We start from the raw sequence: 57,671 nt of genomic DNA, 5'->3' as shown, positions 1-57,671 counted from the left end.
CTGCTCGCCGAAAAGGTCGCCAACGGCCTCACCATTATCGGCGTGCCGACCTCGGAGCGCACAGCCATCCTCTGCGGCGAGCTTGGCGTGCAGCTGTCGACGCTGGAAGAAACGCCCGAGCTCGACCTTACCATTGACGGCGCCGACGAGATCGATCCGGCGCTGACATTGATCAAGGGCGGCGGCGGCGCGCTGCTGCGCGAAAAGATCGTGGCGGCGGCTTCCGCCCGCATGATCGTCATTGCCGACCGTTCGAAGATGGTCGAGACGCTCGGCCGTTTTCCACTGCCCATCGAGGTCAACCCGTTCGGCCTGCGTGCCACGGAAATCGCCGTCGCCGCGGCAGCCGGAAGCCTGGGCCTTTCCGGCCCCGTCACATTGAGGATGACGGGAAGCCAGCCTTTTATTACAGACGGCGGCCATTTTATCCTCGATGCATCTTTTGGCCGCATTCCGGATACAAGAGCGCTTTCGAATGCTCTCCATGCCATTCCGGGCGTGGTCGAGCATGGTCTTTTCATCGGGCTGGCATCAGCGGCCATCATAGCCGGCGACGGCGTTCAAACCGTCCATGCCGCCCGAAAACCAGGGAGTTCTACCGACTATGACGTTGCATAACCGGGTACGCCGTTTTTCTGCCATTCTGGCAGCTTCAGCCGTCTTTGCGTTTTCATCGCCGGCGTTCTCGCAGGACATCACCGACGGGCATCTGAAGGCGGCCCGCGCCGCAGTCGCGGCGATCGACGCGACGGACCCGTTCGACAGCATCCTGCCGCAGGCCGCCGCCGCGCTTCAGCAGCAACTCATCCAAAAGAACCCGGACATGCAGGAGTTGATCGGCAGAACGGTTAGCGAAAAGGCTCTGGCGCTGGCCTCTCGCCGCGCCGATCTCGAGAAGGAGGCGGCCATGGCCTATGCCAAGGTATTTTCCGAAAAAGAGCTTACCGAAATCGCCGCTTTCTACAATTCCGATTCCGGCAAGAAGCTGCTCGACAGCGGCCCAGCCGTAACGCGTGACCTGCTCAAGGCCGCCGACATCTGGCAGAACGGCGTCGCTCGCGATCTCGCCCAGCAGGTCGGCGAAACGCTGGCCGCGGCAGCAAAGGCCACAGCACCGGCAAATGCCGCGGCTCCTGCTGATGGCACGCAGCCGGAAGCACCGAAGAACTGAGCCTATTTTCCGGCGGCGTTATCGCTGCTGGACCGGAAAGCCCGCCTCCGTTGCGCGTCCGACAGGATGCGCTGCGTCCGGGCTTTTCTTTTGGTGGTTTGCAGCCTACCTGTCTCAGACATTTTGAAGGGCAAGGAGCCGCACCATGGCGGTCTATGACTACGATCTTTTTGTGATCGGCGGCGGCTCCGGTGGGGTGAGGGCGGCGCGCGTGGCGGCGGCACTCGGCAAGCGCGTCGGCATTGCCGAGGAATACCGCTATGGCGGCACCTGCGTCATCCGCGGCTGCGTGCCGAAGAAGCTCTATGTCTATGCCTCGCAATTTCCCGAGCACTTTGCCGACGCCGCCGGTTACGGCTGGACCGTGCCGCAGGCGAGCTTCGACTGGCAGACATTGGTTGCCAACAAGGATCGCGAGATCAGCCGGTTGGAAGCCATCTACAGGAAAAATGTCCAGGGCGCCGGCGGCGAGACGTTTCAGTCGCGCGCCATGCTGGTCGATCCGCATGGGGTGCAACTTCTCGGCGAGGATCGCACCGTCACCGCCGACCAGATTCTCATCGCCACCGGCGGCCGCCCGGCACCGCACCCGGCTCTGCCCGGCCATAATCATTGTATCTCTTCCAACGAGGCCTTCGATCTCAAGGAACTGCCGAAGGCGATCATGATCGAGGGCGGCGGCTATATTGCCGTCGAATTCGCCAACATCTTTCACGGCCTCGGCGTCGAAACGACGCTGGTCTACCGCGGCAAGGAGATCCTCTCCCGCTTCGACATGGATCTCAGGCGCATGCTGCACGAGACGATGGAAAAGAAGGGGATAAAAATCCTCTGCCATGCCGTATCCGAATGGGTCAGGAAGCGTCCGGACGGGCGCCTCGACGCTGTCGTCACCGGTGGCAGGGTGCTGACGGTCGATCAGGTCATGCTCGCCATCGGACGTCTCCCCAACACCGAAAACATGGGCCTTGAGGGCCTCGGCATCGAGATGACCAGGACCGGCGCTATCCATGTGGACCAATATTCGCGCACCAGCATCGACAACATCTGGGCGATCGGTGACGTCACCAACCGTGTGCAATTGACGCCGGTGGCGATCCATGAGGCGATGTGTTTCGTCGAGACCGCCTTCAAGGGCAACCCAACCGCGCCCGACCATGAGACGATTGCCACCGCGGTCTTCTCGCAGCCCGAGATCGGCACGGTCGGCCTGTCGGAAGACGAGGCCATAAAGCGTTTTTCCGACGTTGAGGTCTACCGCGCCACCTTCCGGCCGATGCGGAACACGCTGTCGGGCCGCGACGAAAAGATGCTGATGAAGCTGGTGGTCGACGGCGCCTCGAAAAAGGTGCTCGGCGCCCATATCCTCGGGCCTGATGCCGGCGAGATGGCGCAGCTTCTCGGCATTCCGCTGAAGGCCGGGCTGACCAAGGACGACTTCGATCGCACGATGGCCGTGCACCCGACCGCGGCGGAAGAACTCGTCACCATGTACAAGCCGACCTACCGGGTAAGGGACGGCGAGCGCGCCTGACGTTTTGCCCACACCGTCGCCAACGGAGCACTCGATGCTCGCAAGCAATGGCGCCGCACCACCCGACCACAATTTTGAACTGTCAAACAGCCCCTGCAAATGGCCATACTTGACAGTCCCGAAAGTTATTCAGGTTCGACTGCGCTCAGAATTTCACGGCACCACCCGTCTGGGCCTTTCCAGGCACGTTTGCCTCGTCGCCCTGAAGAGCCAGCCTACTCGCGCTGAATGCCTGCATATAGGGGCCGACATCGCTGATAATTTGTTCGATCCAATCCCGGTCAGTAGTCGGATAGCCCGCCTTTACGCTGCGGGAAGCATCGAAGGAGAACTCGGCGGTGAAGACCGGTCCGCATCTGGCGAGTTGCTGATTCGAAGGATCGAGCGGGCTCACCATCGCCATCGGCAGCATGGCGTCGGGTACCGGGCGACCATCCGGCAACGCGAGATTTGCGGGGACGCCATTCTCGCGCCAGGAGGCACTAAGAGCGGGACGCGCGCCGCCATGGCTGAAGGATGGCCGGCAGTCATTGCCAGCAGGTGTGGACCAGAAATTGCGCGTGCCGGCCTCAATCGTTCTCGTGATAGGCGTGCCATATTTGCTCCGCAACCCTTCGATCACTTCAGTCTCCGGCATTTGTTCCGGATCCAAATAGATTCGACGCCAAGCGGCGAGTACTCGTCCTTCGACGGCTGGCGCATCGTCGAAGATAGCGACGAATTCGCGCTCGTCGGCCGAAATGAAAAGCTTGCCCGACGTCGCGGGCGTGATTGATCCGGTCGGCTGGGCACCCGGACTGGCGCGCATTCCCGTGAGTACCCGCCCAACCCGCATGTGCCGCTGAATGATCGCTTCAGCCTCGTCAAAGGACATGCCAAGTTGGATGCCAATCATATCGGGTCCATAGGCCTCCCCCGCCTCAGGCTTGCGCAGCATTTCGGCGGATTTCATCTCAAACTTTCGAAGAAGGCCGGAAAGCGTCGCCGCCGGATCGGCTGACAGCCGGGCGATTTCCCGGCCGCTCGCATCGCGATAGGCGACCTCGACAAGATCGGCGTCCATGCGGATGAACGTCTGTGCTGGTGTCTTCTTCGATGCTCCTCCCGAAAACAGGTGCGCGGCCACATCGGGGGGCAGGAGGTCGAGATAGTGTGGCTTGGAGTCGACAGGCGCGATGGCGTTGATCTGGAGCGTGACCTCAGCGCTCAGTTTCTCCGCTTTCCCCAATGGCGGGGGTACCGGCAGGGAAGCTTCCGTGACGGTGAATATCTTCATTGGATCGGCATCAGGCCCGGAACCAACTTCACAGCCGACCTGATGAACGAAGGATGATGCCATCGGCTCAAGGCCAAGAGCCGCCACGCGCAACTCGTCTTCCACGCCCCAGGACCCTGCTCCGTTCATCGCGAGCCCCTTCTGAGCGATCGCGGCCCCTAATCCCCGCACGTTGCTCGCAATGCGGAATCTGTCTTCCTGTGTTAATGCATCGGATATGCAGGCCAAACTCTGCCAGCCGGCGAAGTCGACGCCGGGGCTACGCTCCACGTCAGCCTTGATTGTAAGCCGGATCGGGAACGCGGGAATGCGGGCGCGGGCCCAAGCAGCGAAATCCGGAAACAAGGCGCGTGCTTCCTCTGTGCCAGGAAGGCGCTTGCCTTCGACGAAGAACCGACCGCCAAACGGCTCACCTTTCTGTTCCAGGTGCCAGCGCTGAATGACCAGCCTCTCGAAGGCGTCATCCGTCTGGGTCGGATCAAGCGCAGCCGCAACAAGGGTATTGGTCAAGCCGCCAGAAAGGGCGACGGGAGCATCGAACAGCGCCGCGCCGGCGGGCGAGGCGGGCGCATCAACCGAAAAGCCGCCATCCAGCCGGGGAACGGCCTCAAAGGTCTGGCGCGCGATCTCGACGCCTTGCTCCTCCAGAATCAGGGATATCGGCTCGAGATGAAGAAGAAGCGCCTTGCTTGCTTCGGCGCTGACCGATTGCCGCGGACCGGTCTTGAAAACGGCTTTCCACAGCAGCCTGCGGCCAGCGAACGGAAGCATGGTCTCGCCGTCCACGTCGAGGACATAGAAATCAGGTCGATTGGGCAGTGTGAGAAGCAGATTGTCGAAGCCGCTGACACTCACAACCTGGTCGGATTGCAGCCCGATCGCCGCGATAGCACCGGAGTAGATTCCGGGACCCCCGTTGGCTTTCAGCGCTTGAAAAGTATAATGCCCGTCGCGATCGATGCTTACGTTCGTATAGTCGCCAACAAGCTCGATTTCGTCGGGTAAACCAGCCGCGTAGGCTATCGCCCAGCGCTTGAAGGCGGTGGAAACCGCGCCATCCTCACCATTGTCAAAAAAAGGACGCCGCGCGTTGTCGTGGGAAAGAACCTCTTTCGATTTCCCGGGCCGACTCCAGAACTCCCTGTCGCGATGCGCGACAAGTTCCACCAAACGTGCCCATACCTTTTCGGGCGCGTTCTCGCCGGCCTCGCCAACAATCCTGAGGTTAAGATAGAACTCGTCCAGCGGTACAGGCGACGCGACCACGAGCCGTTCGGGGATATCTCCCGATGAGAAAGAGTTGATCGGCTTGGTCACCGGGAAATCATAAAGCTTTCGCGTCAGATCGAGATTGTGGAGGCTGAGGGCGTTGAGACTGAACTCCAAGCGCGCGGTTTTCGGGTCGAAGGAAGCAAATTCAAGCACCGTAACTCGGCGCACCGTACGTTGGCCGGTCGCCGCGGGCATAGGAGAGTTGTGTTCCGCATATGGCCAGGAGTTCACTTCAGCAATGAAATCGCGCGCCGCGTCCGCGCTTTTCATAGGCAGAAATGGCTCCGGCCACTCGAAATTGGGAAAGAAAGAAACGTTCAACCAGGTGGGGACGTCCCTGCTCAGATCGACGGCGATGCTCGAGGGTTCCCCCATCGACCCGAACTGGTTGCTGTACCCACCGACAGGGAATCCCGTCTTCGCCTCGTCGTAGAGGCCAAGCGCAATGTCATCGACGAAGGCAATGGTCAGCGGCAGCTTCGGCGCAAGCGCTAGCACCATCTTTCCATACTTGTCGTGGAAGCTTCGCCTGGCCTCGGCGGTGGCGAATTCGTCCGCGCCGAGCCAGATGAGCCTGTCGCCGGCGCACTCATAGGGACGGGCGAACTGCGCAATGAACTCAGGGGTGAAAAGCGCACGAACGACCGTGCACTCATTCTGCTCAAGAAACTGAGGCATTGTTCCGAGCTTGACCAGGGTCAAGAAAACGGGGAAGGAAGCCCGATCGGCAGGGCCAAACAACGGGATACCATTGAAGTCATCGAAGCTTATGCTCTTGATGCCCGCCGGAAGGCCGCGCAGAGCGGCAAGACCGGCAGTTTGGGAAGACGGCGAGCCGCTCGCGTTAGCTTCCTGCCCGAGGACCGGGCTTGCCGCGGCCGCCAGCGCAGAGAGCCGCTCACTGTATGCTTGCGTCAGACACGCGCTGTCGGAACCACAGCGATCACGTTGCGCCATAAAATCTCTTTGCGCACTACGGGCCGCTTCAGTTTCCGACTGGTTGACGGTTGCGAAAAGCGCGGCTTCAAAAGCCGCCGACATTTTCACATCGAGCTGGCTCAATTCAGCCGATTCGCAAATCGCCTGTTCAGGGGGTGTTCTCGCGCGAGCGCAGTCAAAACTCGGTCCCCGCCCGGCCTCGACGGACGTGGGCCCCGCCACCATTTCGATCCATCGCCCGTGAGCCCACCCGGCGCGACAAGATCCAGTGTAAGGGTGCTCCGGTCCCGAGCCTTCGGTGCCGCAATCCTCGCGGCCGTAGGCGATCCCCACCCAGTCGCCGCGCTGGTCGCAGAGCCACACCGGTTCTCCGTTGTGAAGGCGGTCCAGCATGTGGTGGCTTGTTCCCGGCCCGGCCCTTACGGCCAGGAACCCGTCCCCTCCGGGTTTCAAGCCCCTTACGATGCCGCTGCTGCAGCTTGCCATCTGACCGTCGCCGGCCGCGACGGTCGCTGGCCCATCTGGTTGCATAAGCTGCTGCTGCGCCGAGGCCCGAAGGCCGAGCTTGCAGCGACGGAATTGTGCTCCAAATATGGACCTGATCTCGTCGGACTCCTCCGGCACTCCCTCCTCGAGCACCATAGGGCCCTCAGCTCCAAAGGGGGGCGGGGCAGCTACGAAGGCGAATTTCCGTCCGGGCCGCTTGCTGGTCGGGAGCCAGACGCGGTTGCCGTCGGCCTTTACGCCGCCATACAAAGTGCGGCTCGCGTTAATCCCGGTATATCGGTAGGTCTTGCCGCCGACGGTGATTGCGATGCTGTTCGCGGCCATCTCGATCTTCGGCGCATTTGTGTCGCTGCATCGTGTGCTCCACCTGCCCAGGAACTCTCCCGGCACCTCGTCCGCCAGAGCTAGACCAGGTGTGCCTACGAATAGGGCGACGACGACCATCCCGAAAGTCCGGAGCAGGGCTGTCGCTAAGCGCCCTTCCCATCGCCCCTTTTGGGCGTCATTAGCTAAGGCGGTCGAGTGCGATTTTGCCAGCGCCAGACCAGAGTTCCATCTGCGCATCACCATCCCCCGTGCTGAAGCCGGAACATGGAAATAACCAAGGCTTGGGGCAAATGCCCGCTTGCGGGGTGCCGTCTACTCCAAATTCGGTAGCAACCGTTACTGGTGGCCATCGCGGCACGCCTCGGTCATTCCCAAGCTATTCAGCTATTCTCTCATGCCTCCGGTTCGGGGCACAGCTGCTCAATGGGTCTAGCATGCCGATGGCAACGCTACCATTCGGAGTAAATCGATCGACCCAGACCTCCTCCAGGAAATGGGCATCGCTACCCTTACGCTGCCGCGAAAGTGTCGCTGATTTCCGTGATCTCAGCATCAGGCGGCATCGAGAACCGCCCTGTATGCCTATTTGGCGTAGAACCACAGGGCTGCTGCGGCCACCGAAATGGCTGCGACCGCTTTCCACGCCCGCACAATGACAACTGCCGGAACTATCGCCGCGCCAATCAGCCACCAGCCTGTGAGGCTGACATAATTGTGAAGCTCCCATGCGCTGACACCAAATGCCGGAACGAGAGCAAGAATTTCGTTTCTTGTCATGGCTTCACCGGTCGCGCGGGCTTCGCACGCGAGACATGCTCTGCACGAGCCCCTTTGCAATGGTGCAGCGCCACTCGACCGCAATTTCAGATCACCAATCCGGGAGTGAGCCAACGATATCTCGTCGCCGCTATTTCTGCCTTATGCGGCGAGGGAAGCGCAGCCATCTTTCCTCGACCGGCCTTGTTTCCTCGACTGGTCTGGGGTGCGCGAGGATGGTGGTGAGCTCGACCGGCAGGCTCGGCGCCAGCGGCTTCTTGGTCGCTACGCCATCCGCGATGGCAACGATGCTGTGGTAGAATTCGGCGCCTGAAAGCGACCTTGGCGGCACGGCCTCGTGCATGATCGAGATCACCGTGACATCTGGACAATTGTCCTTGATTGCCTGGTGGAAAGCAATCTTGCCTTCCGGATCGAGCGCCCCGGTCGCCTCGTCGAGGAACAGCAGCCCCGGCTGCTGCAGCACGATACGAGCGACAACCAGCTTCTGTTTCTGGCCGCCCGAAAGCACCTGGTCCCAGCTCATTCCGTCGCGGCTTTCATCGGCCATGTGTTCGATGAAATCGCCAAGGCCGGCCTTGTGCAGCGCCGATGCAACCTGCGTGTCAGTGTGATCGCGCTCTGAACCGGGCAGGCAGACCAGTTGCTTCAGCGAGACCTGCTGCAGCTTGACCTCTTGGGCGGCATAGAAACTCTCGACCCCTTCCGGGAAGACGATGGTACCGCGGCCATAGGGCCACAGACCGTTGATCGCCTTGATCAGCGATGTCTTGCCGCAGCCGGATTCGCCCTTCAGGAACGTCCACTCGCCACGCCGGAAGCGCAAATTCGCAGCGCTCAGGAAGGGCGTGGCGTCCTCGCCCTGATGGGTCAGCTCCAGTTTCTGGATGGTCAAGCCGAAAACCGGGTTCTGACGGTCGTAGCGGAAATCGGAACAACCGGTGAGACTGTAGAAGTCCTGCGGGTGTTGGACGTTTTCGATCGCGTTGGCGAGTTCGGTCACGCGTTGGCTGTTGGCGCGCAGCGCCGCAATGGAAGGCATGACATGGATGAACCACGAACATTGACCGATGAGCGAGTTGACCATCTCGGAGCCGGTTATGTAGCCCTTGAGGTCGAAACGGTTGTGGATGTAGGGCACCAGGCCCGGCGCATAGGCGACAATGCGGGCGCCGATGAAAGTGTAGACCAGCTCGAAAGAACGGTAGCTGGTGTTGACGATGTTCAGCCTTGCCCAGGTACGGTCGATGTCGACATAAAGCCGGTCGTGCATCGTCTTTTGCACATTCTCGCCCTGTGAGGCGGCGACGTGGAAACTGCGGCGCAGGAACGTGGTCAGTTCGCCGCGATAACTGCCTTCGGACTGCTGCATCCGGATGTTGAGCCGTTCCAGCAACCTGCCGAGCTTCACCGCGATCCAGGTGTTCAGCGGCACGTATATGGCGACCGCCAGAAATGCCAGGACCGCGCTGCCATAGCTGCCGAGGAACTCCAGCCCTTTCACCTCTGCCGAGGTTTCAAGCAGTTTCCGGCCGACGAAATAAAGCGATGTGCCGACAGCCATGACCCCCATGGCGAGGCCGATGGCTCCGCCGGTCATGTCCTTGATCGACTCCTGGACGCGCTGGTCGATGTTGTCGGGAGCAGCAGCACCGGAGGAACCGTGCTGAGCATGGAAATGCGTGTGATTGGTGTCGAGAAGCGCTGCGTTGAAACGGCTGTCCAGCCAACCGCGCCATTTGCGATGCAGCGTCGCCGAAACAAAAGTGCGGATGCCGGTAAAGCCCGCGTCCTTGAGCACGACCAGAAGGATGAGCACGCCGGCGTTGGTGAGCAGCGATGCGAGCGGCGTGGTGTTCGCGGCATCATGGTAAAAGGCAATAGAGTTGACCAGTTCCCCGGATGCTTCGGCGAACCAGACGCCAGCCTTGCTGGAGAGCGCGGTAAACAGCGCGATGACCAGCGTCAGCGTCCAGGCCTCCACCCAGCGGTCCGAGAACCAGTAGGCCCGCATCAGTCCCCAGAAGCTGCGCATCGAGGAAACCGGTGTCAGGAGCGGCGGCCTTGCGGCACCGCGGAGCCATTTTTCCGATATTGAATGTCGATCTGGTCTACCGACCCGAATCACAATCCCGCCCAAACCTCTTTTAGTTTTGTTACAGACAGTAACACCAATTGATCATTTTCAATTATTTTTTCTCGGCCTGCGAGGGATTGAACCGCTAGCCGTTGCTATTAAGCAACAGCGGCAACGCCATGCGCTGTCGCTGTCGAAGCATATTATCTGTATAATATCAATTAGTTGCTGGTTCATGTACGCGGGCGCCAGTATCTTCCCCAAGGGAAGGGTTTTTGCACAGTTTTGTTATGGCAAGAGCGTGGTCGATCAGCCGATTTTTGTCCTGCGGAAGACGAACGGACGCAAAGACGCGTCGTCATCTTTGTTGCCATATCGACCTGGCGGCACCCGGAAAGTGACCGGAGGGCTGCTGTGGCGATGTCAACAAACGCGCCTATGGAATGGCGTCTATCAGTTCGCTTTCTCCAGTTCGCCCCGCGCCTTGGCCGCCGCAACCTGGCGAATGGCGTCGGTGAGCGTGTCAACGTCTTGCGCGCCCATCACCGCATATTTGCGCTCAAGCAGGAAGCACGGCACGCCCGTGATGCCCATGCGCGAAGCGGTGGCGATTTCGGTGCGCACCGCCTCGACATCGGCGTCCGTCGGCAAAAGCGTCTCGACGACGGACGCATCCATGCCGGCCTCGCGGGCGGCGTTGATCAGTACGACATGGTCGCCGAGATTGGCGCCTTCCTCGAAATTCAACTGGAACAGACGTCGCACCAGCCGGTTCTGCATGACCTCGCCGGCGGCACCAGCCCAGCGGATGACGCGGTGCGCGTCCAGTGTGTTGGGCGCAACCTTGATGGCAGCGAACGCGAAGTTGATTCCCTCGGCTTCGCCCAATGGCTCGATGCGAGCGTGGATCTCGCGGATGCGTTCGTCGCTGCCGAATTTGGCCGTCAAGTAGTCGCGGCGATCCTTGCCTTCGGGCGGGATGGTTGGGTCGAGCTGGAACGGTCGCCAGCGAATATGCACGTCGACATCGTTTGCCGCGGCGATCGCCTTGTCGAGCCGCTTCTGGCCGATGAAGCACCAAGGGCAGACGACGTCGGAGACCACATCGACGGTAATCGACTTCTCGTCGCTCATCTTGATCTCCTGTTCCGAAGAGGTCACTTCGGCTTGCGCCACCATGTCGGCAGTCGATAACCTGAAATGGGCGTCTTTCGCGGATGTTCCAGATAGCTCCAGTAGGCGAGCCATTGCTGCGTGTTGTGCTGCATCGGAACCATGTAGTGGCCGGAGATCAACAACCTGTCGAGGACCCGGACGGCGGCAACATAATCTTCGCGGCTGCGGGCGTCGACCATCGCCTCGAGTGCTGCATCTATCGCCGGATCGGCGACGCCGGCAAGGTTGAACGACCCTTCGGCATTGGCGGCAGCTGATCCCCAGCGCCCGAACTGCTCGATGCCCGGCGACAGCGAGTTCTCGAAGCCGCTGGCGCCGATCAGCACCTCGAAATTGAAACGTTGCTTACGCGACTGGATCTGGTCGCCGTCAAGGCTGCGGATGGTGACATCGATGCCGATCTTCGCAAGCGTGCGCTGGTAGATGGCTGCAAGGCGCTCCTCGTTCTGGGAGGCGGTCAGGATCTCGAAGCCGAAGGGTTTCCCCTCGGGATCGAGCATCACTCCATCCTGCAAGGCATAGCCCGCGCCCTTGAATATGTCGAAGGCAGCTTTCAGCACCTTGCGGTCCTGGCCCGAGCCGTCGGTGACAGGTGGCCGCCAGGTGCCGTCCATGACATCGGCTGGCACACGACCCGGGTAGGGTGCCAGGAGCGCCTTTTCCCTGTCGTCGGCCGGATGGCCGAGTGCCGACAACTCGGAATTCTGCCAATAGCTCATGGTGCGCATGTACTTGCCGCCAAACAAGTTCTTGTTGGCCCATTCGAAGTCGTAGAGCATGCCGAGCGCGCGTCGAACCACCGGATTGGAGAACTTCTGCAGCCGTGTGTTGAACAGGAACCCGGTCACCACTGGCGGGATGCCGGTGTCGAACGTTTCGGCGATCACGTCGCCCTTGTGGAAGGCCGGGAAGTCGAGATCGCGCTCGCGCTTGACCGGATCGCTGTCGTCAGCGATAGCGCAGATGCCTTTCTTGAAAGCTTCCAGCTTGGCGTTGGCGTTGAGGAAATATTCGATGGTGATCTGGTCGTAATTGTCGAAACCGCGCTTGGCGGGGATGTCCTTGCCCCAATAATCTGCGTTGCGCTTGAACACGATGCGCTGGCCAGGCGCCACGTGCGCCACGGTGTAGGGGCCGCTGCCGATCACAGGTTTCAGCGTGGTCCTGTCGAAGGTCTCCTTGTCGAAAGCGTGCTTCGGCACGATCGGCGTCATCGCGATGACCAACGGAGTCTCGCGATTAGCCTTGTCGTTGAATGTAAAGCGCACGCTGCGGTCGCTGGTCTTTTCCAGTTTGGCGACCATGCTCATACGGGCGCTGTAGGGTGGCCGGCCTTTCTCGGTAAAGACGTCGTAAGTGAACAGCACGTCTTCCGCAGTCACCGGTTGGCCATCAGACCACTTGGCCCTCGGATCGAGATGGAATTCGATGCTCCTGCGCTCTGGATCCATGTCGGCAGTGTCGGCAAGCAGGCCGTAGAGACTAAAGGCCTCATCGTCATTGCGCTGCATCAACGGCTCGAAGACGAGATTGCCGAAGATCCTGTCGATGATGCCGCGTGCCGTCGTGCGCAGGCTTTTCAGGATGAACGGGTTGAGATTGTCGAAGCTGCCAACGACGCAATAGGTGATGCTGCCGCCCTTCGGAGCATCGGGATTGACGTAGTTGAAATGCGCATAGTCGGCCGGCAGCGCCGGCTCGCCCTGCATGGCGATCGCGTGTTTCGGCTCCGACAAAGCTGGCTGAAGCGAAAGGGTGATAATCGCGGCGATCAGCCAAACAAGAACGCGGCCCATGACCGTCTCCTTACTGGGTCGGCTTGATGATTCGGAGCGCACCCTAACATGAGCCGGCCGCCTCCCGGCTAATCGCGAGCTCAAGAATTGCGAGTATCGGGCTGGATTCGGCACCGCTTGCAGTGTAACACGCCGTCCGAAGTCATTCTGTTGCCTCATTTCGGCAACAGGTAGCTGGACCACACGGCGCGAAGAAGCCGGTCCCGGGATCATTTGAGAGGAAGTGCACGAAATGACGAGCCTGAACAGCAACGCGTACCGCCTGTCGGTCCTGGCCGCTGGCGTGGTCGGCTTTCTGGGCGCACAACTTCCAGCAGCTCTTGCGCAACAGCAACAGCAGATTCCGCAGGGTTGGTTCAAAGCCTGCACCAAGCAGGAAGACGTCGACATCTGCAATGTCCAGAACATCACCACAGCCGGTAACGGCCAGCTCGTCACCGGCGTCAGCCTGATCGAATTGAAGGGCAAGATAAACCGCAAGGTGTTCCAGGTGACGGTTCCGACCGGTCGCCTGGTTCCTCCAGGCATCGGCCTTCAAATCGATACCGGGAAGGCGCAGAAGCTCGATTATGTGATCTGCTTCCCCGACCGCTGCGTGGCGGAAGTGCCGCTGACCGACCAGCTCGTCGCCTCTTTCAAGAAGGGTTCGAACCTGACGCTGACCTCGGTCAATTTCCAGAACCAGCCGAACCCGATCAAGATCGCGCTGACCGGCTTCAGCGGCGCCTTCGACGGGCCGCCGCTGCAGCAGTCGGACATCGAGGATCGGCAGAAGAAGCTTCAGGATTTCGTTGCCAAGAACAATCAGGACTTCGCCAAGAAGCTCAAGGAAGAGCAGGACAAAGCGAAGACCGCCAACTGATCGCCCCTCAGGGCGAATAAGACAATTTTCTCCAGCCAACAAAAAAGCGGGGCCATGCCCCGCTTTTTTGTTCCGGCCGGCCATTTCTGATCCCATCAGGCCCGCAATCCGTCAGGTCAATGTCTTGACTGGCGTCTCGGCTCGTAGCGGCCGTCCGGCCTCTTGTCGAACATCTCGCCGATCTCCGGATGCCGCACCGGTTCGCCAGACTGATCCTCGAGCAGGTTCTGCTCAGACACATAGGCGATGTATTCCGTTTCCGAATTCTCGGCGAGCAAGTGGTAGAAGGGCTGATCCTTGCGCGGCCGCACATCCGCGGGGATCGCCTCGTACCATTCGTCGGTGTTCGCGAATTGCGGGTCGACATCAAAAATGATGCCGCGGAACGGAAACAGCCGGTGGCGAACCACCTGTCCGATCGAGAATTTGGCTGTTTTCATCATCGTACTCACCACTAAGTCCTAGGAGTGCCGCGCCCTTGGAACGCGCAAAGACTCTCTAAGACCTTGAATTTACGCATTACGCTTCAAAAAATCGAGCCCGACTTATGGCGGATGCCTGACCTATTTGGCGCAGACGCCGCATTAATTCAATGCCAACCGCTTGACGCCTGCCAAGCTACGGGCCAGCTCGTCCCGAGGACGTGCTACCGCCGGATCTGTTTCCTTAGGCCGCCGGCGAGCGCCGCAAAACCACTGCCGGGCCGCAGCCCCTCGCGCATGAAGAAGGCGCGGAGCGGCGCGAAGCCGCCGAGCACGCCAAGGCCAGCACTGCGCGCCATCTGTGCCGGCAGCATCTGTGAGAGCAGCGACCTGTTGAGCAGGTTGACCGCATTGCTGCGCGCCAGGATGTCGGGCCGGCGCTTAAAGTCATAGGCTGCGAGTGCCTTGACGGCGCCCGGGTCGGCCCTGTTTTTGCAGGCAATTCCAGTTAGATCATCGATATCCCTGATACCAAGGTTGAGACCTTGCGCGCCGATCGGCGGGAACACATGGGCGGCTTCGCCGACAAGTGCCACCCGGTTGCGCGCGAAGCACCGCGGCGTCACGCCTGAAAGCTGGTAGATCTGCCGGCCGGGTTCGACGGACACCCGGCCCAGCATCGATTGCATCCGCTGTTCGACCCGCATCGAAAGCACCGCGTCGTCCAGTGCGGCGAGTTCCTTCGCCGTTTCCGGCTCTACCACCCAGACAAGGCTGGACCGGTTGCCGGGCAGGGGAACCTGGGTGAACGGGCCGGTCTCGGTGTGGAACTCGGTTGAGGTGAAAGCGTGGTCGCTGCGGTGGCCGAAATTGAGAACCAATGCCGCCTGCGGGTAGGACCGCGCGGATGTCGAAATGCCGGCAGCCTCGCGGGCCGGCGACAAACGGCCATCGGCAGCGACGGCCAGCGATGCTGTGATCTCGCTGCCGTCAGACAGGATCGCATGCGCATGGTCGCCATCGAGGCGCCAGGTCTCCACCATCGCTTTTCGCCATTCGATGCCGGAATGCGCGGCAACAACACTGGCAAGTGCGGGGTTGAGCGCACTGTTGGGTAAATTCAGCCCGAACTGCTCCTCGCCGATTTCGCTGGCGCGGAAAATGACCACCGGGCTGCGGATCAGCCGGCTGGTTGCATCGACGATGCGCATCACCTTCAGCGGTGCGGCCTGGGACCTCACCGCATCGAGGACGCCCAACCGCTCAAGAATCTTCAGGGCCGGATTCATCAGAGCCGTCGTGCGGCCGTCCTGGCCATTTGCCTCGGGTCCGACGAGCGTCACGGGAAAGCCGGCGTCTGCGAAACGAAGCGCTGCAATCAGCCCCGCCGGGCCACTGCCGGCAACCAGTATCCGTGCTGTTTCCCGACGGTCCAATTCGGCTTCCCGGTTGCGATGCGAGGCGGTCGGTCCGACCTGATTGAGCATATAGATCAGATCATGCGGCTTGATCAACGCGGCGATTCGGCCCATTCGATTGCCATGACCGCCGAAGACCATGATTTCAGTCATCTCGACCGTTTCGGCCGCGCCGCGGCGAACGTCTCGCGCAATCCTCGACTGGCGGTGAACATCGTTTTGGGCGCAGGCGTCGTCCTAGCATGGCTGCTTCTTGGCGCCATGGCCATACGTGGCGCCGAAAGTCGGGTTCCGGGCATCGATGCACCCGGCGACATGATGCTCAGGTACCTGCCGGGGCTGCCGCTGCCGGATCTTCTCGAGCGCTTCTTCACCCTTTGTCTTGCACCTGCGTCGCTCGACGGGGGCGTCGGCGCGCAGGCCGGAGCGCTCATCGTCATGTGGTTCCTGATGGCGGTCGCCACCATGCTGCCTTCGGCGGCGCCGATGATCCGCACCTATTGCGAGATCGCCGATACCGCGCGGATCAAGGGCGAAGCGGTCGTCCATCCGCTGATCCTGGTCGCCGGTTACCTCAGCGTGTGGTTGGCTGCGTCGGCAGTGTTTGCGGCGCTTACGCTCATCGTCCACGCCTTCGCCTCATCTGTGCAGATGCTGGATCCGGTGGTCGGAGCGACAGGAGCGGCTGCGCTTCTGGTTGCTGGCCTCTATCAGTTCAGCGGCATGAAGGAAGCCTGCCTGACAAAATGCAAAAGCCCGTTCTCGATCCTGTTTTCGAACTGGAGCGCGAGGCCCGGCCGCATTTTCCGGCTCGGCATGGCGCAGGGTGTCTGGTGCCTCGGCTGCTGCTGGGCGCTGATGCTGGTGATGTTCGCCGTCGGTGTGATGAACGTGTTCTGGTTGGCGTTGATCGGCCTGTTCACCTTGGTCGAAAAACAGACGGAGGGCAGGCTGCCAACCCGGGTCGCCGGTGCGATACTGCTTGTCTGGGCAACCGCCCTGCTAGTAGTCTTGGCATAGGGAGAGAATTCGATGGCGGATCAAGGCTGGGCAATGAAAGGAGAGCTGGTGCTCTCCTGCAATTGCACGGTTTTTTGCCCTTGCGTGCTGTCCCTCGGCAATCACCCGCCGACCGAGGGCTATTGTCAGACCTGGGCGGGGTTCCGCATCGATGCCGGCCATTTCGGCGAGGTCGACCTGTCCGGCCTCAATCTTGGGCTGGTCATGGAAATCCCCGGCTATATGAGCCGCGGCAACTGGACCGCCGGACTGTTCATCGACAAGCGCGCCTCAGTCTACGCGGTAAGGGCGCTGACCAGGATTTTCACTGGCAAGGCTGGCGGAACCACCTCGCTGCTGGCCATCCTGGTCGGAAAGTTCCTCGGCGTCGAACAAGCGCCGATCACCTATGAGACGCGCGACAGGACGCGGATCTTCCAGATCCCGAAGATCATCGATGGGGCGGTGACGCCGATTTCCGGCAAGGACCGCGACAAGGATACGGTGATCAGCAATTCGGAGTATTGGATCGCACCGGAAATCATCGTCGCCAAGTCCGACAAGAGCAAGATGCGGGCCTTCGGCCGCAACTGGAATTTTGCCGGCCGCTCGGCCGAAATCTGCAAGCTGGACTGGCGGGGCCCGTGAGCAAAAAAACAACGGCCAGAAAAATCACGGCCGGAAAAATCACGGCCAGGAAAATCGCTGATAGGATTCCGAGGCCGAAGAAGAAAGTCACATGGCCGCAGGCGCGCGCGTTTTCGGTCCATCTGCTGACCGCGTCAGGCTCGTTCCTGGCGTTCCTGTCGCTGGTGGCGGCGAGCGAGCAGCGCTGGACGGCGATGTTCTGGTGGCTGGGGCTGGCGCTGTTCGTCGACGGCATCGACGGGCCGATCGCCAGGAAACTCGAGGTCAAAGAAATCCTGCCGACGTGGTCGGGCGAACTCCTCGACAACATCATCGATTACGTCACCTATGTGCTGATACCGGCCTTCGCGCTTTACCAGCGCGGCTTCATGGGTGAGGGCCTGTCGTTCCTGTCGGCGGCGATCATCGTCGTGTCGAGCGCGATCTACTATGCCGACACCGGGATGAAGACCAAGGAAAATTTCTTCAAGGGGTTTCCTGTGGTCTGGAACATGGTGGTGTTCACGCTGTTCGTCATCGATCCGGGACAATGGGTTTCTTTCGCCGTCGTCGTGGTGGCCGGCATCCTGACCTTCGTGCCGATCAATTTCATCCACCCGGTGCGGGTGGCGCGGCTGCGGCCGATCAACCTTGGCATGACGCTGCTATGGTGCGCTTTCGGAGCGCTGGCGCTGGCGCAGGCAGCTCTTGCCGCCTTCTACGACCAGATCGGCGTCTTGGGCGAGCAGGTGAGTGTCTTCACCAAGATCGGCATCACGGTCACCGGCCTTTACCTCGCATGCATCGGCGGTATCATGCAGCTCTTTCCAACGCTCGGCGCCAAGAAAACCTGATCCCAAGAAAGTCTGGTCCTAAGGGAGTCTGGTCCCAAGAGAGCCTCATCAATGTCCAAAGCAATACGCATCCACGCCCATGGCGGTCCGGAGGTCCTGACCTATGAGGACGCCGATCCAGGCCAACCCGGCTCGGGGCAAATCCTGGTCAGGCACACGGCGATCGGCCTCAATTTCATCGACGTCTATCATCGCTCCGGCCTTTACCAGCCGCCAGGCGGTTTCCCGCTGATACCCGGCAGCGAGGCGGCCGGGGTGGTCGTGGAAGTGGGCGCTGATATCGACTGGCTGAAGCCGGGCGATCGCATTGCCTACGCCGTGACGACTGGCGCCTATGCCGAGCAGCGCGTGATCGCCGCCGATCGCGTCGTCAAGGTGCCGGACGGCATCAGCGAAGCACAGGCGGCGGCCATGATGCTGAAAGGGATGACGGCGCAGTATCTGCTGCGCCGGACCTTCAAGGTGAAGGCGGGCGACACGATCCTGTTTCACGCGGCGGCCGGCGGCGTCGGGCTGATCCTCGGCCAATGGGCCAAGCATCTTGGCGCAACCGTGATCGGCACCGCCAGCTCCGCCGACAAGATCGAGCTCGCCAAGGCGCATGGTTTCGACCACGTCATCAACTACCGCGAGCAGGACTTCGTCGCCGGCGTCCTGGCCATCACCGGCGGCAAAAAATGCGACGTCGTCTATGATTCGGTCGGCAACGACACCTTTCCGGCCTCACTCGACTGCCTGAAGCCGCTCGGCATGTTCGCCAGCTTCGGTCAATCGTCGGGACCGGTCCCGCCGTTCAGCATGTCGTTGCTGGCGCAGAAAGGTTCGCTGTTCGCAACCCGTCCGACGCTGTTCGTCTACAACGCCAAGCGCGAAGACCTGGAGGCGTCCGCCGCCGCGCTGTTCGAAATCGTGCTCAGCGGCGCGGTCAAGATCAAGATCAATCAGCGCTACTCGCTCGAGGACGCCGGCAAGGCGCATTCCGACCTTGAAGGCCGCAGGACGACCGGGACAACCATTCTCATCCCCTGAGCCTTGCTATCGCTTAGAGCGACTTGCGTCCACTTGGACGCACAAAAAGCACGCTCCAACATTTTGAATCTACGCATCATGCTTTCCGAAAATCGATTTCGATTTTCGGGCCGATGCGTTAGGTTTCCGCTGAAATTCTTGAAGCTCTTTCAAGACGGGTGCCGCTTTGCGATGACAGCAGGCCGCGCATACCATGCCTGCGGGAACACAGAACATATCTGGCAAACCAGATGGGAGGCACTGTGAGTGCAAATCAGGACGACGCAAACCTGCTTGAGGTTCGTGGCCTTACCAAGACGTTCGGCACACTGACAGCGTGCGACCATATCGATCTCACCGTCGCAAAAGGCGAAATCCACGCGTTGCTCGGCGAGAACGGCGCCGGCAAGTCGACGCTCGTCAAAATGCTGTTCGGAACGCTGGAGCCCAATTCGGGCGAGATTTTCTGGAACGGCCAAGCGGTCACGATCACCAATCCCGGCTTTGCGAAGAAGCTTGGCATCGGCATGGTGTTCCAGCATTTTTCGCTGTTCGAGGCACTGACGGCGGCCGAGAACATCGCGCTGTCGCTGGACGACGGTTCGCCGATCAGCACGATTGCCGCGAAGGCGAGGGCGCTTTCCTATAGCTACGGCCTGCCGCTCGATCCGCAATCGCTGGTCGGCGACCTCTCGGTCGGTGAGCGCCAGCGTATCGAGATCATCCGCTGTCTGCTGCAGACGCCGCAACTCATCATTCTCGACGAGCCGACCTCGGTGCTGACGCCACAGGAAGCCGACAAGCTGTTCGAGACGCTCGAACGGCTGCGCTCGGAAGGAAAGTCCATCCTCTACATTTCGCACCGGCTGGAAGAGGTCAAGCGTATCTGCGACCGCGCCACCGTGCTGCGCCACGGCAAGGTGGTTGGCCATTGCAATCCGCGCAAGGAAACCGCGGCATCGCTGGCCCGCATGATGGTCGGCAACGACGTGCAGGCCGTGGTGCGCGCGCCGGCCCAGGGTATCGAGACCGCGCAGCCGCTGCTTGAAATCCGCGCGCTCAGCCGCAAGCCGGCAACACCGTTCTCGATCCCGCTCAGAAACATCAACTTGACCGTACGCGCCGGCGAAGTGATCGGCATTGCAGGCGTCGCCGGCAACGGCCAGGGCGAGTTCTTCGAATCCGTTTCCGGCGAGGTGCCGCAGCAGGATGCCGCCTCGGTACGCATCCGCGGCAAGGACGCCGGCGGCCTCAGCATAACCGGCAGGCGGCTGATGGGCGCTGCCTTCGTGCCGGAAGAGCGGCTCGGCCACGGTGCAGCACCCCGCATGAAGCTTTCGGAAAACCTGCTGCTGTCGCGCCATGCCACCGACGGCAAGGTGTTTGTCGGCGCCGGCGGAATGGTCAAAAGCGATGCGATCTACGCCGCTGCCCAACGCATCATCAAGGCGATGGATGTGCGCAAGAGCGCTCCGGACCCGGAGGCGGCAGCGCTTTCAGGCGGCAATCTGCAGAAATTCATCGTCGGCCGCGAACTCGACCGTAGGCCAAGCGTCATGGTCGTCAATCAGCCGACGTGGGGCGTCGACGCCGGTGCGGCCGCTCACATTCGGCAGACGCTGATCGAATTGGCGCGCAGCGGCTCGGCAGTGCTGGTCATCAGCCAGGATCTCGACGAATTGTTCGAGATATCCGACGCGATCGCGGTGATGCACAATGGCGAATTGTCGAAGCCTTTGCCGATCGCCGAGGCCACGTTCGAAAGGATCGGACTACTGATGGGCGGGGCCGAGCCGGGCCACGCCGAACACGCTCTGGAGACGTCATGATGCGCCTCGAACTTGTCAAACGGCCGCAGCGCTCGATGCTGTTCTCGGCGCTGTCGCCCTTCATTGCATTCGCGCTGACGATCATTGCCGGCGCCATCCTGTTCGCGCTGCTTGGCGTCAATCCCTTGATGGCGTTCCAAATCTACTTCCTCGAGCCTGTCAGTCAGGTCTGGCAGCTGCATGAGCTGGCGATCAAGGCGGCACCGCTCATCCTGATCGGGGTCGGCCTGTCGGTTTGCTACAGAGCCAACATCTGGAACATCGGCGCGGAAGGCCAATTCATCCTGGGCGGCATCGTCGGCTCGAGCATTCCGGTGCTGTTTCCGCAGTTTGAAGGGCCGCTGGTGCTGCCGCTGATGCTGCTGTTCGGCATGGTCGGCGGTGCCGCCTACGCCGCCATTCCCGCCCTGCTCAAGGCGCGCTTCAACACCAACGAGATCCTGACCAGCCTGATGCTGGTCTATGTCGCGCAGCTGTTCCTCGACTGGCTGGTGCGCGGGCCGTGGCGCGATCCAAAGGGTTTCAATTTCCCGCAGACGATACAGTTCAACGACTCGGCCATATTGCCGGAACTGATGCCGGCCTCCGGCCGTGCCAATTGGGGTTTCGTGTTCGCGCTGGTCGCGGCGGTGCTGGTCTGGATCCTGATGAGCCGCATGCTGAAAGGCTTTGAGGTTCGCGTGCTCGGCTCAAGCCCAAGGGCAGGGCGCTTCGCCGGCTTCGGTATCAACCGGATGGTGTTCTTCGCCTTCATGCTGTCGGGGGCCCTGGCCGGACTTGCCGGCATCTCGGAAGTCTCCGGCGCCATTGGCCAGCTGCAGCCGGTGATTTCGCCCGGCTACGGCTTTGCCGCCATCATCGTGGCGTTCCTCGGCCGGCTCAATCCATTGGGCATTGTCGCGGCGGGCCTGGTGCTGGCGCTGACCTATCTCGGCGGCGAGGCGGTGCAAAGCGCGCTCGGCATCTCCGACAAGGTGGCGCGCGTCTTCCAGGGCATGCTCCTGTTCTTCGTGCTCGGCTGCGACACGCTCATTCACTACCGCATTCGTCTGATCGGCTTGGCTGCGCCGACGCTTGAATCCGCGCCGAAGCTGGAGGAGGCCCACTGATGGACATCACCGTCAACATTCTTTTGACCATCGCAACCGCGGCGACGCCTTTGCTGATCGCAGCGATCGGCGAGCTGGTGGTCGAACGTTCCGGCGTGCTCAATCTCGGCGTCGAAGGCATGATGATCATGGGCGCGGTCGGCGGTTTCGGCGCCGGCTATCTCACCGGATCGCCATGGATCGGGTTGTTGGCGGCGATCGCCCTGGGCGCGGTGTTTTCACTGCTGTTCGCCGTCATGACGTTGTCGCTGGCCACCAACCAGGTGGCGACCGGCCTGTCGCTGACATTGCTCGGCCTCGGCCTTTCCGGCATGATGGGCACCAGCTTTGTCGGCCAGCCCGGCGCGAGGCTGCCAAACCTCGACATTCCCGGCCTGACAGCGATCCCTGTCATTGGCAGGTTGCTGTTCGGCCAGGACCCGATCTTCTACATCTCGATTGCATTGACCGCTGCCGTCATGTGGTTCCTGTTCAAGACCCGCACCGGACTGACGCTGCGCTCGATCGGCGACAGCCACACATCGGCGCATGCGCTTGGCATCAAGGTCATCCGCTACCGCTACCTGGCGGTGATCTTCGGCGGCGCCTGTGCAGGCCTTGCCGGAGGCCATCTGTCGCTTGTCTATACGCCGCAATGGGTGGAGAACATGACCGCCGGACGCGGCTGGATCGCGCTGGCGCTGGTCGTGTTCGCATCATGGCGGCCATGGCGGGTGCTGGCGGGCGCCTATATCTTCGGCGCGGTCTGGATCGGCCAGCTTCATGCACAGGCTTTTGGCATTCCGGTTCCCTCGCAACTGCTTTCTTCGTTGCCCTATCTGGCAACCATCGTGGTTCTCGTTCTAATCTCGCGCAACAAGCGTTTGACGATGATGAACACACCGGCTTCCTTGGGGCAGCCATTCGTTCCGGATCGTTGACAATAAAAACAGACGGGAAGCTCCAAGGTTTAACTCAGAGAGGTAACACGATGAAAAAACTGCTTATTGCGCTGGTAGCCACGGCGGCGACATTGTCGCTGGCGGCGACCGCCGAAGCTCAGGAAAAGCTGAAAGCCTGCTGGGTCTACACCGGCCCGATCGGCGATTTCGGTTATTCGTACCAGCATGACCGGGGCCGCCTGGACGTCGAGAAGGCACTCGGCGACAAGGTCGAGACCGCTTATCTGGAGAACGTCTCCGAGGGTCCCGATGCCGATCGGGCCTTCGAGCGCCTGGCGCGCGAAGGATGCAAGATCATTTTCGGCACGTCCTTCGGCTTCATGGACCCCGAAGTGAAGGTCGCCAAGAAATTTCCCGACGTGATGTTCGAACACGCGACCGGCTACAAGACGGCCGAAAACCTCGGCATCTACAACGCACGCTTCTACGAAGGCCGCTACATCCTCGGCCAGATCGCCGCCAAGCAATCGAAGTCGGGCGTCGCCGGCTACATCGTTTCGTTCCCGATTCCCGAAGTGGTGATGGGTATCAATTCCTTCATGCTCGGCGCCCAGTCGATCAAGCCAGATTTCAAGGCGAAGATCGTCTGGATCAATTCATGGTTTGATCCGGGCAAGGAAGCCGATGCCGCCAAGGCTCTGTTCGACCAGGGTGCCGACATCATAGTCCAGCACACCGACTCGACCGCTCCCCTGCAAGTCGCCGAAGAGCGCGGACTGCAGGGCTTCGGCCAGTCTTCGGACATGATCAAGTTCGCTCCCAAGGCGCAGCTGACCTCGATCGTCGACGATTGGGGCCCGTATTATATCGGCCGGGTGCAGGCCGCGCTCGACGGCACCTGGAAGCCCGGCAATGTCTGGCTGGGCATCAAGGACGGCGCCGTTAAGATGGCGCCTTACACCAACATGCCCGACGACGTGAAGGCGATGGCGGAAGCCACCGAGAAGAAGATTGTCGAAGGATGGAACCCGTTCACCGGGCCGATTGCCAAGCAGGACGGCACGCCGTGGCTGAAGGAAGGCGAAGTCGCCGACGACCCTACGCTGCTCGGCATGAACTTCTACGTCAAGGGCGTTGACGACAAGCTGCCGCAGTAAGCGCAAGCCTTGGCTCGGCCGGCTTTCGCCGGCACAGGAGAGGGCGCCTTTGGCGCCCTCTTTTCATCTGCAGAGCTTCGAAGGTTAACTGCCCGGCTGCGAATCCCACTCACGAAAGTTCAGCGGGCGACTATCGTGTGAACGCCCGCAGGCAGCCTGATACGATCCGATGTGGGAGCGAGCGCCGGGCGCCCCTCCGTCGTGATCTGCCATATCTCGACGGCGCCACCAAGCGGCGCTTCCTCATTGCGGTAACGGTTCACGCCAACGAAGAGCTTTTGTCCCGTGCGATCAAAAGCGAGTCCTTGCGGCAGCACGCCTGCGAGCGGCCATTCGCCGTGCGGCGATAGCCGTCCTGTTTCAGTGTCCAGCTGATAGAGGCTGAGCGACGCGTGCTCCGTCCAGTCGCGCAAGCCATCTGGCTTACCGGTGCCGCGAAGATTGGACGTGACAAGAAAGCGGCCGTCGGGGCTGAAGGCGATCGTCTCGGCGCCCCAGCCCCCAAGCGCGATGTGAGGCACGGTGTGCCTTGCTGCGTCGCCCGTCGTCCCGACATCGGCAAGCCGGACCGTGGTGAGAATGCCCTCCTGAACGCCATAGAAACCAGCCGTATCGATGCCCCATTGAACGTCGGAGGTGATGTAGTAGCGGCCGTCCGGCGAAAAGCGGCCGACAAAGGGGAACTTGTTCGTCTGGATGCGATTGCCCCAGGGACGAATAGCAGAAACCGTTCCGTCCTCTCCGCGCAGCACCTCGTAGAAGGCAACCTGACCACGGTCGACGAGATTGATCCCGACATACCGGCCGCTTGGATGCCACTGCACCCAGGTCGCCTTCAATGGAATGAAACCCGTTGACGGCTCAAGACCGAGACCGAAGCTGGACACTTGGCCGAACCGACCCTCCCTGACCGGAACGAAAGTGAGTTCGTGTTCGGCGTCGGCAGTAATTGCGGCGATGAGATCGCCAGCAGGATTGAGATGGATCGCCTGCGGCTGGATTCCGATCCGCACGCTGTCGACGACCGCCGAGTGGCCGCCATCGAACTGGAGCGATCGGATCGTGTCGCCTTGCTGCAACTCGTCGAGGCGGGTCGCCCGCTCGGAGCGTTGACGGAAGGTTTCGGCGACGAAAACGAACTGGCCATCCAGGGAGACGTCTAGTGCTCCGGGCGGCCCATAGGTCGAATTCGAAACCTCCGCCATCGCAACAGAGCGAGACCGCTCTGTCGGCGAGGTGATGATGGACAGCGTATCCCGATAGTGAGGATCTGGAGGCCCGAGTTCGCCCGTCTCGTAGACGGTCGGCACCATATCGACATCCGACAGCGCGAAGACGGTCCCTCCGTGACTTTCGGCCGGCTGAGCGCTTGAGAGGTTCGGCATCAGGAATAGAACAACAGCAAGAGAACAGCGTCGCATCGATGTCTCCATATCGATTGAAGGCGCCTATCTTCGGGGTTCGCTTACAGTCGTCAAATCTTCGACATCTCAATATTCCTCTAAGTTATAATAGGTCGGAGGTCCCAGCATGAATCTGGCTTCGATCGATCTGAACCTGCTTGTCGCCTTCGACGCTCTGCTCAGTGAAGGCAGCGTGAGCGGGGCGGCAGCCCGTATCGGGCTGAGCCAGCCAGCGATGAGCAAGCGCCTCGCCCATCTGCGTCGGCTCTTCGCCGATGATCTCTTCGTCCGTCATGCCGATGGCGTGCGGCCGACCGAAAAGGCGCTCGACCTCGCCGATCCGATCCGGGCCGCGATACGCCAGATCCAGGATGCGCTGGGAGGGTTCGGCCAGTTCTCGCCGGAGCGATCGGGTCGCATCTTCAGGATCGCGACCACCGATCACATCGCGGCGACTTTAATGCCCAGGCTGATGCCGGTGCTCCGTTCAGCGGCGCCGAGAATTTCGATCGTCCTGCGCAGCCTACACCGACAGGAAATCGTCGATTGTCTCGAGAAGGGCTCGATAGACCTTGCGATCACTATCCTGCCCGATGCGCCGACGACGATCAAACGTGCATCACTCTTCCACGTGAACTGGCTATCGATCGTCTCGGCCGAGCATCCTGAGATCCGCGACGCGATGACGCTCGAACTCTTTCTTAAGTATCCGCACTTGCTGGTCACTCATGTCGGCGATCTGAAGGGCCACATTGATCGCCTTCTGGACGACCGCGGCCTGAAGCGGACCGTTGCTATGAGCCTGCCTTATACGCTCGCCGTGCCGGCGATCATCGCCCAGACGGACATGATCTGCACCTTGTCGGCAAACGTGATCCGGCTGACGAATTGGCCGCGCGTGCGCTCATTTCCGCTGCCCTTCGATTACTTCGGTTATCAGGAAACTCTGCTATGGCATCGGAGAAACGACAGCGACCCCGGTCACGCCTGGCTCAGGCGGATGCTTATCCGTGCAAGCGAAACAGTCACGTCCTAAATTTTTGGTCGAACCAAAACCGCGCTCTAACTCTCTATTTAACGCATTTTGTCGGACGCCAAACGAAGACGTTTGGCTGCAAAATCTCTAGCAGAAGGTCTTCATCCAGGGCGCTGTCCCGCCGGCGGTCAGACCGCCGAGCCGTAGAGATCGTAGGTGTCGGCACGGTCGATCTTGACGGTGACGACATCGCCGGCACGCAATGGGCGCCGCGACTGGATATGCACCGAGCCGTCGATTTCGGGTGCGTCGTATTTGGTGCGGCCCTTCGCCGAGGTGCCATGCGCCTCGTCGATCAGCACTGGCAGACGCTTGCCGACCTTCCTGGCGAGCTGCGTCGCCGAGATCTTCTGCTGACGCTGCATGAAACGGTGCCAGCGCGCCTCCTTGATTTCCTGCGGTACCTGTTCGAGGCCGAGGTCGTTGGAGCGGGCGCCCCTGACCGGCTCGTATTTGAAGCAGCCGGCGCGGTCGATCCTGGCTTCGTCGAGCCAGTCGAGCAGCATCTCGAACTCGTCGTCAGTCTCGCCGGGGAAGCCGACGATGAAGGTGGAGCGGATCGCCAGATCCGGACAGATTTCGCGCCAGCTGCGAATGCGGTCGAGCGTCTTTTCGCCATGGGCGGGCCGGCGCATGTTTTTCAGCACGCGCGGCGAGGCGTGCTGGAACGGGATGTCCAGATAGGGAAGGATCTTTTCTTCGGCCATCAGCGGGATGACATCGGCGACATGCGGGTAGGGGTAGACATAGTGCATGCGTACCCAGACGCCGAGCTTGCCGAGTTCCTCCGACAGATCGAGGAATTTGGCCCGCACTTCGCGATCGCCGAACATGCTGGCCTGGTATTTGATATCGATGCCATAGGCGCTGGTGTCCTGCGAGATGACCAGGATTTCCTTGACGCCGGCCTTGGCCAGTTTCTCGGCCTCACGCAGCACGTCGGCCGCCGGCCGCGAAACCAGATCGCCGCGCAGCGCCGGGATGATGCAGAAGGTGCAGCGGTTGTTGCAGCCCTCCGAAATTTTGAGATAGGCATAGTGGCGCGGCGTGAGCTTGACGCCTTGCGGCGGCAACAGGTCGACATAGGGATCGTGGCTCGGGGGCGCGGCCTGATGCACCGCAGCCATCACGCTCTCGTAGGCCTGCGGACCGGTGATGGCGAGAACGTTGGGATGTTTTTCGCGGATGACGTCAGGTTCGGCGCCGAGACAGCCGGTGACGATGACCCTGCCGTTCTCCGAAAGGGCGGAGCCGATGGCATTGAGTGATTCATCGCGAGCCGAATCGAGGAAGCCGCAGGTGTTGACGACGACCAGATTGGCGCCGTCATGCTTGCGCGCGATCTCATAACCCTCGGCGCGCAGGCGGGTGATGATGCGCTCCGAATCCACCAGGGCTTTGGGGCATCCAAGGCTGACGAAACTGACGCGAGGGGCAGACATGTGCGGTTTCCAATGGACGCGGGCCGGAACCCTGAGGCCCGGCCCGGAAGTCTCGATGCATGTTGATCTTTTGAGCTTTCGCAGAAGCTCAATTTGCACGGCGCAATAGCATAGTTCCCCAATCAAGCAAACCGAGGAATGGCTTGGCGCCGCTCGGCCGGACCTGCACTGCCCAGGTTTCCCGGCACTGCTAAGGTTCAATGACCGCCCGGCCCGAACCAGGGCGCCAGGAACGCAAACTGTTCGGGGAACTGCTGCACGGCACCATCCAGAAGCATCTTCACGGCGACGTAGAAAATGATCACCAGGCCGATATAGGCGATCCAGCGGTACTTATGCAGGAGGCGAGCGACAAACGAAGCGGCGAAGCCCATCAGCGCAATCGACAGCGCCAAGCCGATGATCAGGACCGTTGGGTGGTCCATCGCCGCGCCGGCGACTGCAAGGACGTTGTCGAGAGACATCGAAACGTCGGCAATGACGATCTGCCAGGCTGCCTGAGCGAAGGTCTTGCGCGGTCCCTTGCCGGCAATCGTCCCGCTTTTGTCGTAATCGACATTCGACAACGCTTCCGTCGCGTCATGTTCTTGCTCGTAGCTGACACGCAACTCGCGCCACATCTTCCAGCACACCCAAAGCAGCAGCAGGCCGCCGGCTATGAGGAGAATGGGGCCGATGGTGAGGAGCCACTGGGTGATCAGAGCGAAGAAGATGCGAAGCACGGTGGCCGCCGCAATGCCGACGAGAATCGCCTTCTTGCGCTGATCCGACGGCAGGCCTGCCGCGGCAAGGCCGATGACGATGGCATTGTCGCCAGCAAGCACGAGGTCGATGGCAATGACCTGGAGCAGGGCCGCGAGGCCAGCGGCGGTAAAAATTTCCATCAGCTGGAATTTCCTTGCTTGGTCGCCAATCGTTCGCGCCGAACGCCTAACGTGTATGGTTCCCACGCGTCAAGGCTCCATGGACGGCAAATTGCCAGTCGCGGTCGAAATCGCCAGCAGCCGGTGAAAGCTGCCAATCGAACAACGCCCCGGTCGTCAGGACGCAAGGCACCGCAGACGCCCGCTCACAGCGCAGGCCTCAACCTCGGGTTGAAGCGCAGAGGATAGGGTTGAAGCGCGCCGCCACCGCAATAGATTTCGGGTACCGGAGAGTACGTTGCCTTATTCGGGTACCGAGAAGTACGGTGCCTCGGAAGTGTTCCTCACAGGAGAGGCTCGTGACGTCTGACGACAACACACCCGTCCTTTCCGGGGCAATCGGCGAGTACCGCGAGTTCGATCCTCCGGCCGCACTCGAAGGGCATTTTCAGTGTGCCTGGTCCAATACATTGCGACCGGACGCGGCATTGCGACCGAACGCGGGGAGCCTATCGGCCGTGGTCCCCGACGGCTGCGTCGACATCACCTGGATCGACGGCGATCTGGTCGTGGCGGGCCCCGACGTGGCGGTTGCCCTCTCTACGCTGACACCCGGCTCTACGGTGATCGGCACCCGCTTCCGACCGGGTGCGGCAAGCCGATGGCTCGGTCTGCCGATGTCGGAAATCGTCGGCGGCCGGGTGGCGCTCAGCCACTTCTGGGGAGCGCTGGCGCGCGAAATCGCCCAAAAAATTAGCGATGCGTCCTCCCCGGTGGAGCGGATGCGGGCGATGCAAGCGGCACTGTGCAGGCTTGCGCCAGATGTCGAGCCGCCGCCTGCGGACATGGGATTCGCCTTCAACGCGCTGAAAACCGAATCCGCCGGTCCGGGCATGGCGGTGATCCTCGACCGGCTCGACGTCAGCCCGCGAACGCTTCGCCGCCGCTGCCAAGAGGCCTTCGGCTATGGTCCGAAGACACTCGACCGCATTCTCCGCTTCCAGCGGTTCCTGAACCTGGCGCGGCAGTCTGCCGAGCCGCGCCTGGCCGATCTTGCGTTCGAAGCAGGCTATTGCGACCAGGCGCATCTGACGCGCGAGGTGCGGCGCCTGTCGGGCTTCTCGCCGGCGACGGTTCTGCGACAGTTCAGCGCCTGAGCTGGCCGTTTCGTTCAATACGCCACCGCCAACCCGGCCTAGTCTGCCTTCGTTGAAAGGAGGCAGATATGACCATCTACAAATCCCGCATCATCACCGTGTCCATCGACCGGGACTGGCGCGAAGTCTATGACTTCGCCTCCATCCCTGAGAATTTCCAGCGCTGGGCGGCAGGCCTCGGCAGGCGCTTCGAAAGATCGGGCGAGGAATGGACTGCGGAGGACCCCGACGGCCGGCTCATCCGCATCCGCTTCTCCCGGCCGAACGAATACGGCGTCCTCGATCACATCGTCTTTGCCGAGGACAAGGAAACCCGCAATGCGGTGCGCGTGGTTGCCAACGGGACCGGCGCGGAGGTCATGTTCGTGCTGTTGAGAACGCCGGACATGACGGAGGCGATATTCGCTGCCGACGCCGAGGCCGTGCAGCGCGACCTCAACACCCTGAAAGCAATGCTCGAACGCTGAGTTTCCAAAAACCGCGAAAGGAGAAGATCATGGCCAAATCCAGCAACGACAAGCGCATCGATTACGTCGAGTTTTCCGTGGGCGACATCGCGCGTTCGCGCGACTTCTATGGAAAGGCCTTCGGCTGGTCCTTCAAGGACTACGGGCCGAGCTACTGCGAGTTCAACGACGGCCGCCTGACCGGCGGCTTCGCTCTCGGTGGCCAGAGCAAGGCGGCAGGCGGGCCGCTGGTGATCCTTTACGCCGACAAGCTCGACGAGACCCAGCGCCATGTCGAGGAGGCCGGCGGAAAGATCGTCAAGCCCGCCTATTCCTTCCCGGGCGGCCGCCGCTTCCACTTCTCCGATCCGGACGGCTACGAGCTGGCCGTGTGGTCGGACAAGTGAAGAAGGTGAGGGGGCGCCGAGCCGAGCCCGGCGCCTGTTTCGAATGGTTTGGGGCCGAATGGTTTAGGCGGGCCATCGGGAGTTAATGCCGCTCTTGGCGCCAGGAGCGGAGATTGAACACTGACCGGGCGAGCCACCGATTGCGGCTGGTGTTCCGGCGCTGAACCCTTTTAAAGATGCCCGCCGCTGCTGTTGTAACAAATTATTCTCGCATCGTATAAGGCTGGCCTGAGGACCATCGCATACCGCGCAGCGCATGACGGAACTGACACGAACGACAGTACGGCAAAGACTGTATGCTTTTTTGATCGCTGGCCTGGGCGGGCTGGCCGCATCGGCAATCTCGTTTTCAATGACGCTATACGAAGCTGCCCACCCGCCAAAGGCGCCTGTTGTGCAGGCGGGCCAGCAAATCGATACCGGTCGCTGGTTTGTGACCTTGCGAACGGCACGTGTCGGAACCGTGCCGCCGACAGGCGTTCCCCCATCGCGGCCCGTCCAGCTTCTGATGGTGGATATGGATGTGGTGAACCGTTCCGCCACCCCCAACAACGTGCTCCATCGCGTTGTCACGCTCAGTGCGCCAACGCAAAAGCTGCCGATGCCAACGGTTTATCTCGATCGTGACAAGTATCTGGCGGGATATTTCAATCCCAACATGCCGGAACGCCTGACCATGGCTTGGGAGTGGCCGGCCGGTGTGCCCGTGCCCGACAAGGTGACGATCACCGTCACCGGCCAGACCTACAAGTTGCGCGACAATCTCTACGGCGCAAGCGGGTGGTACGACCGTGATCCCGTTGCGACGGTCGATCTGCCGGTGGAGAAGGCGCCATGATGCACATGCTGCAGTCGGCGCTGGCGCTGCTGTTCGCTGCCGCCGTGCTCTACGGAATGCAGCATACGCGTCCGCTGTACAGCGACATTACGTCGCCGATAGTCTCTTCGGGCGGCATGAACAAGCGTGTGGAGGCCCGCGCCTTCGCGCTTTCGCTGGACAGCGCCAGGGTGGCGCGTGTTCTCAACGTCGAGACCTTCGGCAAGTCAAAGACCTACACGAGTTCCGGCGTCTGGGGTGTGGTCGAAGGCGAGGCCGAGGCGAAATTCGAGACCCTGGGTCTCACATCGGGCGAGTGGCTGAGTCGCACCGGCGTCCGTTATGTCCTGACCGACCGCGTGCCGGCGACGATCGAAATGATGCCGGGCGATGTCTACCAGCCCGGGCTGCCACGTCGGGTCCTTCTGATGTTCGAAGTGCCCGAGGATGCTGTCGCCGGCGGGACCGTCGTGGTCGCACGCACAAAATTGCTGCCGCTCGACGACGAGATCCGCATCGCCACGAATGTTTCCGGCAAAGACATCGAGCCGGCGATCACCATACGCCGCAACGAAGAAAGGCCGCCATGGACAGTTCTCCCGCAAAGGTGACGTCAACGCGGCGAGGCTACTGGCTGAGCATGATGGCGCTGGTGGTCGCACTGCCTGCCGCGCTGGCCGCGCAGACGTGGGGAAGCATCAAGGACTGGCACTCCCAACATGTGCGCCAGCCGATATCTGTGAGCTTGGGCCAGCCGATCGATTATGCCGGCGCCAGTTGGACCGTGACACGCTTCACCAGACTGGCGGGCAGCGCGGGAAGCGCCGTCGTCCTTGCCGAATTCGAAGCTCTCGCTGCTGACCCGGAAGCGCTCGGCTCCGTTCCATGCGAGGTGCGGCTTTCCGATGGGAGCGGTCGCGAATGGCGGCCAACCCAATTTGCCGATCCGGTGGTCAGGAAGCAATATCCGGAGGCCGAGCAACGGTCGCTGTGTGGCGGCATGGCATTCGCGGCGACGGAGCCCGGCAAACCGGCACGGATGGCTGCCAGCTTTTCGATCCCACCTGCGGCGAGCGGCCTCACGCTATCGATCGCCCTCTACTCGGGGCTGCCGAGTTATCTCAGCGTCAGCGAGCCGCGGACCTGACGCCATTCGCTTCGCCAGCCATGGCGACCGCGGTCTCGAGCACGGCTGCAAGCAGGGCGACCCGGACCGCGTCGAGCAGGATTCCTCCGTCGAGTTCGCTTGGGCTGCCGATGAACAGGCTGATGGCATCGGCGAAGATCTGCCAGGTCCCGAGATCATGCGCTCCGATCAGCCTTGTCAGGCCGTACCATGCCCAGGCGCCGGCCCACGAGATGGCCTGATAGGCGATGACGAAGGTGACAAGCGTGGCAAGCCCGGCACTGAGTGTCAGCTTGAGGCAAGTCCAGACCGGCGAGTAGCGGCTGCGGTAGCCGCCAACGAAGTGAGACGTGAAATCCTTCAGCCACTTCTGCCAGGAGGTCGCACGGGATGGCGCTGGACCGGAAGCGGCCGGCGCGGAAAGCTCATAGCCGTTGATGATCGCCGCCATCACCAGCCAGACAATCGGCAGCAACGCGAAAAAGAAAAGATTCTGAAGCTGCTCGCCGAAGGGAAGCGGCCGGAATTCCACGGGAACGAATTGGCCGGCCGCGGCCGCCTGACTTACCGGCGCAAGCAAATTGAGGCTGACTTGTTGCAGAGCGGCGCCTGCGCCAAGCCAGCGGATGAACTGGTCCTTCCATACGCCGAGCGCGTAGAGGCCGATGAAGACCCAGGTTGCGTCCGTCGCTACGATCAGCAGCCGCCAGTACGGGTGAGAGGCGCGCGCATTCAGTCGCTTGGCGGCCAAACGCACCAGCCAGCATATGACGATCGACAGTGCCACGCCGCTTGACTGAAGAATGGCGAAGATGTCGACGCTCTTGCCGAGATCGGCTTGGGCGAGCGCCATGCGCGAATATTCGCGCACCGTATCGCCAAGAAAACCCCAGGCGGCATAATAGGCGAAGAACGGCAGGATCGCAGCGGCGGTAATCGCCAGGACTGGCTCGCGCTTTGTTTCGTCCACTCCCTTTTTGGCTTTTTGCCTCAGTGCCGCCACCGCCGGCATATGCGGCCGGAGCACCATGAACATCATGACCAGCACCGTCAGCTTAGCGAGAACCACCAGCGACAGCATGACCATTCCGCCCAGCGGGAATTGGAGGCCGATCGTCACGGCGCCCTGAAGCAGCAGACCATAAGCGATCATACCCAGGCAGCCGACAAGCAATAGCTGCGGCCAGCACTGGACAAGCAACCTCGCGGTTAATGCAAGCGGCCGATATATGTCCTCAATTGCCGTGGTCATCGCGTCGGCTTCGTGCTCCGATCCTGAAGTCTAGGAGTTTTATTTCATCAAACGGTCTGCCCCCAACCGTTCAGACCGTTGCGATCAAATTCAAACAACCTGGGGTTGAACACGATCGGGGGTAACGCAAGTTTACCTCATCCGCCTTGCAGAAGAAGGGGGATGCGGTTCAATCATGGCATTCGGCGTCCGTCAAATCTGTTTCATGGCGCAGCCATGCTCGGCCAAGTTGTCGGGCGATCGGGGTTCCCCGTCATCATCCAAATCAATTCATCAATTCGCCAAAACCCTTTGGAATCACGCGGAAATCGAACCTGGCTCTTAACCGCATAAGCAGCGTTGAGTTATTGCTATGCCCCTTGCGCAGTCAATAGCTTGTGCTTTTCGAAGATCGCTAGTTTTTGCGGATAAGTGATCCGCACCTTAGCGTTGCACCCGTCGCATCTGAAGTGGGCGATCGTTTTCAGCGCAGAGCCCTTCCTCACAGCCGGATAGGAGCAATCCGGACAATCGAATGTGAGGGCAACATCAGACAGGTCTTCGGCTAAACCCATTTCCATCTCCTTCGCAAGTGCTGGGGCTACACTCTGGCGAGACCCGATGAGCAATTAACGAGAGCAAATGAGCAATTAAGATGCCAATCCGGCTGTGCCAAAGCGGGACTAGAACGATTCGTCTCGGAACGCCGCCAGGCTAGTGCGCCTGTTCTGCGCCCTTTGAACGACGAAGCGACCTGACCTCCTCCAGCAGTTCGCGCTCATTGGTGGTAATGTTTCGGAAGATTGCGACAATCATCACCGCTAAGGCTTCGGCATCCCGGCTTAAAGGATCGATGTGTTCATCTTTGCAAACCTGATCGTACACGCGTTCACAAACAGCCAAATCGTAAGGGCTGAGGTGGGTGCGATTGAAACGCCGGCGCGGCATTTGCGAACCTTCGAGGCTCGCTGCCCGTGCAAAAGAAGCGGGCCTTCGCAACAAACGCGAGCCGTTGAGTGGTTGTTCCCGGTTGCAAGCTTTTGTTGCGCCGACCAACGGCAGGATCCGCGTCTCGGCTCCATGCGATTACGTCATCGTGCCTTCGTGGGATGGCGTATAAATTCGTCTGTGGTCGTCATTTGACGACTGTTCAAAGCGGTACCCGTTGAGCATTCTCAGCGCCAAGCGCGGGGGCGGAGATGTTTTTCAAACAGAATCCAATGGATCATCTAACAGACGATCCCATTATCCGCTGCGATATCGCAGATAGGATATCAAAGGCCGCCGAGAGCGATGGGAATCTCCCGATTGCGTGGCGCCGCAAGTTGCAGAAAGAACCTGTCAAACCCGCGCGTCTCTTGGCCCAATGCATGTTGCGCAAAAGCACGCCCTCGGGCTTGAACCGGGGGTGCGCAGCGGTTTTGCGATAACGACATGCATAAAAACAAGAACTTAAAGCGCTTCGCATGAATCCGCTCAAATGCGACGCGCTTTGATGCCGAGCGCGCGGTCGAAGACGGCCGGCGCCGCTTGGGGGCGTTGGGGTAAGGACGCTTGACGGCGCCGGCCAGGCGGATTGGGGTCCGCCGCGTTGGATAGTACCGATCTTGGCAAATCAAGTAATTCCGTTATCGCGGAATGTCAGGAGCTGGTCGACAACGCTCAGTCCTTTGCATCGTCATCGTCTTGCACAGAGCCATCGTTTTCATCTGCCAGGCTTTCAACCCCGGCCAGCTGCCGGTCGGCCACTTCTTTGGCGAGGCCCACCAAGGCGTCGACCTCTTGCATCTGGTCCACGTGACCGCCATTGGCGACGTGTTTCCGGATCCTCTTCAGTTGGTCAGAGGTTCGTCGCAACGTTTCGGCGATCGACAGCTTCTTGGCCACGCCTACATCTCCTGCATCCTAACCAACCATCCAGACGAGCAAGCGTTCCGGCGGGAAAGCTTTTGCGGCAAAAAAGTCGATACTCCATCGACCCGCTCGATACAGCCCCTCTTCAACTGTGAACAGGCCGTCCTGGCATCAAGGTGCGCCGCAATGGGTCAACACGTCTGGCACCGCAATTGCATGGGCAGCAATGGGGGGCGAATGGGGGGCCCCGCCGCTTCGCAAATGGAGCGGCGGGGCTTTTTTGCGTTTTCAGCCAACACCCGTCAGCAGCAGGTGCTGCATGATGAAGCCCCTCGCCAAAGATGATGCCGCTGGTGTGCTTGTTGGTTCGAATCCGGATCCTGGAAGTCCGCGCCTTCCATTGAGCAAGTTCAAGCGGCCCGGCAGCCCTATTGGGGGATGACTATTAGCAGGCCGCCGGGCCTTGACCGCCAGCGGGCTTAAGAGGAGGCGCTGTGCTGGCTAGCAGAACCTGCGCTCAAGAAAACGGAATAGCATCATTCGAACGAACACTTTCGTCCATCTACATCTCGTTGTTTTGATGCCGGCTTCGCCGCCGGGCAGGTGAGGGGCGGGCGCCGCTGACTTCTGAGTCGCCCCGGGGACCGCCGAACTTGCGCCGGCTGCTTCGAAAGCGGGACGATCGCCACGGCGCCTGGCATGTACGCGCCACCTAAAATGCCGGTCTTACCGGCAGGATTTACGACTGCCCGCCTAAGTCCTTGAATGCGAGCCCGGCCTTTTTGAGCGAACCGAGGAAGAAATCGACGTCCTCTGGTCGAATGATCCGCATCGCAACCTCCTGCCGCAGGTTCTTGATCAAGCCTGGCGCGTTTTCCTCAAGCCAGACACGCTCGCGCTGGGCGTCTGCTTCATATCCGCCCTCACCGAAAATCGCGGCCGCGATGGTGTGATAGTTGGCATTGCCGGGAACCGTGGCTTTCCTGATCCACATGGCCGCCTGCGGATAATCGCCGCGAAAATAGGCGCAAAGGGCAAGCGCGGTCTCGTAATAGGCTAGGGGACCTGGATTGCGTGTGCGCGCTTCCTCGACCAGCGGGCAGCCGTCGTCCCATCCTCCTGAAAGCGCCAACCGATATCCGTACTCGCCCATCAGTTCTGTATCGTTGGGGTTGATCTTCAAGGCACGTTTGCCCACGATCAACGCCGCCTCGATCTCATTGCTGAAATAGAGCGCGAACATTTCCGCCTGCAGGCCGCGGATGTTGAGCGGGTCCAGTTCCACGGCCCGCTTGGCCGCGGCAAGAGCGCGAGCGATCGAGGCCGACGTCGCGGTTTGGTCGGAAGGATAGAGAAATCGAATCTCGTCGATATAGGCCTGAGACAGCAGACCCCAGGCCGTGGCGTAGCCCGGGAAGCGCTTAACGGCCTGCTCCAGGCACACACGCACCGCTGGAAGTGCGCTTTGATCGAGCTTTGCCCGGTATGCGTAGAAGGAAAGCGTGCAGGAATAGGCAGCCCAATCGTCGGGAGGATTCGAGATATTGAGCGATGAGTCCGCCTGAAAGATCACGCCGTATGTCTGGGCCAGGCTCGTCGCCACTTTCTGTGCGATATTGGCCTCGGTCTCGAGAAGCGCGGCGACTTTCATCTCTCCATCATAACTGTCCGCCCACAGCACGGAGCCGTCGGCGCGGTTGATAAACCTGACCCGAAGCCGGAAGGCATCGGCCGACAGATGGACGCTTCCCGCAAGAACAAAGCGCGACGGCGCGACCGAATTTTCGGACGACTGGACGACGATGACGTCCTTGAACTTAGAGAGTTGCCCGACAATTTCCTGTGTCAATCCGCCCGCAATCGCCCTGGAGGCTTCCGTTCCTGAAAGGTCGTCAAACGTCTCTACCAGCAGTCGCGGAATCTCAGGCGAAGTTGGGCGGACGCCGCTCCTCGCCAATCCCAATGCCAGAACAGCCAAGGCCGCGACGGTAGCCGCAAGAACCACCGTCAGCCATGATGCCCTCATTCTTCGAGGAGGGGTCGGGACTTTCTCTGCCCGGTTAACCGGCAAGGCCGACTCAATGGTCTCAGGGGGCGATCGCCCCGAGAACGTTGGAACGTAACCGCCTTTCGGGATCGTGATGAGAATTGGATCGTCGTGTCCGGCAGTCAGGTAGTAACGCTCGAGCCCGCGCCGGAGGTGGCCAGCCTCGATGCGGACAATTGGATCCGTCTGCGGGTCGAAGGACATATCACGGCCGAACACTTCGACTGCGATCGAATAGGCCTTGATACGATCACCGCGACCCTCCAACGTCTCCTCCACCACATGGCTGAGGAAGCGACGCTCGCGACCGGTTGCATCGAAGTCCGCGCTGTTGAGGATCAGGGCAAGTTGGGCGCGACAATCCTCTGGGGCGAGCCCATGCTCCCTCCCTGCGGCTGGTTCAGGCCGGATCACCTTGGTTCCCTCACCTGACGTTCTGGGGGTGACTACTCCCAGTTATATTTCATTTTTCGCCGGTTACCCTCGCTGCGCAATTTATATCCCCGAGCCTGTTCTTGCAATACTCCTAGTAGTCTGAACGGATAACGCTGGGATGACGGCGACGGTTCGCGCAATGCGCCGGCGGATCACAAGGGATCAACAGTTAGGCGGCTTCACCGGCAAGCGCAATTTGATTTGCGATTTTGCCCACCGAGCTCGCTATGGATGTTCAGAAATTACCCTGTCGCCCACGTAACTTACATTCCGCAGCCGCCTCCATGCGATAGGCTAGGGTGGTTTCGGGAAACACGAATTGCGCCATGAGGATGGACGACGAACCGGCTGATAGACGAAGAGCGGTCTCGGCGGCGGTGCGTCGGTTCCCGCAATTTGAATTGGCGATCCATCGGCTGATGGACCGAAGTGAGGGCTTTCAGGATATGTGCGAGGAACTTGCAGAAGCGGAGCTCGCACTCTCAAGGATCGACAAGGTGCCGCCGGCATTGCGCGAGTCTAGACGAGCCGAATGGCAGGAACTGGTGGATCGGTTGGTTGGGGAAGTCGGAGCCGTGCTGCACGACGCCGCCCGGAAACCGCATGTCATTCCTTGGCCGCCACGCCAGAACTGAGCGGAGGCTGGCTTGGAATTTCTGTCTGGCAATCGGCCTGTGTGCGGTTTAGGGCGGTGGCCCGACGGCTTCAGCTTCCGCACGGGAATACCCTGCCGTTCCCGAAGTAGGCCCCGGGCACTGTCGGTCCGTGACAGGCACGAACAAATGAACTGCTGTCGACATGAAAACGATCGGAATCCGATATCCATTAGCTGAGCAGCGCGAATACAGATATGTTGTCACTGCGGACGAAAGACGATCGCATCGGACATGAAGTAAAAGACGGAATACAGGGGACTTCGATATGGGAATCATCAGAACTCTCGTGTTGGCTTCGGCGGGAACATCGGCAGCGCTGTTTGCGGTGCCGGCGATCGCTGCGGACGCTGCGACGCAACTTCCTGAAGCCGCCCCCGTGCCTGCTGAAGCCGCACCGGCCTGGACCTTCACCGCAGAGCCCTATTTCTGGATGGCAGGAATGAAGGGCAGGGTCGGCGTCAGGGGCCTGTCACCGGTAGATATCGACGTCGATTTCAGCCAGATCTTCGACCACATCGATTGGTCTCCCCCGCCGGTCATGCTTGCCGGTGAGGCGCGCAATGGCCGCTACGCTCTTTTCACTGACTTCATATACCTGGGACTCGAGGCCGATGGCACGTCGCGCGGCCCGTTGGCGCTTTTTTCGGCCGAAGCGAACATGAACACGGTGGTGTGGACCTTCGGCGGCTCCTATCGGGTCGTCGACAATGGCACCGCGACCTTGGACGTTCTGGCCGGCGGACGGCTTTGGTACGTCGATGCGGATCTGACCGTTACTGGCCCTCTCGCCGTAAGAAAGGCCAGCGGCAGCAAGACCTGGGTCGACCCCATTATTGGCGTGGCCGGCGATGTTGCTCTCGGTAACGGATTCGGACTCCATGGCGAGGCGGACATCGGTGGCTTCGGCCTTGGCGCCGACATCGATTGGCAAGTGCAGGGCACGCTTCAATACCGGTACAGTGATTCGGTCACGCTGGAAGCGGGCTATCGCTACCTTGCCGTAGACTACGACGACGATCGATTTGTGTTTGACATAGCCATGCAGGGACCAATCATCGGCGCCAGATTTCGGTTCTGATTGGATCTGAGCCTGGGATGACTTCGAACGGGAGAAGAGTTTGGGAAACTGTTTCGTGAGCCCGTCCAAAGTCAGGCGTATCAGCAACATCTTGTTGGCGTCGGCGTTGGTTGGCCTACTGGCGGGGTGCGCGTCCCGTCCGACGAATGTGCTGCTGCCCGTGGCCGATACCTCGCCTTCCTCCAGCAAGGTTGAGATGCTGGTCGCAACGACACGCAGTCGTTCCTCCAATCCGGCACAAATGTATACGGGCGAGCGCGGACTGGCCCCCTCGTTCGCGGAAATTACGGTGTCGATCCCTCCGCCATCGGTCCGCAAGGTTGGAGAGGTCGCATGGCCCAAGAAGCTGCCATCAAACCCGGCGACTGATTTCGCAGTCGTGCAGGCCCAGGAATTGACGCTCCAGACAGCGAAGGGGTGGCTTAGCGCCTCTGTCAGGAAGAGCCCGGATCACAGCGTCCTCGTCTTTATTCACGGATTCAACAATCGCTTTGAAGACGCGGTCTATCGCTTTGCGCAGATCGCAAAGGACACGGACACGCAGAGCGTCCCGATCCTGGTCACATGGCCCTCCCGAGGCAGTGCGCTGGCGTATGGCTACGATCGTGAAAGCACCAACTACACGCGAAATGCGCTTGAACTGCTGTTCCAATATCTTGCACGCGATCCCCAGATAAAGGAAGTTTCGATCCTCGCTCATTCGATGGGCAACTGGCTTGCGTTGGAAGGCTTGCGACAGATGGCCATCCGCAATGGCGGCCTTCCGGCGAAGTTCAAAAACGTGATGCTGGCCGCGCCTGACGTCGATGTCGACGTGTTTCGTACGCAGATTGCCGACATGGGCAAACAGCACCCGCAGTTCACCCTCTTTGTCTCGCAGGACGATCGCGCGCTCAAAGTTTCGCGACGGGTCTGGGGCGATATCCCCCGGCTCGGATCGATTGATCCGGAACAAGCTCCATACAAGGAAGAACTCGCCAGCAACAATATAACCGTCATCGATCTGACGAAAATCAAATCCGGAGATCGTTTGCATCACGGCAAGTTCGCGTCGTCACCGCAGATCGTGCAACTGATCGGGGCGCGTATGGCCGGCGGCCAGACCTTGACCGACAACAGGATAGGCCTCGGCGACACGATCATTCACGCAACGACCGGTGCGGCGGCAGCGGCGGGCAGCGCGGCAGGGCTGGTGATTGCGGCGCCTGTTGCAGCCGTCGATCAAAACAGCAGAGAAAATTTGGGCAATCACATCGGCGCCTTGACGGGTTCCCAGACCAGCCAGAAATCGAGTGCCGGCAAGGAATGCGTTGGCTCCGCTGCGTCCACAAAAGATTGCAAGAAGTAGTCCTTGGTTGGCCTGCGCGGAGTTGGCGAAGTGGATCTTCAAGTTTAGCAAGTTGCTGTATTTATGCACCTTATCGTTTGACGAGAACATCCTTGCTGACGTCTCCCCGGAGACGTAGCATGCAGCCAGCACAGTTGCCCTTAAAAGGGGAGGAGCCGCTATGTGCGGAAGCAGCTGCGGCATTCAAAACTCGGGTGACTTATGAAGAACATGCTGCGCCTTGGGTTCTTGCCGGCTGTCGTCGTGCTCTTGCTGGCGCTCTTGCCGGGAACTTCGCTCGCTCAACAGCCGTCCCCCGACGTTCCGCCCGAAAAGGCGAAGCAGTTCCTCGAGCTTTTGTCCGATCCGGACCTAAAGGCATGGCTCGAGGGAAAGGTTCCAGCGGCCACGGACGAGCCCGGCCTGTCCATTTCCGAGGACATCTTGAGCCTGGAGGCGGGTATTCGTGCCCGTATCGGTGCGCTCGGCGCCGCGATCCCGCGCCTGCCGGAAGAACTGTCGCGCGCCGCCGAAATTGTCTCGCGTGACGTGAATTCCGGCAGGCCAGGGCTGGTTATGGGCATCCTCGCGGTCTTGATCGCGGTCGGATTCGGAGCCGAGTGGGCAGTCCGACGAGCGCTCGCCAGGACGAGGAGCGCGGTTGCTCAGGAAGACGCCGGACAAGCGATCCTCTTCGAGACTGTCGCCCTGCTGACTTTTGCGCTCGCCAGCGCCGGTTCATTCCTGGCATTCGGATGGCCACCCTTGCTGCGCAGGATCATTCTGACCCTGCTTCTTGCGTTCATCGCGTTCCGTGTCGTTCGCGCGGCAGCCCGATTGCTGTTTGCGTTCGGCGGTGCGACGAGCGACCCCTCGGACAGGCCGACTCCGCTTTTCGAAAGCGAGGCTTCGACCCGTTTCTGGCGTTGGCGAGTCAGCCTTGTAGCCGGGTTCCTGTTTTTCGGCTGGGCGATCGCCAGCCTCATGCCTGGCCTGGGCTTCTCTCGAGAGGCTGCAGGGCTCGCCGCCTTCCTGTTCGGGCTTGGCATTCTGGCAACCGCAATCGACGTCGTCTGGCAACGGCCCGACGGGCGAGGCTCTCTGGTCAAGCAATCGTTTCTCACCTTGTTCCTGATCGTGCTCTGGGTGGCTTGGGTCGCCGGCCTGCTCGGCGTCCTGTGGCTTGGGATTTTCGCCCTGGTGCTGCCGACAGCCTTGCGCGGCGTCGGCGCCGCGGCACAGGGCTTCGCCGGCAGGTCGAAGCGCAGCGGCGCGATGGGCGTCGTACTCAACGTGCTCATTGTCAGGGGCGCCAGGGCGGCGGTCATTGCCGCGGCGGTCGCATGGCTCGCCCATATCTGGCGGATCAGGGCCGCGAGCCTCGCCGGCAGCGAAACCGGCGGCTTCCTGATAACCGGACTGCTCAACGGCATCATCATTTTGCTGATCGCCGACCTGCTTTGGCAACTGTCGAAGGCTTTGATCGAATATCGGATGAACCTCGCGCCGGCGGATGGGAACAGCGCCGACCAGCTGGCCCGCAGCGGCCGGCTGCGCACGCTGTTGCCGATATTCCGCAACGCCCTTGCCGTGTTCATAGCCGCGGTCACCGTGCTAACGATCCTCGCGGGGCTCGGCGTGCAGATACTCCCGCTGATTGCAGGCGCCGGCATCTTCGGCATCGCCATCGGCTTCGGCTCGCAGACCCTGGTCAAGGACGTGCTGAGCGGCGTGTTCTACATGATGGACGACGCCTTCCGGGTCGGTGAATACATCCAGAGCGGCAGCTACAAAGGCACGGTCGAATCCTTCAGCCTGCGTTCGGTGCGTCTGCGTCATCATCGCGGCCCCATCTATACCGTCCCGTTCGGTGAGCTCGGGGCGGTCCAGAACATGAGCAGGGATTGGGTGATCGACAAGATAATGGTCAGCGTTACCTACGATTCCGACGTGAATCTTGCGCGCAAGCTCATCAAGAAGATCGGCCAGGAGCTGGCGGCAGACCCGGAATTTGCGGCCGACACGATCGAGCCGCTCAAGATGCAGGGCATCGACAATTTTGGGGAATACGCGATCGTTCTGAGGATGAAATTGACGACGAAGCCCGGGACCCAATTCGGCATCAAGCGGCGCGCATTCATGATGATCAAGGCGGCATTCGCGGAAAACGGTATCAAGATCGCGGTCCCCACCGTTCACGTCGAGAGTGGCGGGGAGACCGCGGCCGCTGCACACCAGGCCCACGAGGCCTTGAAAAAGAGCAACGCCCCTTTGGAGGTGGTGGGGGGCACGCCGTAGCGCAGGGCGATATTGTCAGCTGACAGCGTCGACCGAGGGGTTAGATTGGATTATACTTCCTGGGCTGTCGAGAGCGCCGCAATCCGGCGCGGAGGGGTTGGGCGATGGAAGAGATACATCCCGTTGCGGTGAAGCATCTGCCGCCGTTCATTACGCCTCCCGGTCAGACTGACATTCTGTTCGTCGTGATGATGGTCTTCCTGATCGGCATCGTCCTTATCATCGGCAACCTCTACCTGCGCCTCCATGCGCTTCCCGAGCAAGTGGCGCATCGAACCCACAAGGTGCAGATGGACATTGTGGCGATCCTGGCGGTGATTTCGCTCTTTACCCACAACCACCTGTACTGGATCGCGGCCCTGCTTCTCGCCTTCGTTCAGTTACCGGACTTCTCGACGCCGATCTCTTCAATGGCCAAATCCCTCGAGAAGCTCGCCCATGGCGGCGACCGCCGCAGGGAAGAACTGACGGTGGTCCCGGAGGCGGCAATGGCCCAGTCCCTCGAAATGCCCATCCACGACGCCCGCCGCAGCGAGGAGACAATAAAGGTGGTTCCGGGGACACCTCCCTTGACCGACAAGCTGGAAGCGCGGAGCTGAGCGATGTTGGAATTGCTGCTATGCTCCATGCTCACCATCTTCCCGGACTATCTTTTTCGCCGCTACGTCCAGGATAAACGGATCGGCCGGGAGATCACCTTCTACTCGGTGTGGTTCGAGCTCCGGTGGGGGATCACCGCTTGCCTGATCCTCACCGTCTCCCTCATCACGCTCATCTTCTACTTCCATCCCGCCACGACGGCTGTCACGGCCGTATTCCGGACCGTCACCATTCTCCCAGAGACCGGTGGCCGCGTCGCCGAGGTCTTTGTGGGCTTGAACGACAAGGTCGAGGCCGGCCAGCCGCTGTTCCGCCTCGACAGCTCGCAGCAGGAAGCGGTCCACGAGTCGGCTCGCCGAACCATCGCCGAAGTCGATGCTGCGACCGAAGTGGCACGGAGCGAACTGGCGGTGGCGGACGGGCAGATCCGGCAGGCCGAGAGCGCCCATCGTAACGCGCTGGCGGAGCTCGAGACCAAAACCGAACTCCGGCGCCGCAACCCGAATACCGTCCCCTTGCGGGAACTCGAGCGGCTGCGGGACGTTGCGGAAGGTCAGCAGGGTGCGGCTGAAGCCGCGCTGGCGAACAAGCAGGCGCTGCAGGCCAAGATCGCTTCGCTGTTGCCGGCGCAGAAGGCAAGCGCCGAGGCGGCACTCGCCCAGGCACAAGTCGAAATCGACAAGACACTCGTTCGGGCCGGCGTTACCGGAACGGTTCAGCAGTTCACGCTCAGGCCCGGCGACGTGGTCAATCCGATGCTGCGGCCCGCCGGCATCCTGGTCCCCGCCGAGGCGGGCCGACTGGCGCTCGTCGCCGGTTTCGGGCAGATCGAGGCTCAGGTGATCAAGACCGGCATGATTGCCGAGGTCATATGCATCGGCAAACCCTTCACCATTATCCCGATGGTGGTGACCCAGGTCCAGGACGCGATCGCGTCCGGTCAGTTCCGGCCCACCGACCAACTGATCGACGTGACACAGACGGCCCGGCCCGGAACCATCACCGCATTCCTGGAGCCCCTCTACGCCGGCGGGCTCGAAGGCGTCCCGCCGGGCGGCAGTTGCATTGCCAACGCATACACGAACAACCATGACGAACTCGAGTCGGACGACCTGGGTACCCCGCGATGGCTGTTTCTGCACATGGTAGACACGCTCGGAATCGTGCACGCCGCGATCCTGCGGGCTCAGGCGCTGCTGCTTCCGGTGCAGACCCTGGTCTTGACGGGCCACTGACGCGGAGGGACGCATGCAAGGGCTAGCCAGGTCTCATGGCCAATGGTGGTCGCGCCATGCTGACGGTGGTGAGGACATCGAGATCTCGGGCGGACGGAACACCGCTAGACAGGATGGCCCCCGAAGAAAGCTGTGGCCACTGATGTAACGGGGGTGTTGGCAGGACACTCCTGTCGGGTCGCCCGGATGAACACGCTATCCATCGAGACACGATCTCCGCCGTGGCAACGGCGGACATGACACGGACCGCTCATGTGAAATCGCCTGGCTCGAAAAAAACGTGCCGAATTCGGTGAAGAACACGCAGCGAGTGGTCTCGTTGCGGTTGCCCGTGGGCAGAACGAAGAGTTCTTCCCTGGCCCATCGAGGAAAAGCCGGACTCACCTCAAGGACGACTCTTGCGCTGGCCGAGCGGATTTCTGCCCGTAGGTTACCGTTAATTACCTTCCGCCCCGAGCGGCAATGGGCAAAGCTATAAAGGACGATTTTTGCCGAAGGCATGGCTGAAGCGTCCTGCGACCAGTTTTCGTCTCGTCGATAGAACGCGGAGCATGCCAGGGAACCGAAAACTCGGGTCATCCTCGGCTCATCCTGGAAAAGCGGTGCAATCAAAGGAGGACGTCAGATGAGTGGCAAGCAAGCGAATCCAGACCGACAACCGAACCGGCGTGACATTTTGCTGACCGGAGGATCTGTGCTCGCCATTTCGGCTGTCGCATCCGGAATAGCCACGAGCGCGAAAGCTCAAGCAGCCGGCGCAAAACCCAACATCCTCGTCATTTTCGGCGATGACGTCGGCTATTGGAACCTCAGCGCCTACAACCGGGGCATGATGGGCTATCGCACGCCGAACATCGATCGGATCGCCAAAGAGGGGGCGATCTTGACCGACCACTACGCCCAGCAGTCCTGCACAGCCGGGCGCGCCGCATTCATCACCGGCCAATCCTGCTTCCGCACCGGCCTGCTCAAGGTTGGCCTGCCCGGTGCCAAGGAAGGGCTGTCGGAGAAGGACCCGACGCTCGCCGAACTGCTCAAGCCGCAGGGCTATGTTACCGGGCAATTCGGCAAGAATCACCTCGGCGACCGCAACGAGTTCTTGCCTACCGTTCACGGCTTCGATGAATTCTTCGGCAATCTCTATCACCTCAATGCAGAGGACGAGCCAGAGCATCCCGACTACCCGAAGAACCCCGAGTTCAAGGCCAGGTTTGGTCCACGCGGCGTGATGAAGTGCAAGGCCAGCGAAACAGACGATCCGACGGAGGATCCGCGCTTCGGGCGGGTGGGCAAACAAGAGATCGAGGACACCGGCCCGCTGACAAAGAAGCGCATGGAAACCGTAGACGAAGAGTTCCTCGGCAGCGCGCTCAATTTCATCGACCGCTCGAACGCTGACGGGAAGCCGTTCTTCTGCTGGTTCAACACCACCCGCACACACATCTATACCTTTCTCAAGGCGGCCTCGAAGGGCAAGACCGGCTTGGGCATCTATGCGGACGCCATGGTGGAGATGGACGGCATGGTCGGCCAGCTTCTGGGCAAGCTCGATGACCTCGGCATCGCCGACAACACCATCGTCCTTTGGACGACCGACAACGGCGCGGAGGTTTTCTCGTGGCCGGACGGCGGCACCACGCCCTTCAAAGGCGAGAAGAACACAAACTGGGAAGGTGGCTACCGGGTGCCGTGCATGATGCGCTGGCCGGGCGTCATCAAGCCGGGAACGGAGATCAACCATATAACGTCGCACGAAGATTTCGTGCCGACCCTCGTCGCCGCCGCAGGCGAACCAGACGTGACGGCTAAGCTGTTGAAGGGATACGATGCTGCCGGCAAGAGCTTCAAAGTGCATCTGGATGGCTACGACCAACGCGACGTGTTGGCCGGCGAAGGCGAAGGCAAGCGCCACGAATACTTCTACTGGACCGATGACGGCAACCTCGCCGGCTTGCGTTACGAACGCTGGAAGATGGTCTTCCTCGAGCAGCGCGAGGAGGGGCTTGCCGTATGGGAGAACCCGCTGATTCCGCTGCGGTTCCCCAAGCTCTTCGACATCAAGGGTGACCCGTTCGAACGGGCGCAGACGGACGCCGGGGAATACGCCAGATGGCGTGTCGAGCACGCCTTCGCGCTCGTGCCGGCGCAGGCTTATGTCGCCAAACACCTCCAGACCTATGTCGAGTTCCCGCCGCGGCAGAGGCCCGGCAGCTTCGCGCTCGACCAGGTCCTGGCAAAACTGCAGGAGGGTGGCAGAAACTGATCCTTCGCTCTGAATAGGCCGCGCTCGCTACTATCGGCAGGCCTCCAAGCCAACTCGGAAGCAGATCAATGGCAGTCGCGAACAACAATCCTTCGACCGAGACCATTGCTCAGCGGGCAAAGCACGAGCTGCGCGAGTACGCGCTCCTGTCCTTGTATCTATTCGTCTGCTTTGGTGCGCTCATTCTCTACAAGGCAGCGATCCTTGGCGAGGAGGGCATCAGCTATCTGCCATCGGGGCTGGCGGCCGTCAAGGCACTGATCCTGGCGAAGTTCATAATGCTCGGGCAGATGATCCGATTGGGCGACCGGCGTCGAAGCAGGTTGGTCTACGTCATAGCCTACAAGGCCCTGTTATACCTGATCCTGCTTCTCGTCCTCTCGGTCGTCGAGGAAGTCGTCGTCGGGCTGGTTCACGGGCGAACGATCGCCGCTTCGCTCGCTGAATTCGGCGGCGACAAGCTGCCGCAAACACTCGCGACAAGCCTGATCATGCTGCTGATACTGATCCCCTACCTGGCATCCAGGGAACTGAACGTCGCACTCGGGAAAGGCAGGCTTTGGACGCTGCTGTTCGAAGGCCGTCCCGCTCAAATTACAGAAAGCAAAGGTGTCAAGCCATGACCGTTCTCGCCCGCACCGCCAGACGCTATTTGCTGCCCCTTTTTCTGTTGATGGCGATTGCGCCTTCCGCGCAAGGCGCGGAAGTACTCGCGTCGTGGAACGAAGGCGAGGCGAAGCAATCCATCGTGCGGTTCGTCGAAACCGTGAGCAAGGAAGGGTCGGCGGATTTCGTGCCTGTCCCCGAACGCATCGCGGTGTTCGATAATGACGGGACGCTGTGGGGCGAACAGCCTATGTATTTTCAGCTTCTGTTTGCGCTCGACCGGGTCAAGGCGCTCGCTCCCCAACATCCCGAATGGAACACGCAGGAGCCCTTTGCCTCGCTGGTGAAGGGCGATGTGAAAGCGGCGCTATCCGGCGGAGAACACGCGATCCTGGAGATCGTGATGGCCGCGCATTCGGGCATGACCACCGACGAGTTCGAACAGATCGTCCGCGACTGGTTTGCGAGTGCCAAGCATCCGAAGACAGGCAAACCCTACACGGAGATGATCTACCAGCCGATGCTGGAGCTGCTGGACTATTTGCGCGCCAACGGTTTCAAGACATTCATAGCCTCGGGCGGCGGCATCGAGTTCGTGCGAGTATTCAGCGAGAAGGTTTACGGCATTCCCCCCGAGCAGGTGATCGGCAGCAGCGGCAAAATGAAATTCGAGTTGAAAGGGGACCAGATGGTTCTCAACAAGCTGCCGGAAGTTGATTTCATTGACGACAAGGCGGGCAAGCCGGTGGCCATCCAAAAGCATATTGGGCGGCGGCCCATCGCGGCGTTCGGCAATTCCGACGGCGATCTGCAGATGCTGCAATGGACCTGCGCCGGACCAGGCCCGCGCTTCTGCCTCTACGTCCATCATACAGACGCAGAGCGCGAATGGGCCTACGACCGGCAGTCAAGCATCGGCCGTCTGGACAAGGGTCTCGACGCCGCAGCCGATTCTGGTTGGACGGTTGTCGACATGAAGAAGGATTGGAACCGGGTGTTCGCGTCCGAGCCCTGATCCCTATCGCGGCCTGAAGCGGTGCATTTGAGAGGAAGCGACACGAAGCCATGACAAGACTTGCCGACGCCGAACCAACGTCTGCGGGCCCTGGGCTCGCACACCACGACCAGATGGTGTCGATTCCCGGCGGTACATTCCTCATGGGATCGGACAAGCACTATCCCGAAGAAGCCCCGGCGCATAGCGTGACAGTAGGCGGCTTCTGGATGGACGCCTGCACCGTCACCAACCGCGAGTTCGCTCGCTTCGTCGACGCTACTGGTTACGTCACCTCGGCCGAACGTCCCGTAAATCCCGACGATTATCCTGGAGCGAAGCCGGACATGCTGGCGCCATCGTCGGTGGTGTTCAGCAAGGCCAAACAGCGTGTCGATCTTCGCGATCATTACAATTGGTGGGTCTACGTCCGTGGCGCCAATTGGCGCCATCCGCGCGGGCCGGCGAGGTCGATCAAGCGGCTGGCCGACCATCCGGTCGTGCATGTGAACTTTGACGATGCCGAAGCCTACGCATCGTGGGCGGGCAAGGAATTGCCCACCGAGGCCGAGTGGGAATTCGCGGCGCGTGGCGGGCTCGACGCGGCCGAATTTGTCTGGGGCGATGAAATGGCGCCCGATGGCCGACACATGGCCAATATTTGGCAAGGCGAGTTCCCATGGCAGAATCTCTGCGAGGACGGCTACGAGGGGACGTCACCCGTCGCCTCCTTTGCCGCCAACGGCTACGGCCTCTACGACATGGCTGGCAATGTCTGGCAGTGGACCACGGACTGGTACCAGGAACACGGCAAGATCGACAGCCCGTGCTGCACGGTTGACAACCCCCGCGGTGCCAAACGGGACGACAGCCTCGATCCACGGCAGCCGCAGATCAGAATCCCGCGCAAGGTGATGAAAGGCGGATCGCATCTTTGCGCGCCCAACTATTGCCGGCGCTACCGCCCGGCCGCGCGGATGGCGCAGCCGATCGACACGTCGACGTGCCATCTGGGGTTCCGCTGCATTGCACGCAGAACGTGACCTACGAATGGGGGTGTCGTCAAAGCGATGTCCCATCTTCGGCTTCGCGCTTTGCGCGAGACGCCGTGGGCGTGACGGCGCCTTGGCAGCGCGAAATATGCCGAGTTCTTTCTGAACTCCCTGAGCAAAGCCGGGCTCAGCCTCGGAAGCTGACGATCCACCTCGGAATAGCTCCGTAGCATACAGTTAATTACCTCCCAACCCAGAGGCTTGTGTGCAACTTTCCCTAACGTCCACGCTGTGGGGATCGGGATGCACAGCATGCTGAATCGGGAGGAACACATGGGCTATCTGTTGCCGAGCCGACTGGCTGCTTCGACGATTTGGACGCGGAGATTCCGGCGAAACCTATTCTGCAGTGTGGCAATGACAACCGCACTTGCCGTCTCGCCGGCGGCAGCGCAGCAGACGAATACCGATGCTGGCACCCTCGACTCCTCGACCGTCGCTCCTGGCAAGGCGCCGGGGTATTCGCCCTATGCAGGCCGCAACTTCCCCAGCCGCGTGTTCTGGGGCGACACGCACCTACACACCAGCGCGTCGCTGGACGCCGGCGCCTTCGGCACCCGGCTCGGCTTCGAGGACGCCTACCGCTTCGCCCGCGGCGAGGAACTGACCGCTTCCGGCGGCGAACAGGTGAAGCTGTCGCGTCCGCTCGATTTCCTCGTCATCTCGGACCATTCCGACAATATGGGTTTCTTTCCGGCGCTCTTTGCCGGCAAGCCCGAAATGCTCGCAGACCCAACCGGCCGGCGCTGGTACGATCTTGTGCAAAAAGGCGGCCAAGACGGCGTTACCGCTGCCCTCGAGATCATTGACAGCTTCTCACGCGGCAAATTTCCAAAGGCGCTCGAATTCCTGCCGGGCTCCGAAGGTTTTCAATCTACCTGGGATCAGATCATCGCTGCGGCGGAAAAATACAACGAGCCCGGACGTTTCAGCGCCTTCATCGGCTATGAATGGACCTCGCAAGTTCCGCCTGGCAACAATCTTCATCGTGTCGTGATCTATCGCGACGGCGGCGACAAGGCGGCGCAGACCCTTCCGTTTACGACCTATCCCCCGCTCGGCAGCACGACCCCGGAAGATCTGTGGAAGCATCTCCAGGCGTACGAGGACAAGACCGGTGGGCGGATTCTGGCGATAGCGCACAACGGCAATCTATCGAACGGCTGGATGTTCCCGACGGAGACCAATCCGGCCACCGGCCAACCGCTGTCGGCGGACTATGCGGAGAAACGCGCGCACTGGGAGCCGCTTTACGAGGCGACGCAGATCAAGGGCGACGGCGAGGCGCATCCCTATCTCTCGCCGACCGACGAACTCGCCGGCTACGAGCTCTGGGACAAGGGCAACCTCAACCTGAGCGAGGTGAAGAAGCCCGAGATGCTGGTGAGCGAGTACGCCCGCAGCGCGCTGCAGACCGGCCTTCAGCTCGAGGCGAAGCTCGGGACGAACCCCTACAAGTTCGGCATGATCGGATCGACCGACAGCCACACTTCGCTCGCCACCGGCGAGGACGACAACTTCTTCGGCAAGCACACCGGCTCGGAACCCAGCCCCGATCGCGCGCATCACGAGTTCATGCGCAATGGCGATGTGTTCCTGATGGGTTGGCAGCAGGTTGCCTCCGGCTATGCTGGTGTATGGGCGACCGAGAATACGCGCGAGGCGATCTGGGACGCCATGCGCCGCAAGGAAGTTTACGCGACTACCGGCCCGCGAATGCTTGTCCGCTTCTTCGGCGGCTGGGACTTTACCGATGCGGATGCGCAATCGCGCAGCCCAGCCTTCGCAGGCTACGCCAAGGGCGTGCCCATGGGCGGCGATCTCAGTGCGGCGCCGACCGGCAAGTCCCCCACCTTCCTGGTCGCGGCGCTCAAGGATCCGCTTGGCGGCAATCTCGACCGCATCCAGATCGTCAAGGGCTGGATCGACGTCGCCGGCGCGCGCCAGGAGAAGGTTTACGACATTGTCTGGTCCGACAACCGGGCGCCGGGAGCCGACGGCAAGCTGCCGGCGGTCGGCAATACGGTCGACGTGGCGACGGCCACCTGGACCAACACGATCGGCGCTTCCGAACTGATCAAGACATGGACCGACCCGGAATTCGATCCCGCGCTGCGCGCGGTCTACTACGCACGGGTTCTCGAAATCCCGACGCCGCGCTGGACTGCTTATGACGCTGTACGCTTCGGCGTAAAGATGTCCGCCGACGTGCCGATGTTCGGGCAGGAGCGCGCTTACACTTCGCCGATCTGGTACACGCCGGGTTGAGCGGCTGCCCATGAAGCTGCTTCGCGAACCGCTTGCTGCATTTCCTCGTCATCGGCGCGGAAACTGAAGCACTGGAGACGGCACGAGGATAGTTCACAGCCGCGTCAAGTAGGTTGGATCGAGTACAGGGGTACAGGGATATGAATATGCACAGAACCCACTATTCCATCTTCCTTACAGCGCTGCTCTGCGCCGCGCCGGCGCTCGCCCAGAACAGCGACATCGGAACTATTACGCCCGAGCGTCTGGAAGGGGTGCTGCAAATGCGCCCTTATTCGCCCTATGCGAACCGCAACTTCCCCGACCGCCCTCTTTTTGGCGACACGCACCTGCACACCGCGATCTCGTTCGACGCCGGCATGCTCGGCACGACGCTGATGCCGGCCGATGCGTACCGCTTTGCCAAGGGCGAGCAGTTGATCGCCTCCAGCGGGCAACCGGTCCGGCTGAGCCGGCCTCTCGACTTCCTCGTCGTCACCGATCACTCCGACAATTTCGGCCTGGCCTCGGACATAGTCTCGGGCGCTCCCAACGTGCTCGCCGTGCCGGAAGGGCAGCGCTGGTACGATATGATCATGGAGGGCAAAGGCATGGAAGCCGCGACGGAAGCGTACATGGCCACCGCCCAATCGAGACTCCCTGCGGCGCTCAACTACGCACCGGGCACTCGACCCTACCGCACGGCGTGGGAGCAGACGATCAAGGCGGCCGACGATGCGAACGAACCGGGCCGCTTCACCGCCTTCATCGGTTACGAATGGTCGTCGAATCCCGGCGGCAATCTCCACCGCAACGTGATCTTCCGCAACGACGGCGCCTTGGCGCGCCAGGTCGAGCCGCTGACGACGATTCCACCGATGGGCACGTCCGATCCGCGTGGCCTCTGGGACTGGATGCAGACCTACGAGAGCAAAACCGGAGGGGATGTGCTGGCGATCGCGCACAACGGCAATCTCTCGAACGGGTTGATGTTCCCGATCATAGAACCCGTCGATGGCAAGCCGATCGACCGCGCGTATGCCGAGACGCGGGCGCGATGGGAACCGCTCTTCGAGGTGACGCAAATCAAGGGCACCAGCGAGGCGCACCCGTTCCTTTCGCCGACCGACGAGTTCGCCGACTATGAGCTCTGGGACAAGGGCAATCTCGATCTGACCGTCGCCAAGACAAACGACATGCTCGAATACGAATACGCGCGCGCGGCGTTGAAAAATGGGCTCAAACTCGAAGCGACACTCGGCATTAGCCCCTACAAAATCGGCATGGTCGGATCGACCGACGCGCATACGGGTCTCGCGGCCGTCGAGGAGAACAACTACTTCGGCAAGATCACGCCGGAGGAACCCAGCCCCCATCGCCTGACCAACGTCTTCCAGAAAGGGGCGGCGGGCTCGTTTACGGGCTGGGAGCTCTCATCCTCAGGATATGCCGCCGTCTGGGCGACCGAGAACACGCGCGAGGCTATCTTCGATGCGATGGAGCGGCGAGAGACGTATGCCACGACGGGCACGCGCATGGTCGTGCGGTTTTTCGGCGGCTGGGACTTTGGGGCGGCCGACGCGACGTCTCGCACGCCGGCCGAGGCCGGCTATACGCGCGGCGTGCCGATGGGCGGCACTCTCAGCACGGCGCCCAAGGGCGTCTCGCCGCGCTTCCTCGTCGCAGCCCTGCGCGACTCGATCGGCGCCAACCTTGATCGCATCCAGATCGTCAAGGGGTGGCTCGACAAGGACGGGAACCTGCAGGAGCAGGTCTACGACGTCGCCTGGTCGGACAACCGCGCACTCGGGCAAGACGGCAAGCTGCCGCCAGTCGGCAACACCGTCGACGTGCCGAACGCCGGCTGGACAAACACGATCGGCTCGTCCGAGTTGATCACGGTCTGGCAGGACCCGAACTTCGATGCCGCCGAGCGCGCCTTCTACTACGCCCGCGTCATCGAGATCCCGACGCCGCGCTGGACCGCGTACGACGCGAAGTATTTCGAGTTAAAGGATGTTCCTGCGGATGTCCCTATGACGACCCAGGAACGCGGCTTCACCTCGCCGATCTGGTACACGCCGGAAGGATGATCGTGGAGGCCACGCCATGCGGAAAAATGCTCCAGCAAGCACGTTCCCCCGCCACAGATGGCGGTGCCGGGCGCTCGCGGCGGCGGCTCTTCTGGCCGCGGCCGTGGCGCCGCCTTCGGCTCTAGCCTGCGGCTACGAGAACCCCAACGATCTTGCCCTCGGCCTGTTGAACTGGGTTTTTCCGAAATCGCTCTATGTGCGAACCGCCGTCTGGCAGGCTGAGCAGGCCGGCATACTGCCGCCGCGCCCCCGCGAATCCAGAAAAACGGATCTGTTCGGGAGCGGATTCCGCCTGGCCGCCGAGAGCATGAACGGGCTCGGCGCGCGAATCAACGCCGCTTACGCGACCGGCAGGGGGCCGAGCTTCTCAGTCCTGCTGATACCCGCCGTGATGTGGACAACGTATACCCCTACGAAGGGTGGTTATTCCGTCCAAGTCCACGCCGATGGCCCGGCAAAGGGCGACATTGTCATCGTGACCGACGAAAAGGTCGTCCGCGGGCTTGTCGATGGATCCTTCGACGCCGCCGCTGCCGAGAGCCACGGATTGGTTCGATTCTACGGTCCGACTGACCGTCAGGACCAGGTCCGAGCGGCACTTGCCGCCCTGGCAAATGCGTTAAGCCGGCCCGGTGATCACGGCATGCCGGCGCCGCGGGCAGAGGAATCCGAGCCGCTCTACTGTGGACCGGGCGACCACGACGTGTCGATTCTGCAGGCGGGGGAACCCGCCCGGCTGTACTCGTTGCCTTCGGTCAAGCAAAAATGAGGAGTGCCATGATGCTGCTACGCGAGCCGCTGCTGCATTTCCTCGTCATTGGCGCGGCCCTATTTGGGGTGTACCAATGGGCTGCCGGTGACGAGACGGCTCCTGGCGAAATCGTCGTCAGCGCCGGCCAGATCGCCAGCATGCAAGCGATTTTCAGCCGCACCTGGCAACGAGAGCCGACCGCAGCGGAAACGGATGCCCTGGTCAAGGACTACATCCGCGATGAGGTCTTCTACCGTGAGGCGATCGCGATGGGCCTCGACCAGGACGATGCCATCATCCGTCGCCGCATGCGCCAGAAGATGGAATTCGTCGCCGACCTGACACTTGACGTCGCGCCGACCGACGCCGAGCTGAAGGCCTTCGTTGCCGAGCATCCGGACTGGTTCCGTGCCGAGCCGCATATTTCATTCAGCCACATCTACTTCCGGACAGGCACGAGCGCCCCGGACGTGGAGCGCCTGCGCGAGGCCCTGAATACCGGGACCGCCGATGCATCGGAAGTCGGCGACCCATTCATGGCAGGCTTCGATTTCCGGGACCTCGCAAAATCGGACGTGGAGCGAACATTTGGCGAGAGCTTCGCGGCATCGATCGACCGCTCGGCCACCGGGGCCTGGGAAGGCCCGCTGACCTCGGCCTACGGCGTGCACCTGGTTCGCGTCAGCGAACGTATCGAAGCGCGTCAGCGCCCATTCGAGGAGGTTCGCGAGGCAGCGCGGCGGGAATGGCTTCACACCCGCAAGGTGGCAGCCAATGACTTGCTCTACGAGAAGTTGAAGTCGCGATACGTCATCACGGTCGCGGACGGGACGGAGCAGGCCGACGGGCAGGAGCTTGCTGAGGCCGCGCCATGACCCGCCTGCTGGCTGCCGCCTGGCTGCTGCTGACCATCGTCGCCGGGCAGGCATGGGCGCATGACCTCCGCCCTGCCTATCTCGCGATCACCGAGAGTGCACCGGATAGCTACTCCGTCCTCTGGAAAGCGCCGGCGATGGGCGGGCTGCGGCTGGCCCTCGACCCCAGACTGCCGGAGGATGTGGCCGAGACGACGCCACGTGAAGGCGTTTTCCTGAACGACGCTTACGTCGAGCGATGGACGATCCATGCGCCTGCGGGACTCGCTGGCCAGACGATCGCAATCAACGGTCTCCGTGAGAGCCGAACCGACGTGCTCGTGCGCATCGAGAGGCTAAGCGGCGAAACCAGCACCACTCGTCTTACGCCGGCCAGCCCCGCCTTCGAGGTTCCGGCGTCGGCCGGACCGGCTCTGGTGGCGGCTGCTTATCTCTGGCTGGGCGTCGAGCACATCCTGAGCGGTATCGACCATTTGCTGTTCGTCCTGGCGCTGCTCATTCTCGTGCGCGGCTGGAAGCGTATCGCCCTTACTGTCACCGCTTTCACAGTCGCGCACAGCATCACGCTGGCGGCGGCCGCACTCGGCTTCGTCCACGTACCGGGCCCGCCGGTCGAGGCGGCGATCGCGCTCAGCATCGCGCTCGTCGCGGTGGAGATCGTCAATTCGACACGGGGTCGACAAAGCCTGACTGCCCGGCTTCCATGGCTCGTCGCCTTTGCCTTCGGCCTGCTGCACGGGTTCGGTTTTGCCGGCGCGCTGAGCGAGGTCGGCCTGCCCGGTCACTCCATCCCCGTCGCGCTGCTGTTCTTCAATCTCGGGGTGGAACTCGGGCAGCTCCTTTTCATCACGGTCGCCATGGGTTCGTTCGCGGCCTTTAGCCGGCTGTGGCTGGCATTCGTCAACCCCAAGGCGACCTGGTCCGGCGCTTGGCCGCGGCTGGTGGGCGCGTACTGCATCGGCGGCGTCGCTTCGTTCTGGCTCGTCGAGCGGGTCAGCGGGTTTGGGGTATGAGCGTGGATGGATCGGTCGAGCTCTATTTCGGCCCACAGCCGTCGGCGGGTGCAAACAGCAATTTGGTGCTCACCAAGATTGGCGAGCAGCCGGTCAGTTTTATCGCAGGCGTCCGCTACTGGGCCGAAAGTCCCGACAGCGGCCCCGATGGGTTTGGATTCGGCGGCGTGATGACGTTCTTATTTCCAAAATAGCGGCCCGGCACAAAGGCCTGCCGAGACAGAGACAGACAGGGAGGATCAAAGCATGACGAGCAATGATATGTTGAAGATCGGCGCGGCGGCGCTGGCGCTGCTGCTTG

Annotated in this window: 50 protein-coding genes (2 of these 50 only partly in view); 36 read left to right on the top strand and 14 right to left on the bottom strand. The window is 61.4% G+C overall.

All coding sequences use genetic code 11. The annotated features are described in order from the left end of the window. The 3 genes from rpiA to gor all read left to right on the top strand — a co-directional run. Nucleotides 1-618, top strand: the 3' portion of a protein-coding gene (gene rpiA, locus NMG80_RS28075; protein WP_254021109.1) for a ribose-5-phosphate isomerase RpiA. It extends 111 nt beyond the left edge of the window; the window shows 618 of its 729 coding nt (coding positions 112-729); its start codon lies off the left edge, out of view; its stop codon occupies nucleotides 616-618. Next, the gene (locus NMG80_RS28070; protein WP_254021108.1) at nucleotides 605-1,171 is read left to right on the top strand and encodes a DUF2059 domain-containing protein; all 567 of its coding nucleotides are present in this window, start codon (nucleotides 605-607) and stop codon (nucleotides 1,169-1,171) included. Before rpiA ends, NMG80_RS28070 begins: the two co-directional genes overlap by 14 nt. A gap of 145 nt (nucleotides 1,172-1,316) precedes the next feature. Beyond that, nucleotides 1,317-2,705, top strand: coding sequence for a glutathione-disulfide reductase (gene gor / locus NMG80_RS28065; protein ID WP_254021107.1), 1,389 nt, complete (start codon nucleotides 1,317-1,319; stop codon nucleotides 2,703-2,705). 145 nt (nucleotides 2,706-2,850) lie between these two features. Here gor and NMG80_RS28060 read toward each other — a convergent pair whose 3' ends face one another. The 5 genes from NMG80_RS28060 to NMG80_RS28040 all read right to left on the bottom strand — a co-directional run bounded on the left by NMG80_RS28060 (nucleotide 2,851) and on the right by NMG80_RS28040 (nucleotide 12,852). Further along, nucleotides 2,851-7,143 carry a hypothetical protein gene (locus NMG80_RS28060; RefSeq protein ID WP_254021106.1) on the bottom strand — a complete coding sequence of 1,431 codons (4,293 nt, stop codon included), beginning with the start codon at nucleotides 7,141-7,143 and terminating at the stop codon, nucleotides 2,851-2,853. A 465-nt stretch (nucleotides 7,144-7,608) separates the two neighbouring features. Next, the gene (locus NMG80_RS28055) at nucleotides 7,609-7,803 is read right to left on the bottom strand and encodes a hypothetical protein (RefSeq protein WP_254021105.1); all 195 of its coding nucleotides are present in this window, start codon (nucleotides 7,801-7,803) and stop codon (nucleotides 7,609-7,611) included. Between the two features lie 130 nt (nucleotides 7,804-7,933). Next, a complete protein-coding gene (locus tag NMG80_RS28050; RefSeq protein WP_254021104.1) occupies nucleotides 7,934-9,838 on the bottom strand; it encodes an ABC transporter ATP-binding protein/permease in 1,905 nt (634 codons plus the stop codon). 495 nt (nucleotides 9,839-10,333) lie between these two features. After that, on the bottom strand, nucleotides 10,334-11,014 hold the full coding sequence (locus tag NMG80_RS28045; RefSeq protein WP_254021103.1) for a DsbA family oxidoreductase: 681 nt from the start codon (nucleotides 11,012-11,014) through the stop codon (nucleotides 10,334-10,336). Between the two features lie 23 nt (nucleotides 11,015-11,037). Beyond that, a complete protein-coding gene (locus tag NMG80_RS28040) occupies nucleotides 11,038-12,852 on the bottom strand; it encodes an extracellular solute-binding protein (RefSeq protein WP_254021102.1) in 1,815 nt (604 codons plus the stop codon). Nucleotides 12,853-13,084: 232 nt separating this feature from the next. Between NMG80_RS28040 and NMG80_RS28035 the strand changes: the two genes are divergently transcribed. Then, nucleotides 13,085-13,714 (top strand): invasion associated locus B family protein, encoded by a 630-nt coding sequence (locus tag NMG80_RS28035; protein WP_127208993.1) that lies wholly within the window; start codon nucleotides 13,085-13,087, stop codon nucleotides 13,712-13,714. A gap of 116 nt (nucleotides 13,715-13,830) precedes the next feature. Here NMG80_RS28035 and hspQ read toward each other — a convergent pair whose 3' ends face one another. Beyond that, nucleotides 13,831-14,154 (bottom strand): heat shock protein HspQ, encoded by a 324-nt coding sequence (gene hspQ, locus NMG80_RS28030; protein WP_029352484.1) that lies wholly within the window; start codon nucleotides 14,152-14,154, stop codon nucleotides 13,831-13,833. A gap of 206 nt (nucleotides 14,155-14,360) precedes the next feature. Further along, nucleotides 14,361-15,572 carry a UbiH/UbiF family hydroxylase gene (locus NMG80_RS28025; RefSeq protein ID WP_254021157.1) on the bottom strand — a complete coding sequence of 404 codons (1,212 nt, stop codon included), beginning with the start codon at nucleotides 15,570-15,572 and terminating at the stop codon, nucleotides 14,361-14,363. Between the two features lie 63 nt (nucleotides 15,573-15,635). On the opposite strand from NMG80_RS28025, the gene NMG80_RS28020 reads away from it, so the two are divergent. The 8 genes from NMG80_RS28020 (at nucleotide 15,636) to NMG80_RS27985 (ending at nucleotide 24,018) form a co-directional block, all read left to right on the top strand. Beyond that, nucleotides 15,636-16,574 (top strand): DUF2182 domain-containing protein, encoded by a 939-nt coding sequence (locus tag NMG80_RS28020; protein WP_254021101.1) that lies wholly within the window; start codon nucleotides 15,636-15,638, stop codon nucleotides 16,572-16,574. Between the two features lie 12 nt (nucleotides 16,575-16,586). Then, complete coding sequence (locus tag NMG80_RS28015) at nucleotides 16,587-17,201, top strand: DUF1326 domain-containing protein (RefSeq protein ID WP_254021100.1); 615 nt, start codon at nucleotides 16,587-16,589, stop codon at nucleotides 17,199-17,201. A 65-nt stretch (nucleotides 17,202-17,266) separates the two neighbouring features. Continuing rightward, a complete protein-coding gene (pcsA, locus tag NMG80_RS28010; RefSeq protein ID WP_436798705.1) occupies nucleotides 17,267-18,034 on the top strand; it encodes a phosphatidylcholine synthase in 768 nt (255 codons plus the stop codon). A 51-nt stretch (nucleotides 18,035-18,085) separates the two neighbouring features. Then, a complete protein-coding gene (locus tag NMG80_RS28005; RefSeq protein ID WP_254021099.1) occupies nucleotides 18,086-19,063 on the top strand; it encodes a quinone oxidoreductase family protein in 978 nt (325 codons plus the stop codon). A gap of 230 nt (nucleotides 19,064-19,293) precedes the next feature. Then, a complete protein-coding gene (locus NMG80_RS28000; RefSeq protein WP_254021098.1) occupies nucleotides 19,294-20,871 on the top strand; it encodes an ABC transporter ATP-binding protein in 1,578 nt (525 codons plus the stop codon). Then, nucleotides 20,868-21,980 (top strand): ABC transporter permease, encoded by a 1,113-nt coding sequence (locus NMG80_RS27995; RefSeq protein WP_254021097.1) that lies wholly within the window; start codon nucleotides 20,868-20,870, stop codon nucleotides 21,978-21,980. The genes NMG80_RS28000 and NMG80_RS27995 overlap by 4 nt, the downstream gene beginning before the upstream one ends. Continuing rightward, nucleotides 21,980-22,900 carry an ABC transporter permease gene (locus NMG80_RS27990; protein ID WP_202363079.1) on the top strand — a complete coding sequence of 307 codons (921 nt, stop codon included), beginning with the start codon at nucleotides 21,980-21,982 and terminating at the stop codon, nucleotides 22,898-22,900. Before NMG80_RS27995 ends, NMG80_RS27990 begins: the two co-directional genes overlap by 1 nt. A 50-nt stretch (nucleotides 22,901-22,950) precedes the next feature. Further along, on the top strand, nucleotides 22,951-24,018 hold the full coding sequence (locus NMG80_RS27985) for a BMP family ABC transporter substrate-binding protein (protein WP_254021096.1): 1,068 nt from the start codon (nucleotides 22,951-22,953) through the stop codon (nucleotides 24,016-24,018). A gap of 119 nt (nucleotides 24,019-24,137) precedes the next feature. On the opposite strand, the gene NMG80_RS27980 is transcribed toward NMG80_RS27985, so the two are convergent. After that, entirely contained in the window at nucleotides 24,138-25,439 is a 1,302-nt protein-coding gene (locus NMG80_RS27980) for a beta-propeller fold lactonase family protein (RefSeq protein WP_254021095.1), read from the bottom strand. A 109-nt stretch (nucleotides 25,440-25,548) separates the two neighbouring features. On the opposite strand from NMG80_RS27980, the gene NMG80_RS27975 reads away from it, so the two are divergent. Beyond that, entirely contained in the window at nucleotides 25,549-26,457 is a 909-nt protein-coding gene (locus NMG80_RS27975) for a LysR family transcriptional regulator (protein ID WP_254021094.1), read from the top strand. 128 nt (nucleotides 26,458-26,585) lie between these two features. Here the strand turns inward: NMG80_RS27975 and rimO are convergent, their stop codons facing one another. Continuing rightward, nucleotides 26,586-27,899, bottom strand: coding sequence for a 30S ribosomal protein S12 methylthiotransferase RimO (rimO, locus tag NMG80_RS27970; RefSeq protein ID WP_254021093.1), 1,314 nt, complete (start codon nucleotides 27,897-27,899; stop codon nucleotides 26,586-26,588). 197 nt (nucleotides 27,900-28,096) lie between these two features. Continuing rightward, nucleotides 28,097-28,783: a TerC family protein gene (locus tag NMG80_RS27965; RefSeq protein ID WP_254021092.1), complete on the bottom strand. Its 687-nt coding sequence runs from the start codon at nucleotides 28,781-28,783 to the stop codon at nucleotides 28,097-28,099. A gap of 338 nt (nucleotides 28,784-29,121) precedes the next feature. Between NMG80_RS27965 and NMG80_RS27960 the strand changes: the two genes are divergently transcribed. The 6 genes from NMG80_RS27960 (at nucleotide 29,122) to NMG80_RS27935 (ending at nucleotide 32,736) form a co-directional block, all read left to right on the top strand. Then, nucleotides 29,122-29,919 carry a helix-turn-helix domain-containing protein gene (locus tag NMG80_RS27960; protein WP_254021091.1) on the top strand — a complete coding sequence of 266 codons (798 nt, stop codon included), beginning with the start codon at nucleotides 29,122-29,124 and terminating at the stop codon, nucleotides 29,917-29,919. Between the two features lie 68 nt (nucleotides 29,920-29,987). After that, a complete protein-coding gene (locus NMG80_RS27955) occupies nucleotides 29,988-30,386 on the top strand; it encodes an SRPBCC family protein (RefSeq protein WP_254021090.1) in 399 nt (132 codons plus the stop codon). A gap of 29 nt (nucleotides 30,387-30,415) precedes the next feature. Next, nucleotides 30,416-30,772, top strand: a complete 357-nt coding sequence (locus NMG80_RS27950) for a VOC family protein (RefSeq protein WP_254021089.1) — start codon at nucleotides 30,416-30,418, stop codon at nucleotides 30,770-30,772. A 256-nt stretch (nucleotides 30,773-31,028) separates the two neighbouring features. Then, nucleotides 31,029-31,610, top strand: coding sequence for a hypothetical protein (locus NMG80_RS27945; protein WP_254021088.1), 582 nt, complete (start codon nucleotides 31,029-31,031; stop codon nucleotides 31,608-31,610). Next, nucleotides 31,607-32,200, top strand: a complete 594-nt coding sequence (locus tag NMG80_RS27940) for a hypothetical protein (protein WP_254021087.1) — start codon at nucleotides 31,607-31,609, stop codon at nucleotides 32,198-32,200. Before NMG80_RS27945 ends, NMG80_RS27940 begins: the two co-directional genes overlap by 4 nt. Further along, nucleotides 32,176-32,736 carry a hypothetical protein gene (locus NMG80_RS27935; RefSeq protein ID WP_254021086.1) on the top strand — a complete coding sequence of 187 codons (561 nt, stop codon included), beginning with the start codon at nucleotides 32,176-32,178 and terminating at the stop codon, nucleotides 32,734-32,736. Before NMG80_RS27940 ends, NMG80_RS27935 begins: the two co-directional genes overlap by 25 nt. Here NMG80_RS27935 and NMG80_RS27930 read toward each other — a convergent pair. From NMG80_RS27930 to NMG80_RS27915, 4 genes are all read right to left on the bottom strand, one after another. Next, nucleotides 32,717-33,868 (bottom strand): hypothetical protein, encoded by a 1,152-nt coding sequence (locus tag NMG80_RS27930; protein WP_254021085.1) that lies wholly within the window; start codon nucleotides 33,866-33,868, stop codon nucleotides 32,717-32,719. The two genes, NMG80_RS27935 and NMG80_RS27930, sit on opposite strands and share 20 nt — an antisense overlap. A gap of 792 nt (nucleotides 33,869-34,660) precedes the next feature. After that, nucleotides 34,661-35,002: a hypothetical protein gene (locus NMG80_RS27925; protein WP_254021084.1), complete on the bottom strand. Its 342-nt coding sequence runs from the start codon at nucleotides 35,000-35,002 to the stop codon at nucleotides 34,661-34,663. 606 nt (nucleotides 35,003-35,608) lie between these two features. Beyond that, complete coding sequence (locus tag NMG80_RS27920) at nucleotides 35,609-35,833, bottom strand: hypothetical protein (RefSeq protein ID WP_254021083.1); 225 nt, start codon at nucleotides 35,831-35,833, stop codon at nucleotides 35,609-35,611. A gap of 706 nt (nucleotides 35,834-36,539) precedes the next feature. Next, nucleotides 36,540-38,261: a hypothetical protein gene (locus NMG80_RS27915; RefSeq protein ID WP_254021082.1), complete on the bottom strand. Its 1,722-nt coding sequence runs from the start codon at nucleotides 38,259-38,261 to the stop codon at nucleotides 36,540-36,542. Nucleotides 38,262-38,614: 353 nt separating this feature from the next. Between NMG80_RS27915 and NMG80_RS27910 the strand changes: the two genes are divergently transcribed. From NMG80_RS27910 to NMG80_RS27830, 17 genes are all read left to right on the top strand, one after another. Further along, on the top strand, nucleotides 38,615-38,917 hold the full coding sequence (locus NMG80_RS27910; protein WP_254021081.1) for a hypothetical protein: 303 nt from the start codon (nucleotides 38,615-38,617) through the stop codon (nucleotides 38,915-38,917). A 346-nt stretch (nucleotides 38,918-39,263) separates the two neighbouring features. Beyond that, nucleotides 39,264-40,016 (top strand): YfaZ family outer membrane protein, encoded by a 753-nt coding sequence (locus NMG80_RS27905; RefSeq protein WP_254021080.1) that lies wholly within the window; start codon nucleotides 39,264-39,266, stop codon nucleotides 40,014-40,016. A 79-nt stretch (nucleotides 40,017-40,095) separates the two neighbouring features. Next, nucleotides 40,096-41,364: an alpha/beta hydrolase gene (locus tag NMG80_RS27900; RefSeq protein WP_436798704.1), complete on the top strand. Its 1,269-nt coding sequence runs from the start codon at nucleotides 40,096-40,098 to the stop codon at nucleotides 41,362-41,364. A gap of 201 nt (nucleotides 41,365-41,565) precedes the next feature. Then, on the top strand, nucleotides 41,566-43,641 hold the full coding sequence (locus tag NMG80_RS27895; RefSeq protein WP_254021079.1) for a mechanosensitive ion channel family protein: 2,076 nt from the start codon (nucleotides 41,566-41,568) through the stop codon (nucleotides 43,639-43,641). 104 nt (nucleotides 43,642-43,745) lie between these two features. Then, nucleotides 43,746-44,240 carry a hypothetical protein gene (locus NMG80_RS27890; RefSeq protein WP_254021078.1) on the top strand — a complete coding sequence of 165 codons (495 nt, stop codon included), beginning with the start codon at nucleotides 43,746-43,748 and terminating at the stop codon, nucleotides 44,238-44,240. Between the two features lie 3 nt (nucleotides 44,241-44,243). Continuing rightward, on the top strand, nucleotides 44,244-45,476 hold the full coding sequence (locus NMG80_RS27885; protein ID WP_254021077.1) for an HlyD family secretion protein: 1,233 nt from the start codon (nucleotides 44,244-44,246) through the stop codon (nucleotides 45,474-45,476). Nucleotides 45,477-46,101: 625 nt separating this feature from the next. Further along, on the top strand, nucleotides 46,102-47,739 hold the full coding sequence (locus tag NMG80_RS27880; RefSeq protein ID WP_254021076.1) for an arylsulfatase: 1,638 nt from the start codon (nucleotides 46,102-46,104) through the stop codon (nucleotides 47,737-47,739). A 68-nt stretch (nucleotides 47,740-47,807) separates the two neighbouring features. After that, complete coding sequence (locus NMG80_RS27875) at nucleotides 47,808-48,362, top strand: hypothetical protein (RefSeq protein WP_254021075.1); 555 nt, start codon at nucleotides 47,808-47,810, stop codon at nucleotides 48,360-48,362. Beyond that, the gene (locus NMG80_RS27870) at nucleotides 48,359-49,360 is read left to right on the top strand and encodes an HAD family hydrolase (protein WP_254021074.1); all 1,002 of its coding nucleotides are present in this window, start codon (nucleotides 48,359-48,361) and stop codon (nucleotides 49,358-49,360) included. Before NMG80_RS27875 ends, NMG80_RS27870 begins: the two co-directional genes overlap by 4 nt. A gap of 50 nt (nucleotides 49,361-49,410) precedes the next feature. Next, complete coding sequence (locus tag NMG80_RS27865) at nucleotides 49,411-50,382, top strand: formylglycine-generating enzyme family protein (RefSeq protein WP_254021073.1); 972 nt, start codon at nucleotides 49,411-49,413, stop codon at nucleotides 50,380-50,382. Nucleotides 50,383-50,748: 366 nt separating this feature from the next. After that, nucleotides 50,749-52,659, top strand: coding sequence for a DUF3604 domain-containing protein (locus NMG80_RS27860; RefSeq protein ID WP_254021072.1), 1,911 nt, complete (start codon nucleotides 50,749-50,751; stop codon nucleotides 52,657-52,659). 146 nt (nucleotides 52,660-52,805) lie between these two features. Next, nucleotides 52,806-54,731: a DUF3604 domain-containing protein gene (locus tag NMG80_RS27855; protein WP_254021154.1), complete on the top strand. Its 1,926-nt coding sequence runs from the start codon at nucleotides 52,806-52,808 to the stop codon at nucleotides 54,729-54,731. 103 nt (nucleotides 54,732-54,834) lie between these two features. Beyond that, nucleotides 54,835-55,500: a hypothetical protein gene (locus tag NMG80_RS27850; RefSeq protein WP_254021071.1), complete on the top strand. Its 666-nt coding sequence runs from the start codon at nucleotides 54,835-54,837 to the stop codon at nucleotides 55,498-55,500. A gap of 8 nt (nucleotides 55,501-55,508) precedes the next feature. Continuing rightward, a complete protein-coding gene (locus tag NMG80_RS27845) occupies nucleotides 55,509-56,357 on the top strand; it encodes a peptidyl-prolyl cis-trans isomerase (protein ID WP_254021070.1) in 849 nt (282 codons plus the stop codon). Further along, the gene (locus NMG80_RS27840) at nucleotides 56,354-57,370 is read left to right on the top strand and encodes a HupE/UreJ family protein (RefSeq protein ID WP_254021069.1); all 1,017 of its coding nucleotides are present in this window, start codon (nucleotides 56,354-56,356) and stop codon (nucleotides 57,368-57,370) included. The genes NMG80_RS27845 and NMG80_RS27840 overlap by 4 nt, the downstream gene beginning before the upstream one ends. Before the next feature lie 2 nt (nucleotides 57,371-57,372). Beyond that, nucleotides 57,373-57,564 carry a hypothetical protein gene (locus tag NMG80_RS27835; protein ID WP_436798698.1) on the top strand — a complete coding sequence of 64 codons (192 nt, stop codon included), beginning with the start codon at nucleotides 57,373-57,375 and terminating at the stop codon, nucleotides 57,562-57,564. Between the two features lie 52 nt (nucleotides 57,565-57,616). After that, nucleotides 57,617-57,671: the 5' end (the start) of a DUF3300 domain-containing protein gene (locus NMG80_RS27830; protein ID WP_254021068.1), read on the top strand. 1,298 nt of this gene lie beyond the right edge of the window; only the first 55 of its 1,353 coding nucleotides appear in the window; the start codon lies at nucleotides 57,617-57,619; its stop codon lies beyond the right edge, outside the window.

This window comes from Mesorhizobium escarrei, assembly GCF_935825525.1.
Lineage (GTDB): Bacteria > Pseudomonadota > Alphaproteobacteria > Rhizobiales > Rhizobiaceae > Mesorhizobium > Mesorhizobium escarrei.
This window is presented reverse-complemented; position numbering and strand designations above follow the sequence as displayed.

Excerpts from the sequence above, each read along its gene's own strand:
- NMG80_RS28070 (WP_254021108.1), top strand. The coding sequence starts at position 605 with ATGACGTTGCATAACCGGGTACGCCGTTTTTCTGCCATTCTGGCAGCT.
- gor (WP_254021107.1), top strand. The coding sequence starts at position 1,317 with ATGGCGGTCTATGACTACGATCTTTTTGTGATCGGCGGCGGCTCCGGT.
- NMG80_RS28060 (WP_254021106.1), bottom strand. The coding sequence starts at position 7,143 with ATGGTCGTCGTCGCCCTATTCGTAGGCACACCTGGTCTAGCTCTGGCG.
- NMG80_RS28055 (WP_254021105.1), bottom strand. The coding sequence starts at position 7,803 with ATGACAAGAAACGAAATTCTTGCTCTCGTTCCGGCATTTGGTGTCAGC.
- NMG80_RS28050 (WP_254021104.1), bottom strand. The coding sequence starts at position 9,838 with ATGCGCAGCTTCTGGGGACTGATGCGGGCCTACTGGTTCTCGGACCGC.
- NMG80_RS28045 (WP_254021103.1), bottom strand. The coding sequence starts at position 11,014 with ATGAGCGACGAGAAGTCGATTACCGTCGATGTGGTCTCCGACGTCGTC.
- NMG80_RS28040 (WP_254021102.1), bottom strand. The coding sequence starts at position 12,852 with ATGGGCCGCGTTCTTGTTTGGCTGATCGCCGCGATTATCACCCTTTCG.
- NMG80_RS28035 (WP_127208993.1), top strand. The coding sequence starts at position 13,085 with ATGACGAGCCTGAACAGCAACGCGTACCGCCTGTCGGTCCTGGCCGCT.
- hspQ (WP_029352484.1), bottom strand. The coding sequence starts at position 14,154 with ATGAAAACAGCCAAATTCTCGATCGGACAGGTGGTTCGCCACCGGCTG.
- NMG80_RS28020 (WP_254021101.1), top strand. The coding sequence starts at position 15,636 with ATGCGGCTTGATCAACGCGGCGATTCGGCCCATTCGATTGCCATGACC.
- NMG80_RS28015 (WP_254021100.1), top strand. The coding sequence starts at position 16,587 with ATGGCGGATCAAGGCTGGGCAATGAAAGGAGAGCTGGTGCTCTCCTGC.
- NMG80_RS28005 (WP_254021099.1), top strand. The coding sequence starts at position 18,086 with ATGTCCAAAGCAATACGCATCCACGCCCATGGCGGTCCGGAGGTCCTG.
- NMG80_RS28000 (WP_254021098.1), top strand. The coding sequence starts at position 19,294 with ATGGGAGGCACTGTGAGTGCAAATCAGGACGACGCAAACCTGCTTGAG.
- NMG80_RS27995 (WP_254021097.1), top strand. The coding sequence starts at position 20,868 with ATGATGCGCCTCGAACTTGTCAAACGGCCGCAGCGCTCGATGCTGTTC.
- NMG80_RS27990 (WP_202363079.1), top strand. The coding sequence starts at position 21,980 with ATGGACATCACCGTCAACATTCTTTTGACCATCGCAACCGCGGCGACG.
- NMG80_RS27985 (WP_254021096.1), top strand. The coding sequence starts at position 22,951 with ATGAAAAAACTGCTTATTGCGCTGGTAGCCACGGCGGCGACATTGTCG.
- NMG80_RS27980 (WP_254021095.1), bottom strand. The coding sequence starts at position 25,439 with ATGCGACGCTGTTCTCTTGCTGTTGTTCTATTCCTGATGCCGAACCTC.
- NMG80_RS27975 (WP_254021094.1), top strand. The coding sequence starts at position 25,549 with ATGAATCTGGCTTCGATCGATCTGAACCTGCTTGTCGCCTTCGACGCT.
- rimO (WP_254021093.1), bottom strand. The coding sequence starts at position 27,899 with ATGTCTGCCCCTCGCGTCAGTTTCGTCAGCCTTGGATGCCCCAAAGCC.
- NMG80_RS27965 (WP_254021092.1), bottom strand. The coding sequence starts at position 28,783 with ATGGAAATTTTTACCGCCGCTGGCCTCGCGGCCCTGCTCCAGGTCATT.
- NMG80_RS27955 (WP_254021090.1), top strand. The coding sequence starts at position 29,988 with ATGACCATCTACAAATCCCGCATCATCACCGTGTCCATCGACCGGGAC.
- NMG80_RS27950 (WP_254021089.1), top strand. The coding sequence starts at position 30,416 with ATGGCCAAATCCAGCAACGACAAGCGCATCGATTACGTCGAGTTTTCC.
- NMG80_RS27945 (WP_254021088.1), top strand. The coding sequence starts at position 31,029 with ATGACGGAACTGACACGAACGACAGTACGGCAAAGACTGTATGCTTTT.
- NMG80_RS27940 (WP_254021087.1), top strand. The coding sequence starts at position 31,607 with ATGATGCACATGCTGCAGTCGGCGCTGGCGCTGCTGTTCGCTGCCGCC.
- NMG80_RS27935 (WP_254021086.1), top strand. The coding sequence starts at position 32,176 with ATGGACAGTTCTCCCGCAAAGGTGACGTCAACGCGGCGAGGCTACTGG.
- NMG80_RS27930 (WP_254021085.1), bottom strand. The coding sequence starts at position 33,868 with ATGATCGCTTATGGTCTGCTGCTTCAGGGCGCCGTGACGATCGGCCTC.
- NMG80_RS27910 (WP_254021081.1), top strand. The coding sequence starts at position 38,615 with ATGGACGACGAACCGGCTGATAGACGAAGAGCGGTCTCGGCGGCGGTG.
- NMG80_RS27895 (WP_254021079.1), top strand. The coding sequence starts at position 41,566 with ATGAAGAACATGCTGCGCCTTGGGTTCTTGCCGGCTGTCGTCGTGCTC.
- NMG80_RS27890 (WP_254021078.1), top strand. The coding sequence starts at position 43,746 with ATGGAAGAGATACATCCCGTTGCGGTGAAGCATCTGCCGCCGTTCATT.
- NMG80_RS27885 (WP_254021077.1), top strand. The coding sequence starts at position 44,244 with ATGTTGGAATTGCTGCTATGCTCCATGCTCACCATCTTCCCGGACTAT.
- NMG80_RS27880 (WP_254021076.1), top strand. The coding sequence starts at position 46,102 with ATGAGTGGCAAGCAAGCGAATCCAGACCGACAACCGAACCGGCGTGAC.
- NMG80_RS27875 (WP_254021075.1), top strand. The coding sequence starts at position 47,808 with ATGGCAGTCGCGAACAACAATCCTTCGACCGAGACCATTGCTCAGCGG.
- NMG80_RS27870 (WP_254021074.1), top strand. The coding sequence starts at position 48,359 with ATGACCGTTCTCGCCCGCACCGCCAGACGCTATTTGCTGCCCCTTTTT.
- NMG80_RS27865 (WP_254021073.1), top strand. The coding sequence starts at position 49,411 with ATGACAAGACTTGCCGACGCCGAACCAACGTCTGCGGGCCCTGGGCTC.
- NMG80_RS27860 (WP_254021072.1), top strand. The coding sequence starts at position 50,749 with ATGACAACCGCACTTGCCGTCTCGCCGGCGGCAGCGCAGCAGACGAAT.
- NMG80_RS27855 (WP_254021154.1), top strand. The coding sequence starts at position 52,806 with ATGCACAGAACCCACTATTCCATCTTCCTTACAGCGCTGCTCTGCGCC.
- NMG80_RS27845 (WP_254021070.1), top strand. The coding sequence starts at position 55,509 with ATGATGCTGCTACGCGAGCCGCTGCTGCATTTCCTCGTCATTGGCGCG.
- NMG80_RS27840 (WP_254021069.1), top strand. The coding sequence starts at position 56,354 with ATGACCCGCCTGCTGGCTGCCGCCTGGCTGCTGCTGACCATCGTCGCC.